Raw genomic sequence first — 55,723 nt, 5'->3', positions numbered from 1 at the left:
CCGCCACTTCAATCTGCCCGATGATCGCCGCGTCGTCTGCGGCATCTCGTTCGGCTATGCCGACAACGCCCACAAGGTCAACAGCTACCGCACCTCGCGCGCGAGCGTCGCCGACACGGTGACGTTCGTCGAGGAGTGAGGTCAGCAACACGTGTGAAGACGGCCGTGTGAACGGCCGCCTTCACAGCTGTCGTTTGGGTCCGATGACGGCCTGTCGCTATCCGCCGCTGCCGCCGATCACGGCGCGCACGGTCTCGTCGGGCCCGAAATCCTCGGCGCCGTCGACATAGAGCAGCGCGGCGAGCTTGGAGCGGGCGCGATTGACGCGGCTCTTGATGGTGCCGACCGCACAGCCGCAGATCGAGGCTGCGTCCTCATAGGAGAAGCCGGAGGCGCCAACCAGGATCAAGGCTTCGCGCTGGTCCTGCGGAAGCTTCTCGAGCGCGACGCGAAACTCTTCGAACTCGAGATGGGCATTCTGCGAGGGCTGCGTCTTCAGCGTCTTGGCGTAGTTGCCCTCGGCATCCTCGACCTCGCGCCGCCGCTTGCGATAGTCGGAGCGGAACAGGTTGCGCAGGATCGTGAACAGCCACGCCGGCAGGTTGGAGCCGGGCTGGAACGAGTCGATGTTGGCGAGCGCGCGCAGCAGCGTCTCCTGCACCAGATCGTCGGCACGGTCGGCATTGCCGCTCAGTGAGATGGCGAACGCGCGCAGACTCGGCACGGCCGCCAGGATGTCGTCACGCAAGGAGTTCGTGAGAGGCATTAATCCCTCCCATTGTTGTCGTTGGAGCCCCCAGCCCCATTCTCGTTCTGAGATCCGCCTCCCGGCGCATCCAGCTTCTTGATAAGTTCCGCGAACCGGTCTGGAACCCCCTGCCGCACGACATCGTCGTACATGGCGCGGAGCTGATGGCCGATCCGGGATTGGATCTCCGGAGTTAGCCCTCCCTTGCCGGGGGTCGTGCTTTTGCTGGCTTGAGACTTGAGATCTTTCATGACCTGTTCCACGTTTTCCCGAGTTAAGTGACTGCAAAATCGAGAAGTTTTCTCAACCGGGAGCCGTTCCCTGGATGAGTTCAATTCCAGGTTCGACAAAAAGTTCCCGGGTCGGGGGAACTTTTCTTATCCTGACGCGTATTCAGCTCCAGTAGGGGAACCCGGGCCTCCCCTCGCAGTTCCTGATTTTTAAAGTTTGGCCCGAAATGAATGGAGTGGGGATGTCCCGTTCGCAGCTTGTTGCTGAGCACTTGCCGTTGTTGCGCCGGTATGCGCGCGCCCTGACGGGCAACCAGGCCTCCGGTGACGCCTATGTCGCAGCCATGTTGGAAGCGATGCTCGGAGATCCCTCCGTGCTCGATGAGAGCCATGGACCGCGGGCCGGCCTGTTTCGATTGTTCACCCAGATCTGGAATTCGGTCTCCGTCAACGACGATGCCGAAGTGGCGACCTTGCCGATGCCGCCCGAGCGGCGGTTGTCGAACATCACGCCGCTGCCGCGGCAGGCGTTCCTGCTGCTTTCGCTCGAGGGATTTTCGGAAGAGGAAGTCGGCTACATCCTCGGCACCGACGTCGCCGAGACGCGTCGGTTTGCAGACACGGCCGGCCGCGAGATGGCGGCCGAGATCGCCACCGACGTGTTGATCATCGAGGACGAGACCTTCATCGCCATGGACCTCGAAAGCCTGGTGAAGAATCTCGGCCACAACGTCGTCGGCGTCGCGCGCACCCACGCCGATGCGGTGGCGCTCGCCAAGAACAGGCGGCCCGGCCTGATCCTCGCCGACATCCAGCTCGCCGACGGCTCGTCGGGCCTGGACGCCGTCAACGAGCTGCTGCGCACCTTCGAGGTGCCGGTGGTGTTCATCACCGCCTATCCCGAGCGCTTCCTCACCGGCGAACGCCCGGAGCCGGCCTTCCTGATCTCAAAGCCGTTCCAGCCCGCGATGGTGTCGGCGGTGGCGAGCCAGGCGCTGTTCTTCCAGCGTAACTCGCGCAACCGCACGCCCAAAGCACCGGCGGCATAAGAAGGCGCCGGCGGCGTAGCATTTGGCTGATAGTGATCTGATCCGGCGTGCTGCAAGGCGCGCCGGATTTTTCTGGACCATTTGCCAAGCTTGACGGCCATCGAATTCGCCGCTCATACCTCGTGCATCGCCTCAATCGGAGACATGCCCCATGGACCAGCAACTCCTCGATCGTCTCGCCATCCGCGACCTCGTCGAGAACTGGGTGGTGTGGCGCGATGCCGGCGACTGGGAGCGGTTTGCGACCGTCTGGCACGAGGAAGGTTGGATGTCCGCCACCTGGTTTCAGGGGCCGGCGCGGGATTTCATCCGCGTCAGCCAGGAGGGCTTTGCCAAGGGTGTGCGCATCCTGCATTTCCTCGGTGGCACCAGCATCGACCTTTCCGGCGAGCGCGCCATCGCGCAGACCAAGATGACGATCTCGCAGCGGGCGCCTGTGCGGGACGTGCTCTGCGACGTCGTCTGCACCGGACGTTTCTACGATTTCCTGGAGAAGCGGCTAGGCGCGTGGGGCATCGTCCGCCGCCAGCCGATCTACGAGAAGGACCGGATCGATCCGGTCGATCCCGCCGCGACACTCCGCCTCGATGCGCAGGCGCTGGCCGCGCTGCCCGAGGGCTACCGCCACCTCGCCTACATCCAGGAATTGATCGGCTACAAGGTCAAGCGCGACATGCCGGGCCTGACCGGGCCCGAGGTCGAAAAGCTCTATGGCGAGGGGCGGGAGTGGCTGGCGAAGTGAACCCCAGACAAAAGTAAGGCGCGACTGGCATCACCACAGTCGCGCCCTACGTCGCCGGCTTATGGGGCAGGGGGGAATAGCCGGCTGTCGAAATGACTCCTGGACGCGGAAGTCGTTCCCGGTGGTTGCAAATTTTTTGCGGGGCCTGCGATCTTTTTCGCACACGGTTAAGTGATCTTAACTCTTGAGAACTCCCGGTCCTCTGCATGCGTTGTTCCCGCAATCGCCAATGGGGCGAGGGGTCGACAGTCATGTCACAGATTCACAAAGCATTTTTGGGTGCCGTCGCGGTTGCCGCAACGCTTGGCGCAGTGCAGCTGGCCTTTGGCCATGATCTTTCCGACCGCTGGCAGGCGGTTCCCGACAAGCCTGGCCATGTCGTCAATCGTTCCGGCAAGGCCGATCGGCTCGCCGACTTCAAGCAGGCGGCGGTTCCGACCCGGACCGTGTCGATGCGGCTGAACGATCTCGCCGCGACGTCAGTGCTGCTGCGGGTCCCCGCGGTCATCGAAACTGGCAACGCCAAGCCGCCGATCGCCCTTCAGAACCAGCAGAAGCAGGGTCGCAACAAGCCGACGATTGCCTGCGAGCCGATGGTCAGCTCCCTGACCGAGGTCGCAAAGCTGCTCCAGCCCGGCCGTTGCGTGACCTGATCCGCATTTCGGAGCCAAGTCGGAGCCAAGTGAGACCGCTTCTCCCGCAAGCCGGGAGCAGACGGTGCTTCACATCCTCTTGATCCCCCATCCCATCGCGTTATATCCCGGGTTCCTCCCTTTCGTTTTGACCGGGTAAACGCATGACGACGTCAGATACGGCTGCCCATACGCAGCCCTTCCAGGCCGAAGTTTCCGAACTGCTGCACCTGATGGTGCACTCCGTCTATTCGGAGACCGACATCTTCCTGCGCGAGCTTATCTCCAACGCCTCGGACGCCTGCGACAAATTGCGCTACGAGGCGATCGCCAATCCGGCCCTGCTGGGCGAGGGCGACGCGCTCAAGATCCGCATCATCCCGAACAAGACGGCCACGACGCTCACGATCGCCGACAACGGCATCGGCATGGAGCGGCAGGAGCTGATCGACCATCTCGGCACCATCGCCCGCTCCGGCACCAAGGCGTTCGTGTCGAAGCTGAAGGAGGCCAAGGACGGCCTCGGCCTGATCGGCCAGTTCGGCGTCGGCTTCTATTCCGCCTTCATGGTCGCCGAGAAGATCGTCGTGGTCAGCCGTCGCGCTGGCGAGAGCGACGTCTGGACCTGGAGCTCCCAAGGCGGCTCCGGCTTCGAGATCGCGCGCGCGAGCGATGAGGAAGCGGCGCGCGTGGCGCGCGGCACCGAGATCGTCCTGCACCTGAAGGACGACGCCAAGAAATATCTCGAGACCTACGAGATCGAGCGCGTCGTCGGCGCCTATTCCGACAACATCCTCTTTCCCATCGAGCTCGTGCCGGAAGAGGGCGAGCCGCGCCAGATCAATTCGGCGAGTGCGCTGTGGCAGCGCTCGAAATCCGAGCTTTCGGCCGAGGACTACAAGAAGGCCTATCAGCAGATCGCGTCCGCCTTCGACGATCCCGCGATGACGCTGCACTACCGTGCCGAGGGCCGCTACTCCTACGCCGTGCTGCTGTTCGCCCCGTCGACAAAGCCGTTCGACCTGTTCGAGCCCTCGCGCAAGGGTCGCGTCAAACTCTATGTCCGGCGCGTCTTCATCACCGATGATGCCGATCTGTTGCCGGGCTATCTGCGCTTCATCCGCGGCGTGGTCGACAGCGAGGATCTTCCGCTCAACATCTCGCGTGAGATGCTCCAGAACAATCCGCAGCTCGCGCAGATCCGCAAAGCCGTGGCCACCCGCGTCGTCAACGAGCTCGAAAGCCTCGCCGAGAAGGACGCCGAGAATTTTGCCAAGATCTGGGATGCCTTCGGCGCAGTGCTGAAGGAAGGTATCTACGAGGATTTCGAGCGCCGCGAAAAGCTGCTCGCGTTGTCGCGCTTCACCACCACGACCGGTGAGAAGCGGTCACTCAAGGACGTCATCGCCGATTTCAAGCCGAACCAGACCGAAATCTATTATCTCGTCGGCGACAGCATCGAGCGGCTGAAGTCCAGTCCGCGGCTGGAGGCGGCCACCGCGCGCGGCATCGAGGTGCTGCTGCTGTCCGATCCCGTTGACGCGTTCTGGACCTCGATGCCGACGGATTTCGAGGGCAAGCCGCTGAAGTCGCTGAGCCAGGGCGATCTCAATCTCGACCTGATCCCGCGCGTCGACGAGACCGACGAGGCGAAGAAGGACGAGCCGGAGGCGGACGAGGCCGCGACGATTGCCGTGATCAAGGCCGCGCTCGGCGAGCGCGTCAGCGACGTCAAGGCGTCGACCCGCCTCACCAGCTCCGCCTCCTGCCTCGTCGCCGACAGCCAGGGCCCGAGCCGCGAGCTCGAGCGCATCCTGGCGCAGCAGAACCGCGGCATGCGCACCAAGCCGATTTTGGAGATCAATTTGCGCCATTCGTTGGTCACCGCGATCACCAAGGCGCAGGCCGGCTCGAAGACGGTCGATGATCTCAGCCTGCTCCTGCTCGAACAGGCGCAGATTCTGGATGGCGAGTTGCCGGAAGATCCGGCTGCCTTTGCGTCAAGGCTGAACCGGCTGGTGCTGGCGGGGCTCGGCGGCTAGCGCCGCGGTGCACCGCACTCACCTTGCCGTCATCCGTCTCCAGGAACAGTCGCCTCCGCCCTGGTGTTATGCCATAGGAAGCCGTCGGCATCAGAGCCGCCGGCGCCACCGATTCGAGGATGTTTCCATGCGTTTCCCGATCCTGACCCTCACCGCGATTGCCACGCTGTTCGTTGCCGCGCCAGCTGGCGCCCAGACCTATGATCCGCGCTATCCGGTGTGCATGCATATCTTCGGGCCCGGCGGCTTCGGCGGTGGTGGCGACTATTTCGACTGCTCCTTCACGTCCCTGCCGCAGTGCCAGGCCTCGGCATCGGGCCGCTCTGCAAGCTGCGATGTTAATCCCTACTACGCCTTCAACGAACCGCCGCCGCCGCGCCGGCACCACAAGAAGGTGCACTAGCGATCCGTGATGTCGCGCGCAGGGATATTTTCATGCGCCACTCATTCGGCCTGATCGTGACCGTCGGTGCATTGCTCGCGGCGGCGCCGTCACATGCGCAGACTTTCGATCTCCGTTATCCCGTCTGCATGCACGTCTATTCCGGCGCGAGCGGCGGCGGTGGCGAGTGGTATGACTGCTCCTTCACATCGCTGCCGCAGTGTCACGCCACGGCCGCAGGCCGCGCCGCGAGCTGCGATCTCAATCCCTATTATCCCGTGAATGCACCGCCGCCGCGCTGGCATCACAAGAGAAGCGGTTAGCCAAGGCCATTTGTGGCCGCGGCGCCAGCAGCGCGCGCGGCGAGGTAGCCCTGTATATGTTGCAAGGACAGCTCCGGCCCGAGATGTGAGAGCTCAGTCGCGACCGCCTCGGCGGCGTGGGTGGCAGGACCCATCACGCGCACGAACATGTCGCGCTCGTAGCTGCTGACCCCCACGCGCCAGTCGTCGTGCTCGATGAGAAGCCGGCCGAGCTCTGCGCCATCGAGCATCGCCATGTTGACGCCGTCACCACCGAAGGGCGACATGACATGCGCGGCGTCGCCGAGCAGCGTCAGCCCGGTCCGATTTGGCCAATGATGGCCGACCGGCAGCGCATGGATCGAGCGCGCGGCCAGCGAGTCGTTGCTGGCGCGAATGATGTCGAGCAGCTCTGGCGCCCATCCCGCAAACTCGGCGATCAGCCGCGTGCGGACCGCATATGGTGACGTGAAATCGAATGTCCTCGCAGCCCAGTCTGCTGGGACGCGGAATATAGCGTAGCCACGGAGATGGGCGTTGGCATTTCGCTGCACGATCATGCCGCGCCCGTCGCCCTCCGCTCCGAGCTTGCCGCGCCCGACCAGCGCGGCGAGCGCGGGGTGGCGCGTGTCCGCATCATCGATGCCAAATTCGATGAAAGTGATGCCCGTGTATTGCGGCTCGTAAGCCGACACCAGCGGACGCACGCGCGACCAGGTGCCATCGGCTCCGACCACGAGGTCGAATGGCCCCTCAGTCGTGGTCTCGAACTGGAGTGCGAACGTGCCTTCGCTTGCAGGATGTACCTCGCGCAGTGCGTGACCCCAGCGGACAGCACCGCCCGGCAGGGATGCGAGCAAGATCTCCCTGAGCGCGGTGCGATCCACCTCGGGCCGGTCGGAATCGGTCGCGTCGTCGTCGGCGAACAGCAGCGTGCCATGCTTGTCATAGAGCCGGCTGCCTTGATCCTCGTAGCGGGCGATGCGGCGAAATTCCGCCTCGAGACCGGCGCGCTTCAGCGCGAGCTGGCCATCGTCAGCGTGCAGGTCGAGGGTACCGCCCTGCGGCCGCTCAAGCGCATGCGCCTCCTTTTCGAAGACGGAGGCGGCAATGCCGGCGCAATGGAGGATACGGGCGAGCGTCAGGCCGCCGGGACCTGCGCCGATGATGGCGATACGGGGACGCTGGACCATGGACGGACTCCTCAGAATCAATTATATAGGTCCCTATATATTAAATATAGGTGCCTATGCAATGGTGGATTTGAAGAAGGAGGCCGCGGCCGCAGTGGCGGCTGACAAGCCGGGCGCCGTACCTGACCATGAATGGGAGTTGTTCAACACGCCGGCGCCGCTCATCAACATGGCGTCGCGCGGGCTGATGCGCCTCGCCGAGCGCCGCCTGAAGCCATTCGGCGCCAGCGCCGGCCAGCTCCCGGTCTTCTATTTGCTGCGCGACGGCGATGCGATGTCGCAGCGGGACCTGGCCCGGCTGGCGCGGATCGAGCAGCCCTCGATGGCGCAGACGCTTGCGCGCATGGAGCGCGATGGCCTGATCCGCCGCGTGCCTGATCCCAAGGACGGCCGCAGCAGCCTGATCTCGCTGACAAGGAAGGCGCTGACGAAGACGCCGGCGTTGCGCGAGGCGCTGCATGCCGGCCGTGCGGAGCTGGTCGAGGGTTTCAGCGAAGCGGAAATCGCGACGCTGTGCGATCTCTTGCGGCGTCTTAACCGCAATCTGGACCGCGGGGTTATCAGGGAGATTGCCGAATAGCAGCCGCCATGGCGATGCCCGCCGCTACTCCTTCTTGATCCCCGACAGCTCCACCACCTTGCGCCAGCGATCTGTTTCCGCGGTCAGCATGCCGCCGAATTCGTTGGCATTGCCGTGCAGCGGGATCGCGCCGAGCTCGGCGATGCGGGCCTTGATCTCGGTGTCGGAGAGCGCCGTGTCGATCTCGCGATTGAGCAGGTCGACGATCTCGCGCGGTGTGTCGTGCGGGGCGCCGACGCCGTAGAATGATGAAGTCTCGTAGCCGGCAAGCGTCTGTGCGATCGGCGGCACGTCGAGCAGAATCTCCGAGCGCTCGCGCGTGGTGACGCCGAGCGCGCGCAGCTTGCCGGCGCGCACCAGCTCAAAGGACGAGGTGACGTTGTCGAACATGCCCTGGATCTGGCCGCTCATCACATCGGTCAATCCCGGCGCCGAGCCGCGATAGGGTACGTGGGTGAACTGCACGCCGGCCATCGACTTGAACAGCTCGCCGGAGAGATGCAGCGAGGTGCCGATGCCCGAGGAGGCGATCGACATCTTGCCGGGATTGGCCTTGGCGTAGGCGATGAAATCGGCGACGCTCTTCACCGGTAGATCGTTGTTGACGACCAGCACCAGCGGGATGCGTGCGACGCCGGCGACCGGCGCGATGCCCTTGGCGAAATCATAAGGCAGCGCCGGATCGAACGAGGCATTGATGGCATTCGCGGTCGATGTCAGCAGCAGCGTGTAGCCGTCGGGTGCCGATGTGATCACAGCCTGCGTGCCGATATTGCTGCCGGCGCCCGGCTTGTTCTCGACAATGAAGGTCTGGCCGAGCCGGTCGGACAGGCGCTGGCAGATCAGTCGCGACAGCACGTCGGTGGCGCCGCCCGGCGCATAGGGCACCACCCACTTCACGCTGCGCGACGGATAGGACGGGTTGCTCACCGCAAAGGCACGCGGCGCGCCGAGCGCGGCTGCGGCGCAGGCTGTGGTCTGAAGGAAACGTCGCTTGGTGATCATTGTGGCCTCCAGTTCATCTCTCGCGGGGAGAGGGACACGTGAAGCGCGCCCGAATGACCGGATTTGCTATCGCAAGAATCGCGCCAAGCCGCATGCTGTTCCCGTCGGCTTGGTAAAGGATGATCGCAGTTAATCGAGAGCTAACCGAGTTTTACCTTGTCTCTTAACACCTGGGCAGGGCGCGGGGGCTAAGCTTGCGGGAACCAGCAGATACCGCCCGAAAGAATGAACGGCATGACCACCGGCGTCATCGAGCAACCCAGAGCCGCGCGCGCGCCATCGGCTTCAAAGATCTGGCTGAAGGCGATCGAACTCACCGCGCGGATCGAGACGCTGCCGGGCCGGTTGTTTGCCGACGTCATCGACGATTGGGCGCGGCGCCAGCCCGACCGCGTCGCGCTGGTCATGGACGACGCAAGTCTCGACTATGACGGTCTGTCGAAGCGCATCAACCGCTATGCGCGCTGGGCGCGCTCCGTTGGGGTGGCCAAGGGCGACACCGTCGGCCTGGTCATGCCGAACGGCATCGATTATGTCGCCGCCTGGCTGGGCATCAGTCGCGTCGGCGGCGTCGTCGCGCTGATCAATACGAAACTCGTGGGGCAATCGCTCGCCCATTGTATCGACGTCGCAAAGCCCTCGCATATCATTGTCGCGCACGAGCTGACGGAGATGCTCGAGAGCGCAACGCCGCATCTCGCGACGGAAGCAAAGGTCTGGACCCACGGCGATGCCCGCAGCGAGCGCGCGATTGACGTCGCACTCGCCGCGCTCGACGATGGTCCGCTCTCGCCGGACGAGCATGGCGATGTCACGATCGATGACCGCGCGCTGCTGATCTATACGTCCGGCACCACAGGCCTGCCGAAGGCCGCCAGCATCAGCCACCGCCGCATCCTCAATTGGGGTTTTTGGTTCGCCGGCCTCACCGGCGCTTCGCCGCAGGACCGGCTCTATGACTGCCTGCCGCTGTTCCATTCGGTTGGCGGCATCGTCGCGCCATGCAGCATGCTCGCCGCCGGTGGCTCGGTGGTGATCGCCGAAAAATTCTCGACCTCGAATTTCTGGTCTGACATCGTGCGGCACGACTGCACCCTGTTCCAGTATATCGGCGAGCTCTGCCGCTATTTATTGAAGGCACCGCCGTCGGAATACGAGAACCGCCACCGCCTGCGGCTCGCCTGCGGCAACGGCCTGCGCGGCGACATCTGGGAAGATTTCCAGGGGCGCTTTGCCATTCCCCGCATCCTCGAATTCTATGCCGCGACCGAAGGCAATTTCTCGCTGTTCAATGTCGAGGGCCAGCCGGGTGCGATCGGCCGCATTCCGCCGCTGCTCGCGCATCGCTTCCCTGCAAGTCTCGTGAGCCTCGATCCCGACAGCGGTGCGCCGCTGCGCAATGCGGAAGGCTTTTGCATCGCCTGTGCGCGTGGCGAGGCGGGCGAAGCCATCGGCCGTATCGGCACCGCCGACCAGGGCGGTGGCCGTTTCGAGGGCTACACCGATGCCGGTGAAACCGAGAAGAAAGTCCTGCGCGACGTCTTCGCCAAGGGCGATGCCTGGTTCCGCACCGGCGATCTGATGCGGCTCGACGACAAGGGCTTTTTCCATTTCGTCGATCGCATCGGTGATACTTTTCGCTGGAAGGGCGAGAATGTCGCGACCTCCGAGGTCAACGATGCTGTGCGCGACTTCACCGGCGTGATCGACGCCACCACCTACGGCGTCAGCATCCCCGGCACCGACGGCCGCGCCGGTATGAGCGCGATCGTGGTGAACGAGGGTTTTGATATCGCAGCACTGCCCGCGCATCTGGCACAGCGCCTGCCGGCCTATGCTCGCCCGGTCTTCATCCGTATCTCCCGCGAGCTCGATGCCACCGAGACCTTCAAGCAGAAGAAGGGGGAACTCGCGCGCGAGGGGTTTGATCCGGCCGCGACAAGCGATCCGCTGTTCATGGCTGAGCCGAAGTCCGGCGCCTATGTTGCGCTCGATTCAGAGGCGTATTTGGAGATTATTGACGGCACGATCCGGCTGTAACCGCGGCAAAATCCGAAGATAGGTCCAATTTTATCTGAATTGTCCAAGAAGCCATTTACTTCTGTCCGGTAAACAAGCGGCCATGGGAGGCGGTCATCAAGAGCCGCCGCAACACGAACGATCGATAACAGAAGCGAGCCAGCCATGTCGGTAAGGTCTAAGGTTATTGAAGCGATCCAGCAGATCGCCAAAGAGCAGCACGTCACGCTTCCCGCACTCTCGGACGATCTGTCGCTGCACGAGACGGGCTTCGACTCGCTCGCTTTCGCGATCCTGGTCGCGCGCCTCGAGGACGAGACCGGCGTCGACCCCTTCACCATTTCCGAGGACGCAGCGTTCCCCGCCACCGTGGGCGATTTCGTGCGGGCCTACGAAAATGTCCCCGCGTGAGATCTTCGCGCTTCGTGACCATCTCGGCGCGGAGCTGACGGGCCGCACCCTGTCGGATGCGCACGATGTCGTGTCGCTGACCGACATCCTGGCGCAGACGGTCCTGGGTGGCCGCCTGCGCGAGCTGTCCGGCCGCGCCGTATTGCTGAAGCTGTCGGACCAGCTCCGGTCGGGCCTTGCCATGATCGAGCTCGACGGTATTGCCCGCCGCATGCTGCTATGTCCGCCGGATCTCAATCCCGCGCATCTGGACGCGCTGATCGCGGACGCCGGGATCGATGCTGTCATCACCGACGAGCCCGATCGCTGGGCCGAGACCGGCGTGTCGCTGGTCGTCACCGCACAATTGCCACTGGTCTCAACCGCTCCCATGCAAACCGAGCGCGCCACCGAATGGCTGATGCTGACCTCGGGCACCTCGGGCGTGCCGAAAATTGCCGGCCATACGCTGGAAGCGCTGACCGGCGCGATCGTCGCCGAAGGCCCCGCGCGCGGGCCCGCGCCGGTATGGGCGACGTTCTATGACATCCGCCGCTATGGCGGCCTCCAGATATTCCTCCGTGCCATTCTCTCGGGCGGTTCGATGGTGCTGTCGGACCCGCATGAAGTGCTCGCCGATCATGTCGCACGGCTGAACGCGCGCGGTGTCTCGCACATCTCCGGCACGCCCTCGCACTGGCGCAAGCTCCTGATGAGCGGTTCGGCGGCGAAATTCGCGCCGGGTTACGTCCGTCTCTCCGGCGAGATCGCTGACCAGGCCGTGCTCGATGGTCTGAAGGCTGCGTTTCCGAACGCCTCCGTCGGTCATGCCTATGCCTCGACCGAGGCGGGCGTCGGATTCGCCGTCAATGACGGGCTGGAAGGCTTTCCGGAAAACTATCTCGGCAATCGCAACGGCGTGGAGATGAAGGTCGTCGACGGTTCGCTCCGCATCCGCTCCAACCGTACCGCGCATGCCTATATCGGCCGCGACGCGACTGCGCTCACCGACGGTGACGGCTTCGTCGACAGCGGCGACATGGTCGAGCTGCGCGGCGACCGCTATCATTTCGTCGGCCGCCGCGGCGGCATCATCAATATCGGCGGGCTGAAGGTTCATCCCGAGGAGATCGAGGCCGCGATCAACCGTCATCCCGACGTGCGGATGTCGCGGGCCAAATCGCGGAAGAGCCCGATCACCGGTGGCATCGTCGTCGCCGACGTGATCCTCGCCGACGGCACCGATCCAGCGCGGGCCAAGGAGATCCGAGATCAGATCCTGGATCAGTGCCGAGCGCAGCTGGCCTCCCACAAGGTGCCGGCAGTGATCCGCTTCGTCGAGGCGCTCGACGTCACCCCGGCCGGAAAACTGGCGCGCACCGATGCATAATGTTCTCGTCACCGGCGGCAGCCGCGGCATTGGGCTCGCGATCGGCAAGCGCCTGGTTGGCGCCGGCTACAATGTGATCGCCGCCGCGCGCCGCGAGAGCGAAGAGCTCCGCGCTGCGATCGGCGAGTCCGAAGGCCGCCTGCATTTCCGCGCCTGCGACCTCGCCGTAATCGACGCGATCCCGGCCTACGCAAAACTCGTGCGCGACGAATTCGGTGCGATCTACGGCCTCGTCAACAATGCCGGCCTCGGCACCGAAGGCCTGCTGGCCACCATGCACAATTCCGAGATCGAGGCGCTGGTGCAGCTCAACGTGCTGTCGCCGATCATTCTCACCAAATATGTCGCGCGTCAGATGATGGCGGATGGTGCCGGCCGCATCATCAACATCTCCTCGATCATCGCGACGACGGGCTATAACGGCCTGTCCGTCTATGGGGCGACCAAGGCCGCCGCCACCGGCTTCACGCGCTCGCTCGCGCGCGAGGTCGGCAAGCTCGGCATTACCGTGAATGCGATCGCGCCCGGTTTCATCGACACCGAGCTCACGCACAATCTGTCCGACGAGGCTCGCAAGCGCATCGCCGGCCGCAGCGCGTTGCGCCGACTGCCGGAGACCGACGACGTCGCGCGCATGGTGGAATATCTGCTCGGCGAGGGCGGGCGCAATGTGACCGGCACGGTGTTCACGATCGACGCGGGCAACACAGCGTAAGGCGGAACCCCTCCGCCACAATTGAGTTGATCCGGCTCAATGACATCGGGCCGGATTTGGTCGTAAGATGCGCCGCAATCGATTGTGTTACGTCAATCGATCTGCCCTAATAGAGAGGGAGCAGTCCATGGCCGCGTCGAACATGACCGCTTCGAGCCAAGGCCGGGCGTCAATCGAGCAATCCCGCGCGAAGCCGGCCGACGTCCGCTGTCCGCCGATGTCGCATCAGAATTCCGGCGACCACGGCCACGAAATGTATCCGCAGCAATTCGTGCGACTGGTGGGCTGTCACAACGTGCCCGCGGACACATCCCGCAAGCGCGAGGACGAGAAGCTGCACTAGCGCACGCTCCCGGACATTGCTGGCGAAAAATGCTGGGTCGGCTGGCCCTCGCCGGCATCTTGTTGTCATCCCGCATTTCGGCCAATGATACGCCGTTGTTCGGGGCGAGCCGGCAGGCGAACCCAGATCGATCCCGCCCCGTATCTGATCTCGTGCAAGAGCTGACCGGATCCTGCGATGACAGCCGCATCCTTTTATGGCGCCATCCCCGTCTTCCGCGGCTTCACCAGCCTGATGGAGCCCGCGCTCTATTCGCCGCTGCCGGACGACTGGAGCATCGGTGTCGCCGACATCGTCGATTCCACCAAGGCGATCGCGGCGCAGCGCTACAAGGCGGTCAACATGGCGGGTGCGGCCGTGATCGCGGCGGTCACCAATGCGCTGGACGGGCGGGAATTCCCCTTCGTGTTCGGCGGTGACGGCGCGAGTTTTGCGGTCGCGCCTGATGATCTCGAACGCGCCCGCGACGCGTTGGCTGCGACCGCGACCTGGGTGCGCGAGGATCTCGATCTGAGGATGCGCGTCGCGCTGGTGCCGGTGAGCGCCATCCGCGCGCAGGGTTTTGACGTGCGCGTTGCGCGCTTCGGTCCGTCGGCGAACCTGTCCTATGCGATGTTCTCCGGCGGTGGGCTGAACTGGGCCGACGCCGCGATGAAGCGCGGCGAGTTCGCCATCACTGAAGCGCCCGCCGGCACGCAGCCGGATCTCTCGGGCCTGTCCTGCCGGTTCGAGGTGATCCCGGCCTCGCGCGGACTGATCCTGTCGGTGCTGGTGATGCCGGCGCGCGGCACTGATCCGCCGGCGTTCCGAAGGGTGATCGAGGACATTATCCAACTGGTCGAGCGCAGCCCGGACGGCGGCCGCCCGGTGCCGCCGCAGGGGCCGCCGCTGAAATGGCCGCCGCAGGGACTGGATTACGAGGCGCGGGCAACGCGCGGAAGATCATTGTTCAAGCGTCGCGCCGGCGTGCTCGCCTACACGTTTTTTGCTTATCTCCTCATGCGCTTCGACATCAAGGTCGGAGGCTTCGTGCCGAAGGTCTACAAGCGGCAGGTGGTGGAGAATTCCGACTTCCGCAAATATGACGACGGCCTGCGGATGATCCTCGACTGTACGCCGGAGCTCGCGCGTGACCTGAGCGATCGTCTGGCGGCTGCCGCACGCGACGGCATCGTGCGCTACGGCCTCTACCAGCAGGATGCGGCGATGATGACCTGCTTCACGCCTTCGGCGCTGCGCAGCGATCACGTGCACTTCATCGACGGTGCGCGGGGCGGCTATGCCTCGGCGGCGACGGCGCTGAAGGCGATGCCGGCTGACGCGAATTAGCGTCCGGCCCGCGTCCAGGTCTCGCCGCCGCAGAGCGCGCCGACGCAGCCTTCGACCCGCAACGTTTCCGCGCCGGTGACCGTGACGCTGCTCGCATAATTGCTGCCGTCATCCGCATTGTAGATCTGGCCCGACCATTTGTTGGGTGCTGCGGGCTGCATGCTGCTGAACAGCGGCAAGCCGATCATCGCGCGCTTGGCGAGCGCGGGATTGGGATTCTTGCTGTCGGTTGCGGGCTGGCCGGTCGCGGTGTCGTAGGGCTCCCGCAGCCAGACGATGACGCCGCAGATGCCGCCGCCGCATTTGCTGATCTTGACGCGCGCATCGCCCGCCTGGGTCAGCCATGTCCCACTTGCATCGGCGCTTTGCGCATGCGCGGCAGTCGCGCCAAGCAGCGCAGCCAGGAGCACGGTGAGAGTGGCAAGTCTGAATGTCATGGGGAGAGCCTTGGAATGGAGGCGCCTCCATAGCAGCAAATCAGGATAGTTCAACGCCTGATGGAATCACATTCCTGCGCTCATTTGCCTCAGCGGAAATGATGGGCCTCACCAGGGCAGGCCGCATAGGTCGATGGTGCCGAGCGTCGGCGCGCGGACGATGTCGAACACGTAGGGCGCCATATGGGTGAAGTGCACGCGGCCCTCCGGCTGCTCGCAATAGACCTCGCCGGTGAAGGCGCGCCATTTGCGGGCTTCGTAGAACGCGACGTTGTGCGGCTCGCAGAACAGGAGCGCAAAGCGAACCGCCTCGTTGGCGCGCATCGTATGCACCGCCGCGTCGATCGCCATGGTCGCATAGCCGCGATTGCGGCGATCCTCGCGCGTGCAAACGCCGCCGATGCCGCCGGCATGGACCTTCTGTCCATTCCAGGTGATGGTGCGGAAGTAGATGCCGACGTGGCAGACTAGGCCGTCCTCGGGCGTCTCGATCAGCACGCGGAGATCGGCATTGGCCCATTTGACGTGCCCCCAGGGCAGCTTCTCGACGATCTGCGGTCCCCAGACCGCCTGATGCAGCCGCGCGGCGATCGGCCACGAGGCGTCGCCGTTCAAAATGTCGATTTCGATGCTCATGGCTTTCGCAGCTCTGCTCCGTAACGCATTCGTTCTGCCATAAGCGCTTCAAAGGCAATGATATTTTTCGAGGACTTGAAAGTTGTGCAATCAGGCATGCCGCCGCATCAGGCCTTTTCGCAAATTGGCGGTATTTAACGGCGACGGAACCTTCTATAAGGGGTGACCGTTAGAACGTTCCCCATCAGTTGCGGACAACAACCCATGACATTCACGCTGCCCCCACTTCCTTACGCCTATGACGCCCTCGGGCAATTCATGTCGAAGGAAACGCTGGAATTCCACCACGACAAGCACCATCAGGCCTATGTCACCAACGGCAACAACGCGCTCAAGGGGACCGAATGGGAAGGTAAATCCCTTGAGGAGATCGTCACGGGCTCGTTCGGCAAGAACCCCGCGGTGTTCAACAATGCCGGCCAGCATTACAACCACATCCACTTCTGGAGCTGGATGAAGCCCAATGGCGGCGGCACCAAGCTGCCGGGCAAGCTCGAGAAGAAGATCAACGAAGACCTCGGCGGCTTCGAGAAGTTCAAGACCGACTTCCAGGCGGCTGGCGTCGGTCAGTTCGGTTCCGGCTGGGCCTGGCTCCAGGTCAAGAACGGCAAGCTCGAGATCGCCAAGACCCCGAACGGCGAGAATCCGCTGGTGCACGGCGCCACTCCGATCCTCGGCGTGGACGTCTGGGAGCACTCCTACTACATCGACTATCGCAACCGCCGCCCCGACTATCTGAAGGCGTTCGTCGAGAACCTCGTGAACTGGGAATACGTCGAGTCCCTGTTCGACAAGGTCTGATTACCTCGTCATTCCGGGTTCGGTCTTCGAGCCGCCCCGGAATGACAGACAAGGGCGGTCGCATTCGCGGCCGCCTTTTTGCTGTGCGAACCAGCCCTGCGCCGTGCGCGCACCGGCCTGTGATCGTTCCGTTTGCATCGCCTGGGCGGCCCCCTTAATCAGGATGGGCATCCCACCCGGTCGATCCACACCCATTGTCAGAACTTTCCCCGAAAAATCCGGCGCCTGCCGAGGACGCGGAGTCCGAGCCGCGGCCGGGGCGTGTGCGCAAGCCGATCGGCTGGTCGACCATCATGATCGCGGTGCTGGTAGCGGTGAGCGCAGCGCTGGTCTGGCGGCGTGACGGCACCAGCGGCGTTCTCGACATCCTCACCCACGACCTCTCGCTGTTCGGCGGCATCCTGCCGCGCGTGCTCGCCGGCTGCCTGCTCGGCGCCTTCATTTCGGAAATCCTGCCGCACGAAAAGGTCTCGCGCTCGCTCGGGCCCAAGTCCGGACTGAAGGGCCTTTTGATCGGCACCGCCTTCGGGGCGATCCTGCCGGGCGGGCCCTTCACCGCCTATCCGGTGGCGAGCGCGCTGCTCGCAGTCGGCGCCGATTTCGGCGCCACCATCGCCATGGTCGTGAGCTGGACCCTGATCGGCTACGGCCGGGCGGTGGCCTGGGAACTTCCGATCATGGGCACCGACTTCACGCTGTGGCGGATCGTGATCTCGCTGCCCCTGCCGGTGCTCGCTGGCGCGCTCGGCCGCTTCGTCTATGTCCGGCTCTATCCGAAGCCGGCCACCAAGGACGACGAGAATTGAGCGCCGCGCTTCTCATCGACATCCTGCTGTGGGGCTCGGTGTTCGGCGTCGGCCTGATCGCCTTTCGCCGCGGCCCTCCGGTGTTCAAGGCCTCGCTGCGCGAAGGCTCGATGGACTTCATCAACATCGTGCCGCGGATCGCGCTCGGTGTGATCGGCTCCGGATATATCGCCGCCATCATCCCGCAGGAGGTCATCACTGGCTGGCTCGGCCCGGACAGCGGCTGGCTCGGGGTGGCGACCGCCGTGGTCGCCGGCGCCGCGACGCCTGGCGGGCCCGTGATCGGCTTCTCCATCGGCACGGTGGCGCTGAAGTCGGGTGGCGGCGTGCCGCAGGTGGTCGCCTATGTCGTCGCCTGGGCGCTGTTTGCCTTCCAGCGGGTGATCTTGTGGGAAATCCCGTTCATGCCGGCCCGTTTCGTCTGGTTCCGCTGCGCCGTCTCAGTGCCGTTCCCGTTCGTGGCCGCCGCCATCGCAATGGTGATCGGCAAGCCCTGAGCGGGTCGTGGACAGGCGTAATGTTATAATATAACATCCCGAGATGGTTCCCGCCGCGTCCCAAGCTCATCATCGCGACCATGACCAATCCCATGTTCATGCCCACGGGCATTCGCATGGGCATGACCACAGCCACGCCCATGTCCACGATGCGAGGTCGCCGCATCCGGCCCAGGCGGCGCCCTGGTCGATCCTGCGCATGACCGTGGCCGCGCGCCTCTCGGCCGCTGTGGCCGTCTGTGCCGTGCTCTGGGCGGTGGTGTGGCTGGCGATGAGGTGATCATGGCGGCCGTGCACTTCCACAACGTCACACTCGGCTACGACCGCCACCCGGCCGTGCACCATCTCAACGGCGAGGTCGCCTCCGGTGCGCTGGTCGCCGTGATCGGCCCGAACGGCGCCGGCAAGTCGACGCTGCTGCGCGGCATCGTCGGCATCCTCAAGCCGCTCGACGGCAGCATCCATCTCGGCGGGCTCGACTCTCGCGACATCGCCTATCTGCCGCAGAGCGCCGAGATCGACCGCAGCTTCCCGATCTCGGTGTTCGATTTCGTCGCGACCGGGCTGTGGCGCGCCACCGGCCTGTTCGGCGGCATTGGTAAGCCGGCGCGCGAAAAAATCCTGCATACGATCGCGGCCGTGGGCCTCAACGGCTTCGAGAACCGTCCGATCGGTACGCTCTCGGGTGGGCAGATGCAGCGCGTGCTGTTCGCGCGCGTGCTGCTCCAGGACGCGCGGCTCATCGTACTGGACGAGCCCTTCAATGCCATCGACAGCAAGACCACGGCCGACCTGCTTGCACTGGTGAAACACTGGCACGGTGAGGGCCGCACCGTGCTGGCCGCGCTGCACGATATGGAGATGGTTCGCACGCACTTCGCCGAGACCTTGGTCCTGGCGCGTGGCCCCGTGGCCTGGGGGCCAACGGCGGAGGTGCTCACGCCGGAAAACCTGCTGGTCGCGATGCGGATGTGCGAGGCCTTCGACGATAGCGCAGCCGCCTGCGCGGCCGATGATGCCCGCTCGCGGGCGGCGTGACATCCAATGATTTATGACGCGCTGATCGGTCCGTTCACCGAATTCGAGTTCATGCGGCGTGCGCTTGCCGCCGTGATCGCGCTGGCGCTCGCCGGTGCGCCGATCGGCGTCTTCCTGATGCTGCGGCGGATGAGCCTCGTCGGCGATGCCATGGCACACGCGATCCTGCCCGGCGCGGCGGTCGGCTTCCTGCTCTCCGGCCTCAATCTGTTCGCGATGACCGCCGGCGGCCTGATCGCAGGCTTTGCGGTCGCGATCCTCGCCGGCGTGGTCGCGCGGTCCACCGGGCTGAAGGAGGACGCTTCGCTCGCAACCTTCTACCTGGCCTCGCTGGCGCTTGGCGTCACCATCGTCTCGATCAAGGGCACCAATATCGACCTGCTCCACGTGCTGTTCGGTAACATCCTCGCGATGGACGACCAGACGCTGCTGGTGGTCGCCTTCAACGCCACGGTGACGCTGCTGGTGTTGGCTGTGATCTACCGTCCGCTGGTGATCGAGAGCGTCGATCCATTATTCTTGCGCACCGTCAGTCGAGCCGGCGGCCCCGCGCATCTCGCCTTCCTCGCGCTGGTCGTCATCAATCTCGTCAACGGCTTTCAGGCGCTTGGTACCTTGCTCGCGGTGGGCCTGATGATCCTGCCAGCTGGTATTGCGCGGTTCTGGTCGCGCGACCTCACCGTGATGATCTGCATCGCCGTGGTCGCCGCCGCCGTCTCCGGATATGCCGGCCTCGTGTTGTCGTTCCAGACCCGCGTGCCGTCGGGGCCTGCGATCATCCTCGTGGCGAGCGTGCTCTACATCGTCTCCGTCCTGTTCGGCCGGGTCGGCGGCATCGTCCGGCAGCTGTTTCCCGGCCGGCATCTGGAAGCGTGACGATGCGGCGTATCCTGCTCTGTGCGCTCCTGCTGATCGCCTCGCCGCTGCACGCCGCGGAGCGGCTCAACGTCGTTGCGAGCTTCTCGATCCTCGGCGATTTCGTCCGCACCATTGGCGGCGACCGGGTCGATGTGACGACACTGGTCGGCGCCGACAGCGACGTCCATGTCTACACGCCGGCGCCAAGCGACGCGAAGCGGATTGCCGATGCGAAACTCGTCGTGGTCAACGGGCTCGGCCTCGAAGGCTGGCTGCCGCGCCTCGTGCAGTCCTCCGGCAGTAAAGCGCTGGTGATCACCGCGAGCGCTGGCATCGTACCGCTGAAACTCGGCTCGGCCGCTGATCCGCATGCCTGGCAGTCCGTCCCCAACGCCAGAGTCTATGTGACCGACATCGCCAACGCGCTGGCCGTGGCCGATCCCGACGATGCGGAGTTCTTCCGCGCCCAGGCTAGAGCCTATCTGGAAAAGCTCGAAACCCTCGACCGCGAGGTGCGTGAAGCCGTCGCAAAAATCCCGCCGGAGCGGCGCAAGGTCATCTCGACCCACGATGCCTTCGGCTATTTCGCCGCTGAATATGGCGTCCAGTTCATCGCCCCCTTGGGCGTCTCCACCGAAACCGAGCCCAGCGCGCGGGACATCGCCGGGATCATCGGCCAGATCAAGGTCCAGAAGATTCCGGCCGTTTTCCTGGAGAATATCAGCGACGACCGCCTGATCCGGCGGATCGCGGCTGAGACCGGGGCAAAAGTCGGCGGGACGCTGATTTCCGACGGTTTGACCGGCGAAAAGGGGCTTGCCCCCACTTACATTGATATGGTCAGGCACAATATAAAGGCCCTGACCAGCGCGCTTGACCACTAGGGCAGGGGGCCACCCCGCCTCGCGTCGCGCGGAAAAGCCCGATGTCGGAGTTGTTATGTCTGAAGCGTCCCAGAAAATTCCCGTGACCGTCCTGACCGGCTATCTCGGTGCCGGCAAGACCACGCTGTTGAACCGCATCCTGTCGGAAAACCACGGCAAGAAATACGCCGTCATCGTCAACGAGTTCGGCGAGATAGGCATCGACAACGACCTCATCATTGGTGCCGATGAGGAAGTGTTCGAGATGAACAACGGTTGCATCTGCTGCACCGTGCGCGGCGACCTCGTGCGCATCATGGAAGGCTTGATGAAGCGCAAGGGCAAGTTCGACGCCATCATCGTCGAGACCACGGGCCTTGCCGATCCGGCGCCGGTCGCCCAGACCTTCTTCGTCGACGAGGACGTGCAGAAGAATGCCCGGCTCGATGCCGTCGTGACGGTCGCCGACGCCAAATGGCTGTCCGACCGGCTGAAGGACGCGCCCGAAGCCAAGAACCAGATCGCCTTTGCCGACGTCATCGTGCTGAACAAGACCGATCTCGTCACCAAGGCGGAGCTTGCCGAGGTCGAAGCGCGCATCCGCGCCATCAATCCCTATGCGAAACTCCACCGCACCGAGCGCTGCTCGGTAGCCTTGGCCGATGTGCTTGATCGCGGCGCCTTCGATCTCGACCGCATCCTCGATATCGAGCCGGATTTTCTGGAGGTCGACGATCATGACCACGATCACGATCATCACGGCCACGACCATCATCACCACCATGATCACGGCCACGGCCTGAAGCACTATCACGACGAGGACATGCAGTCGCTGTCGCTCAAGACCGACAAGCCGCTCGACCCGAACGTGTTCATGCCCTGGCTCCAGAACCTGGTGCAGGTGGAGGGCGGCAAGATCCTGCGCTCCAAGGGCATCCTTGCCTTCCAGGACGATGACGACCGCTATGTCTTCCAGGGCGTTCACATGATGCTGGAAGGCGACCATCAGCGGAAATGGAAGGACGGCGAGCCGCGCCAGAGCCGCCTCGTCTTCATCGGCCGTGAATTGCCCGAAGAGCTTATTCGCACGGGCTTCGAAAGCTGCATCGTCTCGTGATGAAAGAGTTTACGCCGGCCCCCGATTCCGCCTCGATCGTCTCCGTCACCGACCGCGTCAAGCCGGTTGCGCTCGGCATGGGCGTGACCTCGGTGCATTTCCTTGGGTCCCGCGCCGCCTTCGTCGGTGCCGAGGAGAATGTCGCGTTCGTCGATGCCAAGGGTGAGATCGCCGCGGTTGCCGTCCACAGCGGCGGCATTCTTTCGACTGCAAGTGACGGCAAGCGTCTCGTCATGGGCGGCGACGACGGCAAAGTCGTCTCGCTCGACGCCAAGGGCGAGGTGACGCTGCTCGCGACCGACCCGAAGCGGCGCTGGATCGATGCGGTCGCGCTACATCCCGACGGTGCCTTCGCCTGGTCGGCTGGCAAGACGGCCACCGTCAAGAGCGGCAAGGCCGAGGAGAAATCGCTCGAGGTGCCCTCGACCGTCGGCGGGCTCGCGTTCGCCCCGAAGGGGCTGCGGGTCGCGATCGCGCATTACAACGGCGCGACGCTATGGTTTCCCAACATGGAAGGATCAGCTGAATTCCTGCCCTGGGCCGGTTCGCATCTCGGCGTCACCTTCAGCCCGGACAACAAATTCCTGGTCACCACCATGCACGAGGCGGCGCTGCACGGCTGGCGGCTTGCCGACAACAGACACATGCGCATGACCGGCTATCCCGGCCGCGTCCGCTCGATGTCCTGGAGCGCCGGTGGCAAGGCGCTGGCGACCTCCGGTGCCGACACCGTCATCCTGTGGCCGTTTGCGAGCAAGGACGGCCCGATGGGCAAGGAGCCCGCGATGCTCGCGCCGCTCCAGGCGCGCGTGTCGGTGGTCGCTTGCCATCCGAAGAACGACATCTTCGCCGCCGGCTACAGCGATGGCACCGTGCTGATGGTACGTCTTGAAGACGGCGCGGAGATTCTGGTCCGCCGCAACGGCACGCCGCCGGTGGCCGCGCTGGCCTGGAACGCCAAGGGGACGACACTTGCTTTTGCCGATGAAACGGGCGAGGCAGGATTTCTCGACCTCTGAATAGCGTTCAAACCGTAGCGTGGGGCCATGCGGTTTCTGACGACCTTCCAGCTCGCCGATTTCGCCGACACGCTGGTCAGCCTGTTCACGGCCTTTGTGCTGGGCACGCTGATCGGCGCCGAGCGGCAATACCGCCAGCGCACCGCCGGCCTGCGCACCAATGTGCTGGTTGCGGTCGGCGCCGCCGCTTTCGTCGATCTCGCCATGCACCTGACGGGCGCCGATGGGGCAGTCCGGGTGATCTCCTATGTCGTCTCCGGCATCGGCTTCCTCGGCGCCGGCGTCATCATGAAGCAGGGCATGGATGTGCGCGGGCTCAACACCGCAGCGACGCTGTGGGCCTCAGCCGCCGTCGGCTCCTGCGCCGGCGCCGACATGGTCGCGCAGGCAGCGGCGCTGACCGTGTTCGTCATCGCCGGCAACACGATGCTGCGCCCGCTGGTCAACGCCATCAACCGCATCCCGTTGAATGAGAAGACCTCGGAGGCGACTTACTACTTCAAGCTCGCGGTCGCGGCCGACGTCCTGCCTGACATGCGTGACCGCCTCATCGACCAGCTCGAGGCCTCGAAATATCAGGTGGCCGATGTCGATGTGGTCGAGATCAGCGAGGACGTTCTGGAGATCGTCGCAAAGCTGGTTGCAACAGCGGTCGACCCGAACGAGCTCAACGCCGTGGCGACCGATCTTCAGCACCTGCCGGGCGTGCGCCACGCCACCTGGGAAGTCAGCACCACTGACTGAACGTGCCGTTTTGGCACGCTGACACCCAGTTCCCGGCTTGCCGGGCATGGAACCGCAGTCGGGGAACTTCGTTAATCCCGCGGACAAAGGCGGTGATCGATATGCCCGGCCAAAATGACAAGCGCAGACTGAAGCTCGATCTGACGATCGCGGGCTCGCTGTTCGCAGCAGGCATCGCGGTGTCAGTCATGTCGCTCGCACAAATCCGGGCCGAAAGCCGGACGGAGCTAGCGCAGGCGACACAGCCCCTCCAGGGCACGCCGTCCAATGATCAGGACAAGGTGCCGGCGGAAGCCAAGCCCGGCGGCGACCGGCCGACCACGCCGGCCCCCGAGCCGGCGCGTCCCGATCCGCAGACGCAAGGCGCGGCGACCAAGCCGGCACTCCCGGCGGCGCCGGCCGAGAAGATCGCGCCGGCGATCAGGGAGAAGTAGCAAGGTAGGCCCATGCTCGCGGCCACACCCTCGATGTCATCGTCCGCGTAGGCGGACGATCCAGTATCCACCAGCGCCTCAGTTCAATCACGACCGCCGCGGCGTACTGGATGCCCCGCCTTCGCGGGGCATGACGGTGGTGTGTGGGATGAGGCGCGCCGCCCCGGGATGACGGGCGGAGAGAGCCGGACTCCCCCTCACCGCACCAGAACATTCAGGAACTGCCAGGGATCGCTCGTATCGATATCTTCCGGAAACAGTCCCGGACGATCCGTCAGCGGCGTCCAGTCGGTGTAGAAACCTTTCACCGGGCCGAGATACGGCAGCTGGATTTCCAGCAGGCGATCGAAATCCATCTCGTCGGCTTCGACGATGCCTTCCTTCGGGTTTTCCAGCGCCCACACCATGCCGCCGAGCACGGCGGAGGTCACTTGCAGGCCGGTGGCGTTCTGATAGGGCGCGAGCCTGCGGGTCTCTTCGATCGAGAGCTGCGAGCCGTACCAATAGGCATTGTTGTCATGGCCGAACAGCAGCACGCCGAGTTCGTCGATGCCATCGACGATTTCGTTCTCATCGAGAATGTGGTGCTTTTCCTGCATCTTCGCGGCGCGGCCGAACATTTCATGCAGCGACAGCACGGCATCGTCGGCCGGATGATAGGCATAGTGGCAGGTCGGCCGATAGACCGCCTTGCCCGATGCGTCATGCACCGTGAAATAGTCGGCGATCGAAATCGACTCGTTATGGGTGACGAGGAAGCCATACTGCGCGCCGCGGGTCGGGCACCAGGTGCGCACGCGCGTGTTGGCGCCGGGCTGCATCAGATAGATGGCGGCGCCGCAGCCGGCTTCGTGGGTATGCGCATTCTCGGGCATCCATTTTTCATGGGTGCCCCAACCGAGTTCGGACGGCTGCACGCCTTCCGACAGGAAACCTTCCACCGACCAGGTGTTGACGAAGACGTCCGGCTCTTTCGGCGACTTGGAGCGCTGGGTGTCGCGCTCGGCGATGTGGATGCCCTTGATGCCGGCTTGCCGCATCAGATCCGCCCATTCGGCCTTGGTCTTCGGCTTGGGAGCATTGAGCTTCAGATCGGCGGCGACATTGAGCAGCGCCTGCTTGACGAAAAACGAGACCATGCCGGGATTGGCGCCACAGCAGGAAACGGCCGTGGTCGAGCCCGCGGGGCGCGCCTTTTTGGCGGCCAGCGTCACTTCGCGAAGAGCGTAGTTGGAGCGCGCTTCCGGGCCCTTCGACGAATCGAAATAGAAGCCGAGCCAGGGCTCGTTGACGGTGTCGATATAGAGAGCGCCGAGTTCGTTACAGAGCTCCATGATGTCGGTGGAGCCGGTATCGACCGAGAGATTGACGCAAAAACCCTGGCCGCCGCCTTCAGTGAGCAGCGGGGTCAGCAATTCGCGGTAATTGTCCTTGGTCACGCCCTTCTGGATGAAGCGTACATTGTGCTTCTCGCAATGCGCCTTGCGGCCCTCGTCCTTGGGATCGATCACGGTGACGCGCGACTTGTCGTAGTCGAGATGCCGCTCGATCATCGGCAACGTGCCTTTGCCGATAGAGCCGAAGCCGACCATGACGACGGGACCGGTGATCTTCGCGTAGATCTGCGAGGCGGGGCTCATGGGATGGATTCTCCGGAACGTGCTGGCGGACAAAGGGTGAGGGGTGGATCAGGCGCTGCGGCGCTTGGCGGTCGCTTCGATCTCGACCTTCATCTCGGGCTTGTAGAGCGCTGAGACGACGAGAAGCGTTGAGGCAGGGCGGATCTTGCCGAGGACCTCGCCGCAAACGGCGAAGTGCGCGTCTGCATCCTTGATGTCGGTGAGGTAGTAGGTCACGCGGACGATGTCGGCCATCTCGAATCCGCCCTCCTTCAGGGCGGCTTCGATGGTCTTGAAGCAGTTGCGTGACTGGCTGGTGACATCGGCCGGCATCGTCATCGTGGTGTAGTCATAGCCGGTGGTTCCCGCGACGAAGGCGAACTCGCCATCGATCACCGCGCGGCTGTAGCCGGCGGTCTTCTCGAACGGGGAGCCGGTGGAAATCAGGCGACGGGACATGGTCGAGGGCCTCCACTGAAGGGGGTGTTTGGCGGGTTAAAGGGCGTTTCTCAGGCCCGCGCAACCCTAAAGGAACGGGCACGCGCGAGCATCGCCGCGGAACGCGGCTTCGGTCGTCGCCATCATGGCTATCCCTTAGGCCGCGTGCGCTTGGAGGGTGCGAACTACCCTCCGTTTGGACAGGGCCGCACCGGTCGGGACGATCATCCCCTCGGCGCCATCCAGCGCACCGGCCTGAAACTCGACCGCCAGCAGACGGTCGCTCTCGAACGGGCCGGGCAGCAAGAGTTCGCCGGTTTTCTCGGCCGAGAAGCCGAAGCGGGCGTAGTAGGGGGCGTCGCCGAGCAGGATCACGGCGGCATGCCCGCGCGCCCGGGCGGCGGCCAGCGCTTGTTGCATCAGCGCGGCGCCGATCCCGAGCTCGCGGCAGGCAGGGTCCACCGCCAGCGGTCCGAGGACCAAAGCGGGCCTGCCTCCGGCGCTGACGTGCCACAGCCGCACGGTTCCCACGAGTGTCCCCTCGCGCACTGCCGACAGAGCAAGGCCTGCGGCAGGTGCACGTCCGTCGCGCAGGCGCTGGCAGGTGCGGTCGTGGCGGTTCTCGCCAAAGCTTGCATCCAGCAGCGCTTCACGGTCGGCGACGTCGACAGCACGTTCCGCGCGGATCGCGAACGGAGCGGCATTCGAGTTGAGGGCGACTTGTGTCTTCCGAAGAGTAGTCATGGCGCGTCAGTCCCCGCTTGAGACCTGCGTGCGCGAAGCACGCCGGTCCAAGGCGTCGTCAGAAATCGAAATGTCAGGGAGGAGCCGGCAAGCCGGCTCCCGGGTTCGTCAGGCCTCCGAAGAGAGGCTGTTTAGATGTGGTACGTCTTCAGCGGTGGGATGCCGTTGAACGCCACCGCCGAGTAGGTCGACGTATAGGCCCCGGTGCCTTCAATCAGCAGCTTGTCGCCGATCTCGAGTGTCACCGGAAGCGGATACGGGTTCTTCTCGTACAGCACGTCGGCGCTATCGCAGGTGGGCCCAGCGAGCACGCACGGCGTCATGTCCGCCCCGTCATGCGGGGTACGGATGGCGTAACGGATCGACTCGTCCATGGTCTCGGCGAGACCGCCGAACTTGCCGATGTCCAGATAAACCCAGCGCACCTCGTCCTCGTCGCTCTTCTTCGAGATGAGCACGACTTCGGATTCGATGATGCCGGCGTTGCCCACCATGCCGCGACCCGGCTCGATGATGGTCTCCGGAATCTGGTTGCCGAAGTGCTTGCGCAGTGCGCGGAAGATCGAACGGCCGTAGGTGACCACCGGCGGCACGTCCTTCAGATACTTGGTCGGGAAGCCGCCGCCCATGTTGACCATGGTCAGGTTGATGCCGCGCTCGGCGCAGTCGCGGAACACCTGCGAGGCCATCGCCAGCGCACGGTCCCACGCCTTCACCTTGCGCTGCTGCGAGCCGACATGGAAGGAGATGCCGCACGGCTCCAGGCCCAGGCGCTTGGCGACGTCGAGCACCTCGACGGCCATTTCCGGGTCGCAGCCGAACTTGCGCGACAGCGGCCACTCGGCGCCGGCGCAGTCATAGAGGATGCGGCAGAACACCTTCGCGCCGGGAGCGGCACGGGCGACCTTCTCGACCTCGGCGGCGCAATCGACCGCGAACAGCCGAATGCCGAGCGCGAAGGCGCGCGCGATGTCGCGCTCCTTCTTGATCGTGTTGCCGAAGGAGATGCGGTCGGGCGTCGCACCCGCGGCCAGCGCCATCTCGATCTCGGCGACGGTTGCGGTGTCGAAGCAGGAGCCCATGGACGCCAGCAGCGCCAGCACTTCCGGCGCCGGGTTCGCCTTGACGGCATAGAACACGCGGCTGTCGGGCAGCGCCTTGGCAAAGGTCTGGTAATTGTCGCGCACGACCTCGAGGTCGACGACGAGGCACGGCTCGGTGTCGAGGCCCTCGCTGCGGCGGTTGCGCAGGAATTCCTGAATACGTTCGGTCATAGCACTCTCCCAAACGGCCCAGCGACGGGGATCCGTTCAAAAAATGACGTCGGATAAGAGCGCCCCGGCCAGATCGCGCGATGGAGGCGCGACGAGCCAAAGACTCACATCAGACTGTGCTGCCGTGGATTGGTTGGGAATTTCCCGCCCGCACACCTGGCAATGAAGGACAAGCCTTTTCAGTAGCCCGCGCCGGCGTTGGACTGCCGGTAGAGACCAAAAAAGCCCGATCCGTCGTTGCTTTAAGTCGCGTCCCCCGTTGAGAGCGGGGTGCGCCGGTTCGCCTCCGGCTGCCAGTCACGGTTGCAAAGAGTGAAGTCACCTTCGACAAGGCATCTCTTGAGAGAGATGCTGGACGCTCCGGGTTTGCTTTCGTCTTCAGGCTTCATGAGCCTTCCGACTTCCGCACTTCCGAAGAGCCCCTCGGCTTCTTCACCCCTTGGCGGCTGTCCGGCCTCTTGTCCGGATACCTACCGACTGACACACGACCACAGGCACGTGCGAAATTGGGCAAGAGCGCACATAAGGCTTTTGACTCCGCTTCGCAAGATTTTTTTTAGGCTGAGAACAGAATTGCCTAACATCTGCTTGCGCAGTGTTGCGCGAGCGACGCGGAAGATGAACGCGCGTTAAGTTTTCTGGGTCGTGCGCGCGTCTCTCGCGCGCGAGGACGCGTCAACCGCGCTTCGTGAAGGGCTCGACGCGCTGAGCCGCGCGGATGAAGGCGGTCATCACCAGCACGCCGAGTGCGAACAGCACGGCCTGGAGGATGTGCGCGCCCTGGTCACCAAGCCCGAACAGAATCGCGAGCGCCCAGCCGCCGGCAAATGCTGCGCCGAACACCTCGGCGCCGATCAGAATAGCGGCGCTGATGACAGTAATGACGCTCGGCCAGACGATCTGACGGGAAGACGAGGAGGGCGCGTTCATGGGCTTAAGGGGTCCGTGGCTTCGAGGGCCGCAATCTCCCCGAAAAGGCGGGCGGGAGCAAGGCCAAATGGCCCAAAAAAGCCCCATCGCGTGCTATAGCTGGCTGCAACAAACCAGCTCAAAAATCGGGACTTGTGATGTCAGAACCCCGCCAAACTACGGACTCCGAGACCAACCCGCTGCTGAAGGCCTGGGTGACGCCGTTTGCGACCCCGCCCTTCGACGAGATCACGCCGGAGCACTTCTTGCCGGCCTTCGAGCAGGCCTTCGCCGACCATTCCGGCGAGATCGCGGCCATCACCAATGATCCGGCTGCGCCCGACTTCGCCAACACCATCACGGCGCTCGAGCGTTCCGGCAAACTCCTGAACAAGGTCGCGTCCGTCTTCTACGACCTGGTCTCGGCGCATTCCAACCCGGCCATCCTGGAGATCGACAAGGACGTCTCCCTGCGGATGGCGCGGCACTGGAATCCTATCACGATGAACGCCGTGCTGTTTGGCCGCATCGCCCAGCTGCACGAGAATCGCGCCAATCTCGGCCTCGACCCCGAGCAGCTCCGCCTGCTGGAGCGTACCTACACCCGCTTCCACCGCTCCGGCGCCGGCCTCTCCGAACAGGCCAAGACGCGCATGGCGGAGATCAACGAGAAACTCGCCCAGCTCGGCACCGGCTTCAGCCATCATCTGCTCGGCGACGAGCAGGACTGGTTCATGGAGCTCGGCGAGGCCGACCGTCAGGGCCTGCCCGAGAGTTTCGTCGCTGCCGCCAAGGCTGCGGCAGAAGAGCGCGGTATGGCCGGCAAGGCCATCGTGACACTGTCGCGCTCCTCGACCGAGCCGTTCCTGAAGAGCTCGGCCCGGCGCGACCTGCGCGAGAAGGTCTACAAGGCTTTCACCGCGCGCGGCGACAACGGCAATGGCAACGACAACAACACGACCATCGTCGAGATCCTGAAGCTGCGGGAGGAGAGCGCCCAGCTGCTGGGCTATCCGACCTTCGCCGCCTACCGGCTCGAGGATTCCATGGCCAAGACGCCGGATGCCGTGCGCGGCCTCTTGGAGCGGGTCTGGAAGCCGGCCCGCGCCCGGGCGCTGTCCGATCGCGACGAGATGCAGACGCTGATCACGGCCGAGGGCGGCAATTTCAAGCTGGCGCCCTGGGACTGGCGCTTCTACGCCGAAAAGCTTCGCCTCCAGCGCGCCAATTTCGACGATTCAGCGATCAAGCCGTATTTGACGCTCGACCACATGATCGCCGCCGCCTTCGACTGCGCCACGCGCCTGTTCGGCATCACCTTCGCGGAGCGCAAGGATGTCCCGGCCTGGCACCCCGACGTCCGCGTTTGGGAAGTGAAAGGTCCGGACGGCAAGCACAAGGCGCTGTTCTACGGCGACTACTATGCCCGGTCGTCAAAGCGCTCCGGCGCCTGGATGACCTCGCTGCGCGACCAGCAGAAGCTCGACGGCGAGGTCGCGCCCTTGATCATCAATGTCTGCAACTTCGCCAAGGGCGCCGACGGCGAGCCCTCGCTGCTGTCGCCCGACGATGCCCGCACGTTGTTCCACGAATTCGGCCACGGCCTGCACGGCATGCTCTCCAACGTGACCTATCCGTCGCTGTCGGGCACCTCCGTGTTCACCGACTTCGTCGAGCTGCCCTCCCAGCTCTACGAGCATTGGCAGGAGCGGCCCGAGGTGCTCCAGCAGTTCGCCCGCCATTACCAGACCGGCGAGCCCTTGCCCGATGACCTCTTGCAACGCTTCCTCGCGGCGCGAAAATTCAACCAGGGTTTTGCCACCGTCGAGTTCGTCTCGTCGGCGCTGATCGACCTCGAATTCCACACCCAGCCGGCAGCGGCCGCGCGGGATGTGCGCGCCTTCGAGAAGAGGGAGCTGGAGAAGATCGGCATGCCCGAGGAGATCGCGCTGCGCCACCGGCCCACGCAATTTGGCCACATCTTCTCCGGCGACCATTATGCCGCCGGCTATTACAGCTACATGTGGTCGGAGGTGATGGACGCCGACGCCTTCGGTGCGTTCGAGGAGGCCGGCAACATCTTCGATCCGGCGGTCGCAAAGCGCCTGCACGACGACATCTATTCCAGCGGCGGATCGGTCGATCCGGAAGCCGCCTACGAGGCCTTCCGCGGCCGACCGCCGGAGCCCGACGCGCTGCTCCGCCGCCGCGGCCTGCTCGACGCCGCCAAGGCGGCCTGATGGGCATGCGCGCCCTTTTCGGGCTGCTGCTTGCGGCCGCGCTCACGTTCGCAGCGGGTGCGGCGAGCGCGCATCCGCATGTCTGGATCACCGCGACCAGCGAGCTGCTCTATGCGGAGGACGGCAGCATCACCGGCGTGCGCCACGCCTGGACCTTCGACGACATGTTCTCGGCCTATGCGGTGCAGGGGCTCGAGGCCAAGAAGAAGGGGGCCTATACGCGCGAGGAGCTGGGGCCGCTGGCGCAGACCAATGTCGAGTCGCTGAAGGAATATGCCTACTTCACCTTTGCGCGAGCCGACGGCAAGAAGGAGCGCTTTAACGAGCCGGTCGACTATTATCTCGACTACAAGGATGCGGTGCTGACCCTGCACTTCACCTTGCCGCTGAAGACCCCGCTCAAGCCGAAGCAACTGATGCTGGAAGTATTCGACCGCTCCTTCTTCATCGACTTCCAGATGGCCAAGGACAATCCGGTCAAGCTGGTCGGCGCGCCCGCTGGCTGCCAGATGAAGCTGGAGCGCCCGAGCGACGGCACCGCGACGGCGCAGAAGCTCAACGAGCAGACCTTCATGGATGGCCCGAACGCCAATTTCGGCATGATGTTCGCCAACAAGATCACGGTGGATTGCCCTTGAAGCCGCAACTCTCCCCGTTCGCGCGCGGGTTGTTCGCCTGCGCTGCTGTTGTTCTCGTCGTGGGCGTGGCCGATGCCGCGCTTAACGATCTCCTGGCGCAAAATCCGTTCGGCGCGCCGCGGCCGGCGCAGGCTGCCGAGCCCGAGGCCAGCGGCCTCATTGGCTGGCTCTTGGCAAAGCAGTCGGAATTCTATCGCCAGATGTCGTCGACCATCCGCGCGGCGAAGACCGACGGCTCGGCGGTGTGGACGCTGCTCTTCATCTCTTTTGCCTATGGCATCTTCCATGCCGCAGGCCCCGGCCACGGCAAGGCGGTGATTGCCTCCTATCTCGTCGCCAACCGCGAGACCGCACGGCGCGGCATCGCGCTGTCGTTTGCCTCGGCGCTGATGCAGTCGCTGGTCGCGATCCTCATCGTCGGCATCTCGGCCTGGGTGCTGAACGCGACCGCGAAGACCATGTGCAAGGCGGAAGGCGCGATCGAGATCGCGAGCTATGGCCTGATCGCGCTGTTCGGCCTGCGGCTGGTCTGGGTCAAGGGCGGCGCCTTCATCCGCGCGCTCCAGGCGACCCAGCCGGTGCCGGCGATCGCGGGCGTGCCGCATGACCATGATCACGGCCATCACCATCATCATGATGCGCATCATGGCCACGATCACGGCCACGACCACAGTCACGCCCACCACGCGCATGACCACGTCCATGATGAGCATTGCGGCCATTCCCACGGGCCCATGCCGAGCGAGCTTGCCGGCCCCGGCGGCTGGCGGCGCGGATTTGCCGCGATCCTCACTGTCGGCATCCGTCCGTGCTCGGGCGCGATCCTGGTGCTGGTGTTTGCGCTCGCGCAGGGCCTGTTCTGGGCCGGCATTGCCGCGACCTTCCTGATGGGGCTTGGCACCGCGATTACGGTTGCGGCCATCGCCGTCATCGCCGTCTCCGCCAAGGACATCGCCGGCCGCCTCAGCGCGGGCCGCGACGGCGGCGGCGCGCTGTTCATGCGTGGCATCGAGTTCGGTGCCGCTGGCCTGGTGCTGCTGTTCGGCGCGGGCCTCTTGTTAGGCTACATCGCGGCCGAGCGGACGACCTGTTTTTGAGGTGAGCCCTTGTAGCCCGGATGGAGCGCAGCGTAATCCGGGGCCGCTGCGTCCGCGGATGAGACGGTCCCCGGATTACGCTTCGCTCCATCCGGGCTACAACTCACCGAGCCTCACACCGGCAGAAACCGCTTCAACAGCGGCATGAAGAAAATCCCGAGATTGAGCGCAAAGCCGATGCTCCAGAGGATGGAGCGCAGCGTCGGGCGATTGCCGAGATAGGTCAGCACATAGGCGATCCGCACGATCAGGAACAGCACGGCGAGCTCGTCGATCAGCCGCTGCGGTGAATCCCTGAATTCGGCAAGCAGCACCGCGAAGGCGAAGAACGGAAAGGTCTCGATGCCGTTCTGGTGCGCGCCGAGCGCGCGTTGCGCGATGGCTTCCTCATAGAAGGCGGGGTCGCGCGGCCGGGAATTGTCGAAGCCGCGAAACCTGATCCATTTGATCGAGGCGATCGTCAAGAGATAGAGCAGCAGCGCCCCGAATACGCACCATTCCGCCAGCGTCATGGTTCCTCCCCCTCCGCGCCGACCCTAGCGAAACCGGCCCAATCTTGACAAGTTCGGAGCAACGCGCGACGCAACGAGCCATGACGACGATTGTCCCCATCCAGACCGCGAAACCGGCCGCCCAGTCCGGCCAGCCGCGCGTCGGCGTACTACTGGTCAATCTCGGCACGCCCGATACCGCCGACGCCCCGGGCGTGCGGGTCTATTTGAAGGAATTTCTGTCGGACCCCCGCGTCATCGAGGACCAGGGCCTGATCTGGCAGCTGGTGCTGAACGGCATCATCCTGCGCAGCCGTCCCCGCACCAAGGCGCTCGACTATCAAAAGATCTGGAACACCGAGAAGAACGAGTCGCCGCTGAAAACCATCACGCGGTCGCAAAGCGACAAGCTGGGAGCCGCGCTGTCGGACCGCGACCACGTCGTGGTGGATTGGGCGATGCGCTACGGCAATCCTTCGATCAAGTCGGGCATCGACGCGCTGATCGCCGGGGGATGCGAACGCATCCTCGCCGTACCGCTTTATCCGCAATATTCCGCCCCGACTTCGGCCACCGTCTGTGACGAAGTGTTTCGCGTGCTCGCCCGCCTGCGCAACCAGCCGACGTTGCGGGTGACGCCGCCTTATTATGAGGACGAGGCCTATATCGAGGCGCTCGCCGTCTCGATCGAGGCGCATCTCGCGACGCTGCCGTTCACACCGGAGCTGATCGTCGCCTCCTTCCACGGCATGCCGAAATCCTATGTCGACCAGGGCGATCCCTATCAGGGCCACTGCATCGCCACCACCGAGGCGCTGCGCCGTCGGCTCGGAATGGATGCGACAAAGCTGTTGCTGACGTTCCAGTCGCGCTTCGGCAATGACGAGTGGCTCCAGCCCTACACCGACAAGACGATGGAGCGCCTGGCCAAGGAAGGCGTGCGCCGCATCGCGGTGGTGACGCCGGGCTTTTCGGCCGATTGCCTGGAGACGCTGGAGGAGATCGCGCAGGAGAACGCCGAGATCTTCAAGCATAATGGCGGCGAGCAGTTTTCCGCGATCCCCTGCCTTAATGACAGCGATCCCGGCATGGACGTGATCCGCACCCTGGTGCTGCGCGAGCTTCAGGGCTGGATCTGATGGGTGCCCGATGAATCGCCGCGAACTCCTGGCGCTTCTTGGGACGATCACGGCGCTGCCGCGCTCGGCCCTAGCGCAGCAGTCGAACGCGACGCGCCGGCTCGGCGTGCTCTCGGTCACCGCCGATGAGGTGATCTCGCAGACCCGCCTGGCCGAGGCGCTCGCCGCCCATGGCTGGAAAGAGCGAGACAATCTGAAGGTCGACTGGCGCAGCGGCGCCGGCGACCGCGCGCCCCTCGCCCGGCTTGCCGATGAGCTGATCGCGCTCAAGCCAGACATTTTGCTCGCGATCGGCACGCCGTCGGTCGACGAATTGTGCCAGCGCACCGCGACGATTCCGATCGTGTTCGCCGTCATCACCGATCCCGTCAGCCAGGGTTTTGTCAAAAACCTTGCGCATCCCGGCGGCAACATCACCGGCTTCACTGATTATGACGGCCCGCTCGCCGGCAAATGGCTGGAGATGCTGACGCAGATCACGCCGCCCGTCCGCCGCGTCTTCGTCGTCTACAATCCTGCCACCGCGCCGTTCGCCCCCCTCATGCTGCGCACGATCGAGGACGCCGCGCGGACGCTTGGCGTGACGGTCGAGCCCGCGCCGGTGCACGATGCCGCCTCGATCGCGGCGCTGGCCTCGCGAAAAGATGGCGGCCTGCTGGTGCTGCCGGACTTTTTCACCATGGCCAATCGCGCGCATCTGCTGGCGGCCATCCATGAGGCGCGCCTGCCGGCGATGTTCTGGAGCCGCACCTTCGTCGACGAGGGCGGCCTGATGTCCTACAGCACCGACACCGCCGAGCAGCTGCGCCGCGCCGCGTCCTACATCGATCGCATCCTGAGGGGCGCGCAGGCCGCCGACCTCCCGGTCCAGAACCCCACCAAGTTCGAGCTCGCAATCAACCTGAAGACAGCCAAAGCGATTGGCGTCACGATTCCCGCAAGCCTGCTCGCAACCGCGAACGACGTCATCGAATAGGGCCGTCCGTATCGGGCGGCATGACTGGATGTGTTAATTTTTGCCGGTAGGTTTGCGCCGGCATGCTTTCAAGAGCCGTTCGCAAATACATAATCGTGACCGTTCCTTGCCGTAGCTCTTGTGCGGAATCGAGCAAATGCCGACGTTACGCGCGACCGCTGAACCGGTAGGGTCGCGATCCCGACCAATGACAGCGCGGGAAGGGTCTTTTCCCGCCTTGGAGGACATATGAGCGGTTTCGATATTTTCGCGATTGTGCTGGTGTTGCTCGTCATCATCACGCTGTTCGCCGGCGTGAAGACGGTGCCGCAGGGGTTTGACTGGACCATCGAGCGGTTCGGAAAATACACCCGCACGCTGGCGCCGGGACTGAACCTGATCGTTCCCTATTTCGATCGGGTCGGGCGCAAGATGAACATGATGGAGCAGGTGATCAACATTCCCGAGCAGGAGGTGATCACCAAGGACAACGCGACCGTGACAGTCGACGGCGTCGCCTTCTTTCAGGTGTTCGACGCCGCCAAGGCGAGCTACGAGGTCTCCAATCTCACCCAGGCGATCATCGTGCTGACCATGACCAACATCCGTTCGGTGATGGGCTCCATGGACCTCGACCAGGTGCTGTCGCATCGCGACGAGATCAACGAGCGGCTGCTGCGCGTGGTCGATGCCGCGGTCTCGCCCTGGGGTCTCAAGGTCAACCGGATCGAGATCAAGGACATCGTGCCGCCCGCCGACCTGGTCGAGGCGATGGGCCGGCAGATGAAGGCCGAGCGCGTCAAGCGCGCCGACATTCTCCAGGCCGAAGGCCAGCGCCAGTCGGAAATCCTGCGTGCCGAGGGCGCCAAGCAGGGCCAGATCCTCCAGGCCGAAGGCCGCAAGGAAGCTGCGTTCCGCGACGCCGAGGCCCGCGAACGTTCCGCGGAGGCCGAGGCCAAGGCGACCCAGATGGTCAGCGAGGCCATCGCCAAGGGCGATGTGGCCGCGCTGAACTACTTCATCGCCGACAAATACATCAAGGCGTTCGGCCAGTTCGCGGACTCGCCGAACCAGAAGATCATCATGCTGCCGATCGAGGCCGTGAGCTTGCTGGGCTCGCTCGCCGGCATCGGCGAGATCGCCAAGGCGACGTTCGGTGAAAGTGCTGCGTCCGCGGTTGCCGCGGCGCGCCGCGGCTCGGTGCCGCCGGTCAGCGGCACGCCGCCGACGGTACCGCCGCAGTGAGGTTCTTCAAAGAGGTGGTGTCATGACCGACATGTTCGTATCGCTCGGCACCTGGAACTGGCTGATCTTCGGCTTCATCCTGATGGCGCTGGAGGTGCTGGCGCCGGGCGTGTTCCTGTTCTGGCTCGGGCTCGCGGCGCTGTTGGTCGGCCTGATCTCGTTCGCTGTTGTCATATCGTGGCAGATCCAGCTCGTGATGTTCGCGGTGTTCGCCGCGGCAGCCGTGCCGGTGTGGCGCCGGCTCGCGCGGGGACGGACGGACTCAAGCACGAGCCCGTTTCTCAACAAGCGCACCGAGGCGCTGCTGGGCCGCGAGTTCACGCTGGAGAAGCCGATCATCGACGGCAACGGCACCGTGCGCATCGGCGACACAGTGTGGCGCGTCGCGGGGCCGGATACGCCGGCGGGGACGCGGGTGAAGGTAGTGCAAGTGGACGGCGCGAATCTGACGGTGGCTGCGGCGTAGTCTTTTCCTTCACCCTCCCTGGAGGGGGAGGGTAAGAGGGGCCGCTCACTTCTTCCACCTCTCCGCAAACCGGTGCAGCGGCATGAACGTTTCGCACAGCTCTCGCCCCAACGGCGTCAGCCCGTAGCCTCCACCCTCACCCAGCTCCACAAACCCCGCCTCGCGCAACTCCGTCAGCCGCGCTTGCAGCACCGTCGGTGAGGCCTCGTCGCAGGCCGTGCGTAGCGCGCGGGAAGTGAGGGGCGTGTCGCGTAACTCCCACAGGATGCGCAGAGTCCAGCGTTGGCCGAGCAGGTCGAGCAACGCCATGATCGGCCGTCCCGTGCGCGAGCCGCGGACGCTGCGGTTTTTGGAGCCGGCCCGTTTTGCCATCGAAACCTCTTGCGCGTTGCTACAGAAAATGTAGCATATCGCTACGATAATTGTAGCAACGGAGGCAGCCGTGTCCCAGCCCGCGTCGCGCATCGCGCCGCTCAAGCCGCCTTATCCTCCGGAGATCCAGGCGCAGTTCGATCGCATCATGCATGGCGCGCCGCCGCTGGTGCTGTTCCGGGTGATGGCGGGTCACACGCGCGCCTGGGACAAGTTTCGCGCCGGCGGCCTGCTCGATCCCGGGCCGCTGTCCTTGCGCGCGCGAGAGATCGTCATCGACCGCACCTGCGCGCTGAACAAATGCGAGTACGAATGGGGCGTGCATGTCGCGATTTTTGGCGGGCCGGCGAAACTCACCGAGGAGGAGGTTCTTGCCACCGTGCAGGGCGATGCGTCCTCGCCTTGCTGGTCACCGGCCGAGCAGGCGCTGATCGCGGCCGTCGACGCGCTGCATCACCGCGCGACGTTTGACGATGCCGAGTTCGCCGCGCTGTCAGCGCATTACGACGAGGCGCAAGTTCTGGAGATCATGCTGCTGTGCGGGTTCTATCGCACGGTGTCGTATCTGGCGAATGGGCTGAGATTGCCGCTCGAGGAAAAGGCGGCGCGATTTCCGCAATGACGAGGGGCGTGCCTTACGCCACGCCCGCCCGCAGCAAATCGTGCAGATGTACGATGCCGACGACCTTGTCCGACTCGGTCACGACCAGCGTCGTGATTTTCCGCGTGTTCAGCACCTCGATCATCTCGGTCGCGAGCATCGAGGGCGGCACGGTCTTGGGCTGTTTTGTCATGATGTCATCAACCGACGCCGTCAGAAGATCAGGCCTCATGTGGCGGCGCAGATCGCCGTCGGTGATGATGCCGACAGCCTCGTTCGCCTCATTGACGATGCAGACGCAGCCGAGGCCCTTGGCCGACATCTCCATCACCGCGTCCGACATCTTGGTGCCGAGCGGCTTGACCGGAATCTCCGCGCCGGTGCGCATGTAGTCGCGGACGAATTTCAGCATCGCCCCTAACTTGCCGCCGGGGTGGAAATGCGCGAATTCCAGCGCCGTGAAGCCGCGGCCTTCCAGAAGCGCAATCGCGATGGCGTCGCCGATCGCCGCCTGCATCAGGGTCGAGGTGGTCGGCGCCAGATTGTGCGGGCAGGCTTCGCGCGCCTTGGGCAGCTCGATCACGATGTCGGCGGCTTGCCCGAGCGAGGACGCCGCGTTCGATGTGACCGCGATCATCGGGATCGCGAACCGCGCCGAATAGTTCACCAGGGTCTTCATCTCCGGCTGCTCGCCGGACCAGGACAGCGCCATGATGACGTCGTCGGTCGTGATCATGCCGAGATCGCCATGGGCGGCTTCAGCGGTGTGAACGAAGAAGGCCGGCGTGCCGGTCGAGGCCAATGTCGCCGCGATCTTGCGCGCCATGTGGCCGGACTTGCCGAGCCCGGTGACGATGACGCGGCCCTTGGCCTGCCGGATCAGGTCGACCGCCTTGGCAAACGCCTCGCCCAGCGGACCGCGCAAGGCGGCTGCGAGCGCATTGATGCCACCGCTCTCCGTCTCCAGCGTGCGGAGCGCGGATTCGACGCTGGTAGGGGTGGGGCCGGATGATTGGGTCATCAGCGGTTTCGAACTCGGCATGCATCTATCCAGGGAGGTGGGCAATCGCCCGATTAGGCCTCCTTAGCACGCCGAGGCCGATGAGGCGACGCAGAGCATGATCCGGAAAAGTGGGCACCGGTTTTCCGGAAAGATCATGCTCAAACAAAGAGATGAGGAGGGATGGCGTTTCGAAGAAACGGCAACCCGCCCCCCAAACCCTCAACGGGTCATTAACCATAATTGTTTTAACTCCATTAACGATGGTTCCCGCCTGTTCGTGGGAGCTCATCGACGAAGTGTCTGATTTCGTTGGAGTTGTTCCATCGTGGGGTCGCCTCCAGGCAGGGGCCGGAGCCGTCGCGCGTACGCCTTTCGCGCCGCTTTGCCATGCCTGCTGCTGATGGCCCTGGAAAGTGGCCCAGCGGCCGCCCAGAGCCTCACGCCCGACCTGTTCAATCCCAACCGCGGCGGCTTTGCCGCGCCGGACACGCTGCCGACGCGCCGCACGGCCGGCGTGCCGCAGGCGCCGTCGGATGCGATCCCGGCGCCGCCGGATCCCAATGTCGATCCGCGCAAGAGCCGCGAGACGCCGGCGCCGTCGCGCATCGGCCAGGTCCCGACCTACGGCCTGCCCGCCGCCAACGGCGCGAGCAGCTCCGGTTATGACTCGCTCAACCGCAAGCGCCAGCAGCCAAAGCTCTATCCCGGCCAGCCAAAGCCGAAGCGACCCGTCGGGCCCGGTTCACCGGTGCCGCCCGCGACGCCGGACACGAGCCTCGGCCCGCCACGCATCGCGCCGCCACCGTCGGAGACCGCGCACAAGACACCGGTGCCGCCGGCGATGGCCGGCACCGTTCCCGGCCAGCCCTTGCGCCGCCGCCTCAAGGCCGACGACGATGCATTCGGCGCGGTCGGCGACTATGCCGGCAGCTTCCTGATCAAGGGTGGTCTCGAGCTCTCCACCGGCTACGACACCAATCCGGCGCGTCTGCAAAAGCCGATCGGCTCGCCGGTCTATGTGGTCGCGCCCGATCTCCTCGTGATGTCCGACTGGGAGCGCCACGCGCTGGTCGCCGACTTACGCGGCTCGTTCTCGGGCTACACCAACAACATGCCGGCGACGATCGACGGCTTCGCCTCGCCGTCGCCGGTCGAGATCAACCGTCCCGATTTCACCGGCCATGTCGACGGCCGCTTCGATGTCGATCGCGATCTCAAATTGACCTCGCAATTCCGGCTGCGGCTCGCGACCGACAATCCCGGCAGCCCGAACGTGCAGGCCGGCCTCCAGAAATATCCGATCTACGCCACCTATGGCGGTACCTTCGGCTTCGACCAGACCTTCAATCGCTTCCAGGTCGCGGCTGGCGCCACCATCGATCGCACGGCCTATACGGACTCCAAGCTCACCGACGGCTCGACCTTCAGCAATGACGATCGCGACTTCAACCAGTATGGCGGCGTCGGGCGCTTCTCCTACGAGCTCAAGCCCGGCCTGAAGCCGTTCGTCGAGATCGAGGGCGACAACCGCGTCCACGACCAGGCCGCCGACCGCAACGGCTATCTGCGCGATTCATCCGGCGGCTATGCCAAGGTCGGCTCGTCCTTTGAATTCTCGCGCATCCTCACCGGCGAAATCTCGGTCGGCTATTCCGCGCGCAATTATGTCGACCCGCGGCTGAGCCAGCTCGCGGGCTTCCTGACCTCGGGCTCGCTGATCTGGAATGCGAGCGGCCTGACCACGGTAAAATTCTCCACCGACACGCAGATCGCGGAGACCACGATCCCCGGCTCCTCCGGCGTGCTGGTGCACACCTATGCCGCCGAGGTCGACCACGACTTCCGCCGCTGGCTCACCGCGATCGGCAAGTTCACCTACGGCACCTACGACTACCAGGACCAGAATCGCAACGACAAGACCTACTCGATCGAAGGCAACCTGATCTACAAGCTCAACCGCAACCTCTGGATCAAGGGCACGCTGCGGCATGACATTCTGGATTCGAACCAGGCGGGATCAAGCTCGCAGGGGACGGTGGTGATGCTGGGCGTGAGGTTGCAGAACTAATTCCGCCGTCATGCCCCGCGAAGGCGGGGCATCCAGTACGCCGCGGCCTATCCGTATACGTTTGACGTCTCTGGAATACTGGATCGCCCGCCTTCGCGGGCGATGACACCTTCCGTAAATCTGGCGGCAGCGCGAGCGACTACCGCGGCAGATCCGTCTTCCCCATCAGGAACGTATCGATCGACCGCGCACACAACCGGCCCTCACGGATCGCCCACACCACCAGCGATTGTCCGCGGCGCATGTCGCCGGCCGCAAACACGTTCGGGCGCGAGGTCTGGTAGTCGAGCAGGTTGGCCTTGACGTTGCCGCGCGGGTCGAGGTCGACCGAGAGCAGCTTCAACATGCCCTCGTGCACGGGGTGCACAAAACCCATCGCGAGCAGGATCAGCTCGGCATCGAGCTCGAACTCGGTGCCGGCAATCGGCTTGAATTTGTCGTCGACGCGGACGCAGTGCAGCTTCTTGACCTTGCCGTTCTCGCCGGAAAACTTCTGCGTCAGCACCGCGTATTCGCGGACCGCGCCTTCGGCCTGGCTCGACGAGGTGCGCATCTTCAGCGGCCAGTTCGGCCAGGTCAGGCCCTTGTTCTCGTGCTCGGGCGGAGCGGGCATGATCTCGAGCTGGGTCACCGACAGCGCGCCCTGGCGCAGCGAGGTGCCGATGCAGTCGCTTCCAGTGTCGCCGCCGCCGATCACGACGACATGCTTGCCGCTGGCCAGAATCTCGGTGACGCCGTTCAGCGGCTCCTCTGAGACGCGGCGGTTCTGCTGCGGCAGGAAGTCCATCGCATAGTGGATACCGTCGAGGTCGCGGCCGGGGATCGGCAGGTCGCGCGGGGCTTCCGCGCCGCCGGTCAGCGCCACGGAATCGTATTCGTTGAGCAGCTCGCGCGGGTCGACATTGCCGTCAGCGCCGACATGGCTGTTGTAGTGGAAGGTGACGCCTTCGCCTTCCATCTGTGTGATGCGGCGGTCGATGACGCCCTTTTCCATCTTGAAGTCGGGAATACCGTAACGCAGCAGGCCGCCGGCCTTGGCGTACTTCTCGAACAGATGCACATCGTGGCCGGCGCGCGCGAGCTGCTGCGCGCAAGCCATGCCGGCTGGCCCTGCGCCGATCACCGCGACCTTCTTGCCGGTCTTGACGGAAGCGACTTCAGGCTTGAGCCAGCCATTGTCCCAGGCGCGGTCGACGATCGCGCATTCGATGGTCTTGATGGTGACCGGGTTGTCGTCGATGTTGAGCGTGCACGATGCCTCGCACGGCGCCGGACAAATGCGCCCGGTGAATTCCGGGAAATTGTTGGTCGAGTGCAGATTGCGCGACGCCTCTTCCCAATTGCCCTGATAGACAAGGTCGTTGAAATCGGGGATCTGGTTGTTGACCGGGCAGCCGGGCGTGCCGGGCGCGACCGAGCCGGTGCCGTGGCAATAGGGAATGCCGCAGTTCATGCAGCGCGCGGCCTGGTCGCGCGTTTCCTTCTCGGTCAAGGGAACGACGAACTCGTTGTAATGCTTCACGCGCTCGGCGACCGGGGTGTACTTGCGGTCGTGCCGTTCGATTTCGAGAAAACCCGTGATCTTGCCCATTAAACCCGAAGTCCCTGCCGCTTAAATCCGTTCTGTTTCTTCCTTGTCGTCATTGCGAGGAGCGTGAGCTTCGAAGCAATCCAGTGTATCCGAGGAGAAAGTCTGGATTGCTTCGTTTCGCTCGCAATGACGGGGTGTGATGTCTACGCCCCGATCGCGATTTTCGGCTCGGCGTCCGCGTTGGCTGCCATTTCGCGTAGCGCGCGCCGGTACTCGACCGGCATCACCTTGCGGAATTTGGGCAGCCAGTCCTTCCAGTTGGCAAGGATGTCGGCGGCGCGCTTGGAGCCGGTCGCCTTGGCATGGCGCGTGATCAGGACGTGCAAGCGTTCGACGTCGGAATCGAGCAGGTTCTTGAACACGTCGACCCGGCCATGCGCCTCGAGGTCACCGCTGTGATGATAGGTGCCGGCGTTGATGAGCTCTTCCGACAGCACCGGCTCGAGATCGACCATCGCCATGTTGCAGAGCTTGTCGAAGTCGCCGCTCTCGTCGAGCACATAGGCGATGCCGCCGGACATGCCGGCCGCAAAGTTGCGCCCGGTCTTGCCGAGCACGACGACGATGCCGCCGGTCATGTATTCGCAGCAATGATCGCCCGCGCCCTCGACCACGGCGACCGCGCCGGAGTTGCGCACGGCAAAGCGTTCACCGGCGACACCGCGGAAGTAGCACTCGCCATCGGTCGCGCCGTACATCACGGTGTTGCCGACGATGATGCTCTCTTCCGGCACGATGGCGCTGTTCCTGGGCGGCTTGACGATGATCTTGCCGCCCGAGAGGCCCTTGCCGACATAGTCGTTGGCTTCGCCCTCGAGCTCGAAGGTGACGCCATGTGCGAGCCAGGCGCCGAAAGCCTGGCCGGCGGTGCCCTTGAGGCTGACCTGGATGGTGTCATGCGGCAGGCCGGCATTGCCGTAGATCTTGGCGATCGCGCCCGACAGCATCGCGCCGGCGGAACGGTTGGTGCTGTTGATCCCGGCCTCGATCTTCACCGGCGCGCCGCGGTCGAGCGCGGGCGTTGCCTTCTCGATCAGGGTGCGATCGAGCACGGCTTCCAGATGATGGTTCTGGCGCTCCGAGTGATAGATCTTCTGGCCCTTCTCTTCCTTCTGCTTGACGAACAGTTTCGAGAAGTCGAGCCCCTTGGCCTTCCAATGCGCGACCAGCCTGGTCTGGTCGAGCAGTTGGACCTGGCCAATCATCTCGTTGAAGGTGCGGTAGCCGAGCGAAGCCATGATCTCGCGCACTTCTTCAGCGACAAAGAAGAAGTAGTTGATCACGTGTTCGGGCTGGCCGGTAAAGCGCTTGCGCAGGACCGGATCCTGCGTCGCGACGCCGACCGGGCAGGTGTTGAGGTGGCACTTGCGCATCATGATGCAGCCGGCCGCGATCAGCGGCGCGGTCGCGAAGCCGAACTCGTCGGCGCCGAGCAGCGCGCCGATCACGACGTCACGTCCGGTGCGGAAGCCGCCGTCGACCTGGACCACGATACGGCTGCGCAGCCGCTCGCGCACCAGCGTCTGGTGAGTTTCGGCGAGGCCGATCTCCCAAGGTGAGCCGGCATGCTTGATCGAGGTCAGCGGCGAAGCGCCGGTGCCGCCCTCGAAGCCCGCAATCGTAACGTGGTCGGCGCGCGCCTTGGCAACGCCCGCGGCCACCGTGCCGACGCCGATTTCGGAGACGAGCTTGACCGAGACGTCGCCCGCCGGGTTGACGTTCTTGAGGTCGTAGATGAGCTGCGCCAGATCCTCAATCGAGTAGATGTCGTGGTGCGGTGGCGGCGAGATCAGGCCGACGCCCGGCGTCGAGTGCCGGACCTTGGCGATGATCGCGTCGACCTTGTGGCCGGGCAACTGGCCGCCTTCGCCGGGCTTGGCGCCCTGCGCCATCTTGATCTGCATCATGTCGGAGTTGACGAGATACTCCGTGGTGACGCCGAAGCGGCCGGAGGCGACCTGCTTGATCGCCGAGCGCATGCTGTCGCCGTTCGGCAGCGGCTTGAAGCGGTCGGATTCCTCGCCGCCTTCACCGGTGTTCGACTTGCCGCCGATCCGGTTCATGGCGATCGCGAGCGTGGTGTGCGCCTCGCGCGAGATCGAGCCGAAACTCATCGCGCCCGTGGCGAAACGCTTGACGATGTCCTTGGCCGGCTCGACCTGGTCGAGCGGCACCGGCTTGCGCTTGTCTTCCTCCGCGGTCTTGATCCGGAACAGGCCGCGCAGCGTCAAGAGCCGCTCCGACTGCTCGTTGAGGATTTTTGCGAAAGCCCGATAGCGTTCCAGCGAGTTGCCGCGCGCGGCGTGCTGAAGCAGGCCCACCGACTCGGCGGTCCAGGCATGGTCCTCACCGCGGCTGCGATAGGCATATTCGCCGCCGACATCGAGCGACGTCTTGTAGACCAGCGCCTCGCCGAACGCGTCGGCATGACGGCGCACGGCCTCTTCCGCGATCTCGGCGAGACCCACGCCCTCGACGCGGGTATGCGTGCCGGCAAAGAACTTTCCGACGAATTCCGCCTTGAGGCCGATGGCGTCAAAGATCTGCGCGCCGCAATAGGACTGGTAGGTCGAGATGCCCATCTTGGACATCACCTTGAGCAGGCCCTTGCCGATCGACTTGATGTAGCGCTTGACGATCTCGTAGTCGTCGAGCGAGCCGGGCAGGCGGTCCTTCATCGCGATGATGGTCTCGAACGCCAGGTATGGATTGATCGCTTCGGCGCCGTAGCCAGCAAGGCAGGCGAAATGATGCACTTCGCGCGGCTCGCCGGATTCGACGACGAGGCCGACCGAGGTGCGAAGACCCGTGCGGATCAGATGATGATGTACGGCGGCGCAGGCGAGCAGCGACGGAATCGGCACGCGATCGGTGCCGACCATGCGGTCGGACAGGATGATGATATTGACGCCTTCGCGCACGGCGCTCTCAGCGCGCGCGCAGAGCTCGTCGAGCACCTGGTCCATGCCGGCCGCGCCGAGGCCGGCGTGGAAGGTTGTGTCCAGCGTGCGCGACTTGAAGTGCGACTCGGCCACTTCCGAGATCGAGCGGATCTTCTCGAGGTCCGCATCGGTCAGGATCGGCTGCCGCGCTTCGAGGCGCTTGGTGGTGGCGAGGCCTTGCAGGTCGAACAGGTTCGGCCGCGGTCCGATGATCGAGACCAGGCTCATCACCAGCTCCTCGCGGATCGGGTCGATCGGCGGGTTGGTGACCTGCGCAAAGTTCTGCTTGAAGTAGGTGAACAGCGGCTTGGCCTTGTCCGACAGCGCCGAGATCGGCGTGTCGTTGCCCATCGAGCCGGCGGCCTCCTCGCCGATGGCCGCCATCGGCGTCATCAGGATGGCGATGTCTTCCTGGCTGTAGCCGAACGCCTGCTGGCGATCGAGCAGCGACAGGTTGGAGCGCACGCCGGTGGTCGGAACCTTCGGCAGCTCTTCCAGCACGATCTGGGTCCGCTCCAGCCACTCCTTGTACGGATGGCTCTTGGCGAGATCGGCCTTGATCTCGTCGTCGGGGATCAGGCGGCCCTGCTCGAGGTCGACCAGCAGCATCTTGCCGGGCTGAAGCCGCCACTTGGTGATGATCTGGTCCTCGGGGATCGTCAGCACGCCCATCTCGGACGCCATCACGATGCGGTCGTCCTTGGTGACGAGATAGCGCGCCGGCCGCAAGCCGTTGCGGTCGAGCGTGGCGCCGATCTTGCGGCCGTCGGTGAAGGCGATCGCGGCGGGGCCGTCCCACGGCTCCATCAGGGCTGCGTGATATTCGTAGAAGGCGCGGCGCGTTTCATCCATCAAGGGATTGCCGGCCCACGCCTCTGGAATCATCATCATGACAGCGTGCGGCAACGAGTAGCCGCCCTGCACCAGGAATTCGAGCGCGTTGTCGAAGCAGGCGGTGTCCGACTGGCCTTCGTAGGAGATCGGCCAGAGCCGGTTGATATCCTTGCCATAGAGCTCGGAGCTCACCGAGGCCTGGCGTGCCGCCATCCAGTTGGTGTTGCCGCGCAGCGTGTTGATCTCGCCGTTATGCGCGATCATCCGGTAGGGATGCGCCAGCGACCAGGCCGGGAAGGTGTTGGTGGAGAAGCGCTGATGCACCAGCGCCAGCGCGCTCTCGAAGTCCTTCTCGTGCAGATCGGGATAGTACTTGCCGAGCTGATCGGCGAGGAACATGCCCTTGTAGATCACGGTGCGGCAAGACATCGAGCAGGGGTAATAGCCCGCAAGCCCGCGGTCGCGACGCTGGTAGATCGCCTGCGAGATCGACTTGCGCAGGATGTAGAGCCGGCGCTCGAAATCGTCCTCGGTCTTGGCGGTGCCGTTGCGGCCGATGAACACCTGCATGCAGGCGGGCTCGGTCGGCTTCACGGTGACGCCGAGCGAGGAATTGTCGGTCGGCACGTCGCGCCAGCCGAGCAGGGTCAGACCCTCTTCCTTGATCTGGTCGGCGATGATGCTCTTGATGACGTTACGCCAGGCGGTGTCGCGCGGCATGAACAGCGCGCCGATGGCGTATTCGCCCGGCTGAGGCAGCGCGAAGCCAAGCTCCTTGGCCTTGCGGCTGAAGAAGGCGTGCGGGATCTGCACCAGGATGCCGGCGCCGTCGCCGGCGCGCGGGTCGGCCCCGACAGCGCCGCGATGCTCGAGGTTGCAGAGGATGCTGAGCGCGTCCGAGACGATCTCGTGCGACTTCTTGCCCTTGATGTTGGCGATGAAGCCGACGCCGCAGGAATCTTTTTCCAGGCTCGGATCGTAGAGGCCAACGGTGGGCGGGCGCGAATTGTGTTCCTGAATCGGATCGGTCGTTTTCGAGGCGACCGTCGCCGACAGCTCTTCTGCCACGATGTTTGCGCGCTCGAATTGCGACCCGTTCATGTCCTCGTCCTCTCCATGCGGCAAGCTGCCTCGCCGCTATCTTCGGCGCACCTTGGGCGTTCCGCGGCACCCGCTTTTGGGCCACCGCTCGTCCGCTGCGAGCCGCATTTTCTTAAATTCAGGCCAAGGCGCTCTACGTCCCCGAGAACGGCTCTACCTGTTGCCTTCTTGGCGCTCGAAAGCACCGACTTCGTTGCAATCCCTATGCCGGAACCGCAAGCAAAATTGAGACAGTCTTCCTGTCCTAACAATCACCTTGCCAAATTTTTGTCTATCACACAAGCGCGCGCAAGTCCCGATTCCCAACGAGTCAATCAGCGCTTTCCGCATGGCGAGCGGCCGCGGTTTTGAAGCAAACGCGCCCTGATCCGGCCCCGCCGACGCCGGAATCCCCAATGAAGCTTCACCTCAGCCCTTCGAAAGGAGCGCCACGCCGCAAGAAGCGAAAGAGCGCAAGCAATTCGGGGCCTGACAGGAGCGTTTCGACCATGAAGTTTTTCACAGGATGTGTGGCCGCCGCCGCGCTGGCGCTGGTGGCAACGGCCGCTGAGGCGCAAGTGCTGGCGAACGGAGCGGCGCGAGGGGCCCAAGGGCCCTATGTTGCGGTCTCGGATTTCGATGGGCCATACGGGCCGCCCGAAGTGGCCCCGCCGCCGCGTTATAGCTATGGCTACGATGAGCGCGGCCCGGCACCGTCGCTGCTGCCGGCAACCGAGGTCTACGCCGTGTTGCGCGACAACGGCTTCTCTCCGCTTGGCATCCCGCGCCTGCGCGGCGCCGTCCACACCATCGCGGTGATCGACCGCCGCGGCGATGACGGGCGGCTGGTGATCGACGCCCGCGACGGACGGATTTTGCGGTTCTTGCCGGCCGCTGACGCCTATGGCATGGCGCCGGCCTATGAGGAGCGCGCCGTTGCGCCTTACGGCCCGCAAAGCGCGCTGCCGCCGCCGACCGCCATCCGCGGCGGGCCGCCNCCCGCCCGCCTCGATCCCGCATGTCGCCAGCCGCGCTGTGCCACTGCCCAAGGCCGCTCCGCCGCGCGGCGAGGCGCCGGTGGCGGCTGCCAAGCCGGCAGCACAGGAGCCGCAGGCTCAGCCCGCGCAGCAGACAGCCGCCGTGCAGCCCAAGCCCGCCGAGGCGGTGCCACAAGCTCCAGCATCGACGATAGGCCAGGCCAAGCCCGCGGCGACGATCCTGCCCACGCAGGACATGCCGGCCGCGCAGGGGTTGGATTAGGCGCGCGCTTACGCGCGGTGTCTGTTCGATCGCAAGCTGCGTACTGCAATCACGGTGTCGTCCCGGCGAAGGCCGGGACCCATACCGCGAGGTGTATCGATAGTGGGCGGTGGGAGTACCGAACGACGGGTCTTCGCCAAACTCCTCCCTGGGGATATGGGTCCCGGCCTTCGCCGGGACGACGTTCGGGAGAGAGCCGGGCAAAACAACAAAACAAAAGGCGCCCGAAAATTCCGGGCGCCTTTTGCGTCAAGGCAATCGCTACTTAGCTGTGCCCGTACCCCGCCGCCTCCAGGATCAAATTCGCCACCTCCTTCGGGTGCGAGACCAGCGAGAGGTGGCCGGCATCGAGCTCGATCGTGGTGGCGTTCATGCGCTTGGCGAGGAAGCGCTCGAAATCCGGGTTGATCGTGCCGTCGTTCTTCGACACTGCGTACCAGCTCGGCTTCGAATGCCAGGCGGCCTCAGTGGTGCGGCCGGCGAAGATCGACGCTGCGGTCGGCCATTGCACGGCATAGAGCTCCTTGGCCTGCTCGGGCTTCACACCATTGGCGAAATACTTCAGGAACGCGTCTTCCGAGAGCTTGGTGTAACCGTCGCGCTCGACGATGCCGGCGCGCACCGGGCCGGTCGGAAATTGCTTCGAGAGCGCGACAAAATCCTCGTTCGCATCGGGGGCGCGGGCGGCGATGTAGACGAGCCCGGAGACCTTCGGATCGGTGCCGACCTGGCTGATCACGGTACCGCCCCAGGAATGCGCGACCAGCACGGTCGGGCCGTCCTGCTCAGCCAGCGCGCGCTTGGTCGCCTCGACGGACTCCGCAAGCGACGACAGCGGGTTCTGCACGGCGGTGACGTGCAATCCGGCGGCCTGGAGGATCGGGATGACTTCCGACCAGCTCGAGCCGTCAGCCCAGGCGCCGTGCACCAGCACGACGTTCTTGGCCTTCACGGTCTGCGGGGTCTGGGCGTGAGCGAGGCTGATGGGAGCCGCCAACAGGCTCGCGGCGACGAAAAGGCTGCGCCAAAGTGTCATGATCGTTCTCCGTCCTTGTTTTTGGGTTCGATACCCAAAGGACGGAACGTGGGGCGGCGTCGTTACGTGTGTTCACTGCTCTGTGATGCAGTGCAACACAAAAAACGCCCCGGGGCACCGGGGCGTTTTCGCAACCTGGAAGTGGCGTGCGCGGTTTAGGCGGCGGCCGAGTTCTCGATCACCTGCGCGCCTTGCGCGCCGGTGTTGATCGCGATCTGGCGCGGCTTCTTGGCTTCGGGAATCTCGCGCACGAGGTCGACGTGAAGCAGGCCGTTCTCAAGCGAGGCGTTCTTCACCAGCACGAAATCCGCTAGCTGGAAGGCGCGCTCGAAGGCACGCGCGGCGATGCCGCGGTAGAGCACTTCGGCTTTGCTGTTCTCGTTGGCGACTTTCTCGCCCTTGATCGTCAGCGTGTTTTCCTTCGCGACGATGGAGAGCTCATCCTTGGCGAAGCCGGAGACCGCAACGGTGATGCGGTAGGCGTTCTCGCCGGTACGCTCGATGTTGTAGGGGGGATAACCGGGGCTGCCGTCCGAGCTCGTCTGGTCGAGCAGGTTGAAGAGACGGTCGAAGCCGACGGTGGAACGATAGAAGGGCGTCAGATCATAGGTACGCATGGTCAAGTCCTCCATTGAGCGACTGTTGGATAACCCGCCCGCCAATCGGGCCGGGCTTTCGTCTGCGTGCAGCCTGATGTTCCGGTTCCGAAACACTGGTAGCGGCCTGCACCAAAGTGATATGGGTTTTGGGAAACTGCGTTCAAGAGGGCCGTATTGGCGCCTTTTCGGCGCTCCCCCGCCCCTTGATTTTAGCATTTCCCACCCATGACGCTGGTCTCGATTCCGTCCAATCCCGTTCCCGAAGACGTCGTCAGCGGCACCATCAAGACGCCTGATGGCGCCGAGCTTCGCTTTGCGCGCTGGGCGCCGCCGGCGGGCCGCAAGGGGACGGTCTGCGTCTTTACCGGACGCAGCGAATCGATCGAGAAATATTTCGAGACCGTGCGCGACCTGCGCGACCGCGGTTTTGCGGTGGCGATGATCGACTGGCGCGGGCAGGGGCATTCCTCGCGGCGGCTGCGCGATCCGCGCAAGGGCTACGTGCGCGACTTCGCCGACTTCGAGATCGACGTCGAGACCTTCGTGCAGCAGGTGGTGCTGCCAGATTGCCCGCCGCCCTTCTTCGCGCTCGCCCATTCCATGGGCGGCGCGGTGATGCTGCGGGTGGCGCATGCGGGCAAGCGCTGGTTCGATCGCATGGTGCTGTCGGCGCCGATGATCGACCTGCCCGGCCGCGCCACCTCGTTTCCGGTACGGGCGCTGCTCAAGACGATGCGCCTGACGGGGCAGGGCGGCAGCTACGTCCCCGGCGGCAGCGATCGCCTCACCGGGCTCGATCCCTTCATCAACAATCACCTCACCAGCGACCCCGTGCGCTACGCGCGCAATGCCGCGATCCTGGAGGAGGATCCGACGCTCGGGCTGGCGTCACCGACGGTCGCCTGGGCCGATACGGCGTTCAGGGCGATGAAGACCTTCAAGGGCATGAGCTATCCGTCCGAAATCCGCCAGCCGATCCTGATGCTGGCGGCGTCCAACGACACCGTGGTCTCGACTGCGGCGATCGAGGAGTTCGCTTATCATCTGCGGGCCGGCTCCCACCTCGTCATCGCCGGCTCGAAACACGAGATCCTCCAGGAGCAGGACCGCTACCGCTTGCAATTCTGGGCCGCCTTCGATGCGTTCGTGCCGGGCACGCCGCTGTTCGGGTGAGGCGCGACGGAAGCTTCCTCGCCCCGCTTGAGGGGCAAGGGAAGAAGGCACGCTACAGCGTCTTCAGATATTCGATCAGGTCGTAGCGCTCTTGCTCTTTGAGCACGCGGCCGATGGTGCCGTCCTTGCCGGGGCCCGGCGTGCCATCGAACGAGTGGCCGGCATTGCTGTTGCCGAACATCTCGGTGCCGTCCGACGCTCGCGTCGAGAAGCGCGACTGCCCGGTCTTGCAGCTCTCGCCGTCGACGACCGCGAAGCCGACCTGCTTCGGATCGTAGTCGCGACCACCGCCCATGCAGAACGATTTGGGGCGCTCGGCCGCGGGGCTCAGCATCCAGTACAGCGAGGGCACCGATCCGTTGTGCAGGTAAGGCGCGGTGGCCCAGACGCCGTTGAGCGGGCGCGCGCGATACCAGGGCTGCGGCTCTTTCTCGGGCTCGGGCGGCTGAGGACCGGGATTGGGGCAGTTCTGGCGCTCACCCCACCAGATCTTCTGAACCTTCGGATCGATCTTCGCATCGTCCATCGCTTTGCGGCTGACGATGTCGACGAGCACCATCAGGCCGAGCGAGTACGGCATGTCGGTCGAAGAGATCTCCGGCAGATTGCAGCTCCACCAGGCATTGAGATTCTGCGTGGGATCGAGCTTGAGAAAGCCCGGCACCTGAACCGTCCGTTTCGCCAGCACATTGGCCTGAGCGGGATCGGTCCCCATGCCTTTGACGCTTTTCTGGACCTCGTTCAGAAATTTCTTGTCGCCGATGGGTTCCCAGCGCGACGAAGACCAGATGCTCCTGTCCGGAAATTCCGTGTCGAACACGGGATCGTTGACCGGCCCGAGATGGCATTCGACGCAGATCTCCGCATAGAGCTTGCGGCCGTTCTTGACGCGGTCGCCGTCGATTTTCCAGGCCCCATCGCCGAAGATATCCGACGGCCATTTCGGCGACGTCAGTCCACTGAGCTGCTTTTTCGGATGGGGCGGTGACCCTGCCAGCAACTCCTCGATCCAGTTCAGATTCTTGATATCCATCGACGAGCGGAACAGCGTGTCCTTGGGAGTATTGTCGGACAAATTGAGCAGCGCGGTCACGCCCAGCGCTTCGCCGGCATTGCGGATCAGCGGTTGTTCGATCGAAGCGTCATATTGCGCGAATTTGAGCCAGGGCACGGTCCAGATCGGCGGGAAGCTGACCGGCGCGTCCTTGGCATGCAGATTCTTTTCGAAGCCGCTGAGGCCGCTGAGCGTCATGTCCTGGGCGAAGACCTGATTGCCGATGCGGTTGAGCGCGTCGAGACGGCCGTATCCTTCCTCCGTGTCCTCCTGCGGCTCGTCCCGCTTCGTCTTCTCGTTGAACCTCGTCTTGCCGTCGATGGTTTTCGCGTAGGTTTCCTCCCAGTCTTTCAGGAACGTGCCGATCGTTTGCAGCTTCTGCTTCAGCGCATCGCGATCCGCATCGCTGGCGGAGGGGCCGAGCACACGGTCGGCGAAGCGCGTGAAGCGACCCGGCACGAGGAGCGTGTAGGCGATCGACAGACCGGTCGTGACCTCGAGCTTCCTGAGGTCGGTCATCGCCGGGCCGCCGTCAAAGCGAATGTCGATGCCTTTGTAGTGGATCTGGCCGGTATGGCAGGCGGCGCAGGTCAGGCCGATCCGGTCCTCGCCGAGCTGGCCGGTCGCAGGATCGGGCACGCCGATCATGCGCGCAAAGCCGACGGGCAGGCCGCCGACGTTTTCAGCCTGGGTGCCCCAGTTGACCGGCGGATCCCAAAGCCGAGCCGGCACCGGCTTCGTCTTGTCGTAGACGTTGGCATAGCCGAACCGACGCAGCGTGGCGTCGTCGGTGTTGATCGTCTGCGGACTGGGGATGAAGCCGAAGCGCTGCAGATGGTCGCTGTCATGCAGCATCCCGGGCTTTGCAAAGAAGTGAAGCCGCGGCTGCTCGAGCGCCATGAACCAGCTATAGGGCACCGGGAAGGTCGCGGTGCCCTGGCTGGCATGATGAAACCAGTGCCGGTCCTCCAGCGCCCAGTTTTGCTCAAGCCAGTACGCGGCCCGGGGGTCGACAAGTTTCGGCAATGGCGGGGCGACGAACTGGCCGATGACGCTGGGCAGCATCGGCTGGAATTGATCGGGAAAGCGAAGCGCCACGATGCCGAAGACGAGGAGCGCGGCGACCAATCCGCCGGCGGCGCGCAATATGAGCGAGGGTGGTTTGACCGGTTGGCTGACCATCCGCTGGGTGATCCTGTCAGGGAATTTGCGTTCGTTGAACAATGTCCTCACCTCGGCCACGCTGAGATAGCGGTCATCACCCTGGCCCTTGCCCATGATCTTGAGCAGGACCGGCCATTCGAACTTCATCAGGATCGGGTAGTACCAGCGAGCTTGATTGCCGGCGCGCTTCAGATTGTCGTTCATGAAGGTCTGGATTTGCGAGGCGTTGAGCCCGGTCTCGGTGCCGCCATCGGGATCGGCATAGGTGCTGCCGAAACCGGTGAGCCGCGCGATCTCGTCCTCGTTGACGCGCCCGTCGACGCCGAGGATGCGCGAGCCGGCACCGAGCTTGTCGAGCGGGCCGCCGCGCAGCCTATCGAGCTGCGCGCCCCAGAAAATGCTTTGCAGGAGGTGACAGGCGCCATTGGCGATGAGCGCAACGCCGCGGACCTGGATGCGGGCCGAGACCTTCTTCAGCCCAGTCTCGCCGCTCGCATTTGCGATGGTCTGTGACAGCGTCCGGAGCGGGACGGTGCCGCCGTCGACAAAACCTTCGCCGACGAGGCCGCGCAGGAACGGGCAGGGATTGTTCGGCGAGACCTGGATTGAGGGATCGAAGGGTTTCTTGCGGGAGTCATCCATCGGTCAAAATCCTGAAAGAAACGAATCGCGAAAAGCGGCCACGCCGATCAAGCGCGGAAAGTTTAACAAACAGACAGCGCGGACGCCGAAAGACAATACTACTTCAGCGTGTGACGAAGTGTGGCTGAATTCACTGTGGTGTCAATAAAGGTGGACGTGAGCGCGCGCCTTGTCCTCAGAACTTGCCCTCAGGATTCAGCCGCGCGTTTGACGTCGCTCTGAACCAAAGTGAGCTTGCTGACCGGCACGCCCGCCTTCAGCAGCCCCTCGCGGTAATGCGCGAGGTCCTCAGGCCTCTTCCAGTGAAAATTCCGCAGATGACGGTCGACATTCAGGGTCGGGTAATTGCCCATCAGCACGGAGGTCGCCTCGATTGCCTCGCCGGTCCGTCCCGATTGCGCCAGCGCTGCGGCGCGGATCGCCAAGGCCTGCAAGTGGTTCGGATTGACGTAGAGCTGCTCGCGCGCCCACGACAGGGTGGCGTCATATTGGCCGAGGAGATAATGGCTGAAGGCGTTCAGCGCCGCCCATTGATAGCGCGGGTCGCTGTTGTCGCGCTGCGCGGCCATCGAGAACAGCTCGATCGCCTGCCGGTGCTCGCCGATGACGAAGTGGCAGATGCCGCGCACGCCGCGCGCGCCCATGTCGTAGGGATTGAGCGCGACCGCGCGCTTGGCGGCGTCCATCGCCGCCTCGTAATGCCCCTCC

Annotated in this window: 55 protein-coding genes and 2 pseudogenes (2 of these 57 only partly in view); 37 read left to right on the top strand and 20 right to left on the bottom strand. The window is 64.5% G+C overall.

Going from position 1 to position 55,723, the window contains the following annotated elements; translation table 11 throughout:
* A protein-coding gene (locus UP06_RS17290) for a nitroreductase (RefSeq protein ID WP_045004095.1) crosses the window boundary here: on the top strand, positions 1-139 show its end. The gene continues 560 nt to the left of window position 1, outside the view; 139 of the gene's 699 nt are visible here — the last part of the coding sequence; its start codon lies off the left edge, out of view; it ends in the stop codon at positions 137-139.
* 78 nt (positions 140-217) lie between these two features.
* On the opposite strand, the gene UP06_RS17285 is transcribed toward UP06_RS17290, so the two are convergent.
* On the bottom strand, positions 218-766 hold the full coding sequence (locus UP06_RS17285) for a sigma-70 family RNA polymerase sigma factor (protein ID WP_082081453.1): 549 nt from the start codon (positions 764-766) through the stop codon (positions 218-220).
* Positions 766-999, bottom strand: a complete 234-nt coding sequence (locus UP06_RS17280; RefSeq protein ID WP_045004093.1) for a NepR family anti-sigma factor — start codon at positions 997-999, stop codon at positions 766-768. The genes UP06_RS17285 and UP06_RS17280 overlap by 1 nt, the downstream gene beginning before the upstream one ends.
* 221 nt (positions 1,000-1,220) lie before the next feature.
* On the opposite strand from UP06_RS17280, the gene UP06_RS17275 reads away from it, so the two are divergent.
* The 6 genes from UP06_RS17275 (at position 1,221) to UP06_RS17250 (ending at position 6,148) form a co-directional block, all read left to right on the top strand.
* Entirely contained in the window at positions 1,221-2,027 is an 807-nt protein-coding gene (locus UP06_RS17275) for a response regulator (RefSeq protein WP_045004092.1), read from the top strand.
* Positions 2,028-2,178: 151 nt separating this feature from the next.
* Positions 2,179-2,769, top strand: a complete 591-nt coding sequence (locus UP06_RS17270) for a nuclear transport factor 2 family protein (RefSeq protein ID WP_045004090.1) — start codon at positions 2,179-2,181, stop codon at positions 2,767-2,769.
* Between the two features lie 251 nt (positions 2,770-3,020).
* Positions 3,021-3,422 carry a hypothetical protein gene (locus UP06_RS17265; protein WP_045004088.1) on the top strand — a complete coding sequence of 134 codons (402 nt, stop codon included), beginning with the start codon at positions 3,021-3,023 and terminating at the stop codon, positions 3,420-3,422.
* A gap of 143 nt (positions 3,423-3,565) precedes the next feature.
* On the top strand, positions 3,566-5,443 hold the full coding sequence (gene htpG / locus UP06_RS17260; RefSeq protein WP_045004087.1) for a molecular chaperone HtpG: 1,878 nt from the start codon (positions 3,566-3,568) through the stop codon (positions 5,441-5,443).
* Between the two features lie 127 nt (positions 5,444-5,570).
* Complete coding sequence (locus tag UP06_RS17255; RefSeq protein ID WP_045004086.1) at positions 5,571-5,846, top strand: DUF3551 domain-containing protein; 276 nt, start codon at positions 5,571-5,573, stop codon at positions 5,844-5,846.
* A 32-nt stretch (positions 5,847-5,878) separates the two neighbouring features.
* Complete coding sequence (locus tag UP06_RS17250) at positions 5,879-6,148, top strand: DUF3551 domain-containing protein (RefSeq protein ID WP_045004085.1); 270 nt, start codon at positions 5,879-5,881, stop codon at positions 6,146-6,148.
* Here UP06_RS17250 and UP06_RS17245 read toward each other — a convergent pair.
* Positions 6,145-7,320, bottom strand: coding sequence for an FAD-dependent oxidoreductase (locus tag UP06_RS17245; protein ID WP_045004084.1), 1,176 nt, complete (start codon positions 7,318-7,320; stop codon positions 6,145-6,147). The two genes, UP06_RS17250 and UP06_RS17245, sit on opposite strands and share 4 nt — an antisense overlap.
* Before the next feature lie 169 nt (positions 7,321-7,489).
* Here UP06_RS17245 and UP06_RS17240 point away from each other — a divergent pair, with 169 nt between their 5' ends.
* Positions 7,490-7,900: a MarR family winged helix-turn-helix transcriptional regulator gene (locus tag UP06_RS17240; RefSeq protein ID WP_045004262.1), complete on the top strand. Its 411-nt coding sequence runs from the start codon at positions 7,490-7,492 to the stop codon at positions 7,898-7,900.
* A 24-nt stretch (positions 7,901-7,924) separates the two neighbouring features.
* Here the strand turns inward: UP06_RS17240 and UP06_RS17235 are convergent, their stop codons facing one another.
* Positions 7,925-8,905: a Bug family tripartite tricarboxylate transporter substrate binding protein gene (locus UP06_RS17235; RefSeq protein ID WP_045004083.1), complete on the bottom strand. Its 981-nt coding sequence runs from the start codon at positions 8,903-8,905 to the stop codon at positions 7,925-7,927.
* A 225-nt stretch (positions 8,906-9,130) separates the two neighbouring features.
* On the opposite strand from UP06_RS17235, the gene UP06_RS17230 reads away from it, so the two are divergent.
* From UP06_RS17230 to UP06_RS17205, 6 genes are all read left to right on the top strand, one after another.
* The gene (locus UP06_RS17230; RefSeq protein WP_045004082.1) at positions 9,131-10,945 is read left to right on the top strand and encodes a long-chain-acyl-CoA synthetase; all 1,815 of its coding nucleotides are present in this window, start codon (positions 9,131-9,133) and stop codon (positions 10,943-10,945) included.
* Positions 10,946-11,089: 144 nt separating this feature from the next.
* Complete coding sequence (locus UP06_RS17225; RefSeq protein WP_015688794.1) at positions 11,090-11,335, top strand: acyl carrier protein; 246 nt, start codon at positions 11,090-11,092, stop codon at positions 11,333-11,335.
* Positions 11,322-12,704: a class I adenylate-forming enzyme family protein gene (locus UP06_RS17220; protein WP_045004081.1), complete on the top strand. Its 1,383-nt coding sequence runs from the start codon at positions 11,322-11,324 to the stop codon at positions 12,702-12,704. The genes UP06_RS17225 and UP06_RS17220 overlap by 14 nt, the downstream gene beginning before the upstream one ends.
* Entirely contained in the window at positions 12,697-13,419 is a 723-nt protein-coding gene (locus tag UP06_RS17215) for an SDR family NAD(P)-dependent oxidoreductase (protein ID WP_045004080.1), read from the top strand. The genes UP06_RS17220 and UP06_RS17215 overlap by 8 nt, the downstream gene beginning before the upstream one ends.
* Positions 13,420-13,546: 127 nt before the next feature.
* Positions 13,547-13,762, top strand: a complete 216-nt coding sequence (locus UP06_RS17210) for a hypothetical protein (protein ID WP_156163018.1) — start codon at positions 13,547-13,549, stop codon at positions 13,760-13,762.
* A 177-nt stretch (positions 13,763-13,939) separates the two neighbouring features.
* Positions 13,940-15,091: a DUF3095 domain-containing protein gene (locus UP06_RS17205; RefSeq protein ID WP_045004079.1), complete on the top strand. Its 1,152-nt coding sequence runs from the start codon at positions 13,940-13,942 to the stop codon at positions 15,089-15,091.
* On the opposite strand, the gene UP06_RS17200 is transcribed toward UP06_RS17205, so the two are convergent.
* On the bottom strand, positions 15,088-15,528 hold the full coding sequence (locus UP06_RS17200) for a DUF2147 domain-containing protein (RefSeq protein ID WP_045004078.1): 441 nt from the start codon (positions 15,526-15,528) through the stop codon (positions 15,088-15,090). The genes UP06_RS17205 and UP06_RS17200 overlap by 4 nt on opposite strands.
* 108 nt (positions 15,529-15,636) lie before the next feature.
* Positions 15,637-16,164: a GNAT family N-acetyltransferase gene (locus tag UP06_RS17195; RefSeq protein ID WP_045004077.1), complete on the bottom strand. Its 528-nt coding sequence runs from the start codon at positions 16,162-16,164 to the stop codon at positions 15,637-15,639.
* 204 nt (positions 16,165-16,368) lie between these two features.
* On the opposite strand from UP06_RS17195, the gene UP06_RS17190 reads away from it, so the two are divergent.
* From UP06_RS17190 to UP06_RS41560, 11 genes are all read left to right on the top strand, one after another.
* Positions 16,369-16,965 carry a superoxide dismutase gene (locus UP06_RS17190; RefSeq protein ID WP_045004075.1) on the top strand — a complete coding sequence of 199 codons (597 nt, stop codon included), beginning with the start codon at positions 16,369-16,371 and terminating at the stop codon, positions 16,963-16,965.
* Between the two features lie 194 nt (positions 16,966-17,159).
* Complete coding sequence (locus tag UP06_RS17180; RefSeq protein WP_045004071.1) at positions 17,160-17,771, top strand: permease; 612 nt, start codon at positions 17,160-17,162, stop codon at positions 17,769-17,771.
* A complete protein-coding gene (locus UP06_RS17175) occupies positions 17,768-18,268 on the top strand; it encodes a hypothetical protein (protein WP_008138982.1) in 501 nt (166 codons plus the stop codon). The genes UP06_RS17180 and UP06_RS17175 overlap by 4 nt, the downstream gene beginning before the upstream one ends.
* A 43-nt stretch (positions 18,269-18,311) precedes the next feature.
* A complete protein-coding gene (locus UP06_RS42115; protein ID WP_045004070.1) occupies positions 18,312-18,548 on the top strand; it encodes a hypothetical protein in 237 nt (78 codons plus the stop codon).
* Between the two features lie 2 nt (positions 18,549-18,550).
* Positions 18,551-19,306, top strand: a complete 756-nt coding sequence (locus UP06_RS17165) for a metal ABC transporter ATP-binding protein (RefSeq protein WP_045004069.1) — start codon at positions 18,551-18,553, stop codon at positions 19,304-19,306.
* Positions 19,307-19,312: 6 nt separating this feature from the next.
* Positions 19,313-20,182 carry a metal ABC transporter permease gene (locus UP06_RS17160; RefSeq protein ID WP_045004068.1) on the top strand — a complete coding sequence of 290 codons (870 nt, stop codon included), beginning with the start codon at positions 19,313-19,315 and terminating at the stop codon, positions 20,180-20,182.
* A 2-nt stretch (positions 20,183-20,184) separates the two neighbouring features.
* Positions 20,185-21,048 carry a metal ABC transporter substrate-binding protein gene (locus UP06_RS17155; protein WP_045004066.1) on the top strand — a complete coding sequence of 288 codons (864 nt, stop codon included), beginning with the start codon at positions 20,185-20,187 and terminating at the stop codon, positions 21,046-21,048.
* A gap of 55 nt (positions 21,049-21,103) precedes the next feature.
* On the top strand, positions 21,104-22,144 hold the full coding sequence (locus UP06_RS17150; protein WP_045004065.1) for a CobW family GTP-binding protein: 1,041 nt from the start codon (positions 21,104-21,106) through the stop codon (positions 22,142-22,144).
* The gene (locus UP06_RS17145; RefSeq protein ID WP_045004063.1) at positions 22,144-23,163 is read left to right on the top strand and encodes a WD40 repeat domain-containing protein; all 1,020 of its coding nucleotides are present in this window, start codon (positions 22,144-22,146) and stop codon (positions 23,161-23,163) included. Before UP06_RS17150 ends, UP06_RS17145 begins: the two co-directional genes overlap by 1 nt.
* 27 nt (positions 23,164-23,190) lie before the next feature.
* Positions 23,191-23,907, top strand: a complete 717-nt coding sequence (locus UP06_RS17140) for an MgtC/SapB family protein (RefSeq protein WP_045004061.1) — start codon at positions 23,191-23,193, stop codon at positions 23,905-23,907.
* A 101-nt stretch (positions 23,908-24,008) separates the two neighbouring features.
* Positions 24,009-24,341 (top strand): hypothetical protein, encoded by a 333-nt coding sequence (locus UP06_RS41560; RefSeq protein WP_045004258.1) that lies wholly within the window; start codon positions 24,009-24,011, stop codon positions 24,339-24,341.
* Positions 24,342-24,538: 197 nt separating this feature from the next.
* Here the strand turns inward: UP06_RS41560 and UP06_RS17130 are convergent, their stop codons facing one another.
* The 5 genes from UP06_RS17130 to UP06_RS17110 form a co-directional block, all read right to left on the bottom strand.
* Positions 24,539-25,981, bottom strand: a complete 1,443-nt coding sequence (locus UP06_RS17130; RefSeq protein ID WP_045004059.1) for a homospermidine synthase — start codon at positions 25,979-25,981, stop codon at positions 24,539-24,541.
* Positions 25,982-26,029: 48 nt separating this feature from the next.
* A complete protein-coding gene (locus UP06_RS17125; RefSeq protein WP_045004057.1) occupies positions 26,030-26,419 on the bottom strand; it encodes a RidA family protein in 390 nt (129 codons plus the stop codon).
* A 135-nt stretch (positions 26,420-26,554) separates the two neighbouring features.
* A complete protein-coding gene (locus UP06_RS17120; RefSeq protein WP_045004056.1) occupies positions 26,555-27,142 on the bottom strand; it encodes a GNAT family N-acetyltransferase in 588 nt (195 codons plus the stop codon).
* 131 nt (positions 27,143-27,273) lie between these two features.
* Positions 27,274-28,416, bottom strand: a complete 1,143-nt coding sequence (locus UP06_RS17115; RefSeq protein ID WP_045004055.1) for a type III PLP-dependent enzyme — start codon at positions 28,414-28,416, stop codon at positions 27,274-27,276.
* A gap of 675 nt (positions 28,417-29,091) precedes the next feature.
* Positions 29,092-29,346, bottom strand: coding sequence for a hypothetical protein (locus UP06_RS17110; protein ID WP_045004054.1), 255 nt, complete (start codon positions 29,344-29,346; stop codon positions 29,092-29,094).
* A gap of 137 nt (positions 29,347-29,483) precedes the next feature.
* Here UP06_RS17110 and UP06_RS17105 point away from each other — a divergent pair, with 137 nt between their 5' ends.
* Genes UP06_RS17105 through UP06_RS17095 form a run of 3 tightly spaced genes read left to right on the top strand, consistent with a single transcriptional unit; the run spans position 29,484 to position 33,300 of the window.
* Positions 29,484-31,565 carry a M3 family metallopeptidase gene (locus UP06_RS17105; RefSeq protein ID WP_045004053.1) on the top strand — a complete coding sequence of 694 codons (2,082 nt, stop codon included), beginning with the start codon at positions 29,484-29,486 and terminating at the stop codon, positions 31,563-31,565.
* Positions 31,565-32,203 (top strand): DUF1007 family protein, encoded by a 639-nt coding sequence (locus tag UP06_RS17100; RefSeq protein WP_045004052.1) that lies wholly within the window; start codon positions 31,565-31,567, stop codon positions 32,201-32,203. The genes UP06_RS17105 and UP06_RS17100 overlap by 1 nt, the downstream gene beginning before the upstream one ends.
* Complete coding sequence (locus UP06_RS17095) at positions 32,200-33,300, top strand: nickel/cobalt transporter (RefSeq protein ID WP_197087281.1); 1,101 nt, start codon at positions 32,200-32,202, stop codon at positions 33,298-33,300. Before UP06_RS17100 ends, UP06_RS17095 begins: the two co-directional genes overlap by 4 nt.
* 113 nt (positions 33,301-33,413) lie before the next feature.
* Here the strand turns inward: UP06_RS17095 and UP06_RS17090 are convergent, their stop codons facing one another.
* Positions 33,414-33,812, bottom strand: a complete 399-nt coding sequence (locus UP06_RS17090; RefSeq protein WP_045004049.1) for an MAPEG family protein — start codon at positions 33,810-33,812, stop codon at positions 33,414-33,416.
* An 80-nt stretch (positions 33,813-33,892) separates the two neighbouring features.
* Here UP06_RS17090 and hemH point away from each other — a divergent pair, with 80 nt between their 5' ends.
* From hemH to UP06_RS17070, 4 genes are all read left to right on the top strand, one after another.
* Positions 33,893-34,930 (top strand): ferrochelatase, encoded by a 1,038-nt coding sequence (gene hemH, locus UP06_RS17085; protein WP_045004047.1) that lies wholly within the window; start codon positions 33,893-33,895, stop codon positions 34,928-34,930.
* 10 nt (positions 34,931-34,940) lie between these two features.
* Positions 34,941-35,906: an ABC transporter substrate-binding protein gene (locus UP06_RS17080; protein ID WP_045004045.1), complete on the top strand. Its 966-nt coding sequence runs from the start codon at positions 34,941-34,943 to the stop codon at positions 35,904-35,906.
* A gap of 228 nt (positions 35,907-36,134) precedes the next feature.
* On the top strand, positions 36,135-37,130 hold the full coding sequence (locus UP06_RS17075; RefSeq protein WP_045004044.1) for an SPFH domain-containing protein: 996 nt from the start codon (positions 36,135-36,137) through the stop codon (positions 37,128-37,130).
* Positions 37,131-37,152: 22 nt separating this feature from the next.
* Positions 37,153-37,596, top strand: a complete 444-nt coding sequence (locus tag UP06_RS17070; RefSeq protein WP_045004043.1) for an NfeD family protein — start codon at positions 37,153-37,155, stop codon at positions 37,594-37,596.
* 45 nt (positions 37,597-37,641) lie between these two features.
* Here UP06_RS17070 and UP06_RS17065 read toward each other — a convergent pair whose 3' ends face one another.
* Positions 37,642-37,968 carry a winged helix-turn-helix transcriptional regulator gene (locus tag UP06_RS17065; protein WP_045004041.1) on the bottom strand — a complete coding sequence of 109 codons (327 nt, stop codon included), beginning with the start codon at positions 37,966-37,968 and terminating at the stop codon, positions 37,642-37,644.
* Between the two features lie 70 nt (positions 37,969-38,038).
* Here UP06_RS17065 and UP06_RS17060 point away from each other — a divergent pair, with 70 nt between their 5' ends.
* Complete coding sequence (locus UP06_RS17060; protein WP_045004039.1) at positions 38,039-38,590, top strand: carboxymuconolactone decarboxylase family protein; 552 nt, start codon at positions 38,039-38,041, stop codon at positions 38,588-38,590.
* Between the two features lie 13 nt (positions 38,591-38,603).
* Here UP06_RS17060 and UP06_RS17055 read toward each other — a convergent pair whose 3' ends face one another.
* Positions 38,604-39,611: a KpsF/GutQ family sugar-phosphate isomerase gene (locus tag UP06_RS17055; protein ID WP_045004037.1), complete on the bottom strand. Its 1,008-nt coding sequence runs from the start codon at positions 39,609-39,611 to the stop codon at positions 38,604-38,606.
* 286 nt (positions 39,612-39,897) lie between these two features.
* Here UP06_RS17055 and UP06_RS17050 point away from each other — a divergent pair, with 286 nt between their 5' ends.
* A complete protein-coding gene (locus tag UP06_RS17050) occupies positions 39,898-41,640 on the top strand; it encodes an outer membrane beta-barrel protein (RefSeq protein ID WP_045004035.1) in 1,743 nt (580 codons plus the stop codon).
* A gap of 139 nt (positions 41,641-41,779) precedes the next feature.
* Here UP06_RS17050 and UP06_RS17045 read toward each other — a convergent pair whose 3' ends face one another.
* Both UP06_RS17045 and gltB read right to left on the bottom strand, forming a co-directional pair.
* Positions 41,780-43,231: a glutamate synthase subunit beta gene (locus UP06_RS17045; RefSeq protein WP_045004033.1), complete on the bottom strand. Its 1,452-nt coding sequence runs from the start codon at positions 43,229-43,231 to the stop codon at positions 41,780-41,782.
* Positions 43,232-43,374: 143 nt separating this feature from the next.
* Positions 43,375-48,108: a glutamate synthase large subunit gene (gene gltB / locus UP06_RS17040; protein WP_045004031.1), complete on the bottom strand. Its 4,734-nt coding sequence runs from the start codon at positions 48,106-48,108 to the stop codon at positions 43,375-43,377.
* Positions 48,109-48,596: 488 nt separating this feature from the next.
* On the opposite strand from gltB, the pseudogene UP06_RS42110 reads away from it, so the two are divergent.
* Positions 48,597-49,084: pseudogene (locus tag UP06_RS42110) on the top strand (hypothetical protein); the annotation flags it as partial.
* A gap of 1 nt (position 49,085) precedes the next feature.
* Positions 49,086-49,347: pseudogene (locus UP06_RS42105) on the top strand (hypothetical protein); the annotation flags it as partial.
* 265 nt (positions 49,348-49,612) lie between these two features.
* On the opposite strand, the gene UP06_RS17030 reads toward UP06_RS42105, so the two are convergent.
* Both UP06_RS17030 and UP06_RS17025 read right to left on the bottom strand, forming a co-directional pair.
* Positions 49,613-50,383, bottom strand: coding sequence for an alpha/beta fold hydrolase (locus UP06_RS17030; RefSeq protein ID WP_045004029.1), 771 nt, complete (start codon positions 50,381-50,383; stop codon positions 49,613-49,615).
* 155 nt (positions 50,384-50,538) lie between these two features.
* Positions 50,539-51,000, bottom strand: coding sequence for an Hsp20 family protein (locus UP06_RS17025; protein WP_045004256.1), 462 nt, complete (start codon positions 50,998-51,000; stop codon positions 50,539-50,541).
* Between the two features lie 207 nt (positions 51,001-51,207).
* Here UP06_RS17025 and UP06_RS17020 point away from each other — a divergent pair, with 207 nt between their 5' ends.
* Positions 51,208-52,155 carry an alpha/beta fold hydrolase gene (locus UP06_RS17020; protein ID WP_045004027.1) on the top strand — a complete coding sequence of 316 codons (948 nt, stop codon included), beginning with the start codon at positions 51,208-51,210 and terminating at the stop codon, positions 52,153-52,155.
* A gap of 52 nt (positions 52,156-52,207) precedes the next feature.
* On the opposite strand, the gene UP06_RS17015 is transcribed toward UP06_RS17020, so the two are convergent.
* Both UP06_RS17015 and UP06_RS17010 read right to left on the bottom strand, forming a co-directional pair.
* Positions 52,208-55,015: a di-heme-cytochrome C peroxidase gene (locus tag UP06_RS17015; RefSeq protein WP_045004025.1), complete on the bottom strand. Its 2,808-nt coding sequence runs from the start codon at positions 55,013-55,015 to the stop codon at positions 52,208-52,210.
* Positions 55,016-55,203: 188 nt separating this feature from the next.
* A protein-coding gene (locus UP06_RS17010; RefSeq protein WP_045004023.1) for an adenylate/guanylate cyclase domain-containing protein crosses the window boundary here: on the bottom strand, positions 55,204-55,723 show its 3' end. It continues 1,262 nt past the right edge of the window; the window shows 520 of its 1,782 coding nt (coding positions 1,263-1,782); its start codon lies off the right edge, out of view; its stop codon occupies positions 55,204-55,206.

Source organism: Bradyrhizobium sp. LTSP857 (assembly GCF_000938285.1).
In the GTDB taxonomy this organism is placed as follows: Bacteria; Pseudomonadota; Alphaproteobacteria; order Rhizobiales; family Xanthobacteraceae; genus Bradyrhizobium.
The sequence above is the reverse complement of the archived record's forward strand: the minus strand, read 5'-3'. Positions and strand labels throughout refer to the sequence as shown.

Bases quoted from the DNA above. Each gene is read 5' to 3' on its own strand.
- UP06_RS17285 (WP_082081453.1), bottom strand. From the start codon at position 766: ATGCCTCTCACGAACTCCTTGCGTGACGACATCCTGGCGGCCGTGCCG.
- UP06_RS17280 (WP_045004093.1), bottom strand. From the start codon at position 999: ATGAAAGATCTCAAGTCTCAAGCCAGCAAAAGCACGACCCCCGGCAAG.
- UP06_RS17275 (WP_045004092.1), top strand. From the start codon at position 1,221: ATGTCCCGTTCGCAGCTTGTTGCTGAGCACTTGCCGTTGTTGCGCCGG.
- UP06_RS17270 (WP_045004090.1), top strand. From the start codon at position 2,179: ATGGACCAGCAACTCCTCGATCGTCTCGCCATCCGCGACCTCGTCGAG.
- UP06_RS17265 (WP_045004088.1), top strand. From the start codon at position 3,021: ATGTCACAGATTCACAAAGCATTTTTGGGTGCCGTCGCGGTTGCCGCA.
- htpG (WP_045004087.1), top strand. From the start codon at position 3,566: ATGACGACGTCAGATACGGCTGCCCATACGCAGCCCTTCCAGGCCGAA.
- UP06_RS17255 (WP_045004086.1), top strand. From the start codon at position 5,571: ATGCGTTTCCCGATCCTGACCCTCACCGCGATTGCCACGCTGTTCGTT.
- UP06_RS17250 (WP_045004085.1), top strand. From the start codon at position 5,879: ATGCGCCACTCATTCGGCCTGATCGTGACCGTCGGTGCATTGCTCGCG.
- UP06_RS17245 (WP_045004084.1), bottom strand. From the start codon at position 7,320: ATGGTCCAGCGTCCCCGTATCGCCATCATCGGCGCAGGTCCCGGCGGC.
- UP06_RS17240 (WP_045004262.1), top strand. From the start codon at position 7,490: ATGGCGTCGCGCGGGCTGATGCGCCTCGCCGAGCGCCGCCTGAAGCCA.
- UP06_RS17235 (WP_045004083.1), bottom strand. From the start codon at position 8,905: ATGATCACCAAGCGACGTTTCCTTCAGACCACAGCCTGCGCCGCAGCC.
- UP06_RS17230 (WP_045004082.1), top strand. From the start codon at position 9,131: ATGAACGGCATGACCACCGGCGTCATCGAGCAACCCAGAGCCGCGCGC.
- UP06_RS17225 (WP_015688794.1), top strand. From the start codon at position 11,090: ATGTCGGTAAGGTCTAAGGTTATTGAAGCGATCCAGCAGATCGCCAAA.
- UP06_RS17220 (WP_045004081.1), top strand. From the start codon at position 11,322: ATGTCCCCGCGTGAGATCTTCGCGCTTCGTGACCATCTCGGCGCGGAG.
- UP06_RS17215 (WP_045004080.1), top strand. From the start codon at position 12,697: ATGCATAATGTTCTCGTCACCGGCGGCAGCCGCGGCATTGGGCTCGCG.
- UP06_RS17210 (WP_156163018.1), top strand. From the start codon at position 13,547: ATGGCCGCGTCGAACATGACCGCTTCGAGCCAAGGCCGGGCGTCAATC.
- UP06_RS17205 (WP_045004079.1), top strand. From the start codon at position 13,940: ATGACAGCCGCATCCTTTTATGGCGCCATCCCCGTCTTCCGCGGCTTC.
- UP06_RS17200 (WP_045004078.1), bottom strand. From the start codon at position 15,528: ATGACATTCAGACTTGCCACTCTCACCGTGCTCCTGGCTGCGCTGCTT.
- UP06_RS17195 (WP_045004077.1), bottom strand. From the start codon at position 16,164: ATGAGCATCGAAATCGACATTTTGAACGGCGACGCCTCGTGGCCGATC.
- UP06_RS17190 (WP_045004075.1), top strand. From the start codon at position 16,369: ATGACATTCACGCTGCCCCCACTTCCTTACGCCTATGACGCCCTCGGG.
- UP06_RS42115 (WP_045004070.1), top strand. From the start codon at position 18,312: ATGGTTCCCGCCGCGTCCCAAGCTCATCATCGCGACCATGACCAATCC.
- UP06_RS17165 (WP_045004069.1), top strand. From the start codon at position 18,551: ATGGCGGCCGTGCACTTCCACAACGTCACACTCGGCTACGACCGCCAC.
- UP06_RS17160 (WP_045004068.1), top strand. From the start codon at position 19,313: ATGATTTATGACGCGCTGATCGGTCCGTTCACCGAATTCGAGTTCATG.
- UP06_RS17155 (WP_045004066.1), top strand. From the start codon at position 20,185: ATGCGGCGTATCCTGCTCTGTGCGCTCCTGCTGATCGCCTCGCCGCTG.
- UP06_RS17150 (WP_045004065.1), top strand. From the start codon at position 21,104: ATGTCTGAAGCGTCCCAGAAAATTCCCGTGACCGTCCTGACCGGCTAT.
- UP06_RS17145 (WP_045004063.1), top strand. From the start codon at position 22,144: ATGAAAGAGTTTACGCCGGCCCCCGATTCCGCCTCGATCGTCTCCGTC.
- UP06_RS17140 (WP_045004061.1), top strand. From the start codon at position 23,191: ATGCGGTTTCTGACGACCTTCCAGCTCGCCGATTTCGCCGACACGCTG.
- UP06_RS41560 (WP_045004258.1), top strand. From the start codon at position 24,009: ATGCCCGGCCAAAATGACAAGCGCAGACTGAAGCTCGATCTGACGATC.
- UP06_RS17130 (WP_045004059.1), bottom strand. From the start codon at position 25,981: ATGAGCCCCGCCTCGCAGATCTACGCGAAGATCACCGGTCCCGTCGTC.
- UP06_RS17125 (WP_045004057.1), bottom strand. From the start codon at position 26,419: ATGTCCCGTCGCCTGATTTCCACCGGCTCCCCGTTCGAGAAGACCGCC.
- UP06_RS17120 (WP_045004056.1), bottom strand. From the start codon at position 27,142: ATGACTACTCTTCGGAAGACACAAGTCGCCCTCAACTCGAATGCCGCT.
- UP06_RS17115 (WP_045004055.1), bottom strand. From the start codon at position 28,416: ATGACCGAACGTATTCAGGAATTCCTGCGCAACCGCCGCAGCGAGGGC.
- UP06_RS17110 (WP_045004054.1), bottom strand. From the start codon at position 29,346: ATGAACGCGCCCTCCTCGTCTTCCCGTCAGATCGTCTGGCCGAGCGTC.
- UP06_RS17105 (WP_045004053.1), top strand. From the start codon at position 29,484: ATGTCAGAACCCCGCCAAACTACGGACTCCGAGACCAACCCGCTGCTG.
- UP06_RS17100 (WP_045004052.1), top strand. From the start codon at position 31,565: ATGGGCATGCGCGCCCTTTTCGGGCTGCTGCTTGCGGCCGCGCTCACG.
- UP06_RS17090 (WP_045004049.1), bottom strand. From the start codon at position 33,812: ATGACGCTGGCGGAATGGTGCGTATTCGGGGCGCTGCTGCTCTATCTC.
- hemH (WP_045004047.1), top strand. From the start codon at position 33,893: ATGACGACGATTGTCCCCATCCAGACCGCGAAACCGGCCGCCCAGTCC.
- UP06_RS17080 (WP_045004045.1), top strand. From the start codon at position 34,941: ATGAATCGCCGCGAACTCCTGGCGCTTCTTGGGACGATCACGGCGCTG.
- UP06_RS17075 (WP_045004044.1), top strand. From the start codon at position 36,135: ATGAGCGGTTTCGATATTTTCGCGATTGTGCTGGTGTTGCTCGTCATC.
- UP06_RS17070 (WP_045004043.1), top strand. From the start codon at position 37,153: ATGACCGACATGTTCGTATCGCTCGGCACCTGGAACTGGCTGATCTTC.
- UP06_RS17065 (WP_045004041.1), bottom strand. From the start codon at position 37,968: ATGGCAAAACGGGCCGGCTCCAAAAACCGCAGCGTCCGCGGCTCGCGC.
- UP06_RS17055 (WP_045004037.1), bottom strand. From the start codon at position 39,611: ATGCCGAGTTCGAAACCGCTGATGACCCAATCATCCGGCCCCACCCCT.
- UP06_RS17045 (WP_045004033.1), bottom strand. From the start codon at position 43,231: ATGGGCAAGATCACGGGTTTTCTCGAAATCGAACGGCACGACCGCAAG.
- gltB (WP_045004031.1), bottom strand. From the start codon at position 48,108: ATGAACGGGTCGCAATTCGAGCGCGCAAACATCGTGGCAGAAGAGCTG.
- UP06_RS17030 (WP_045004029.1), bottom strand. From the start codon at position 50,383: ATGACACTTTGGCGCAGCCTTTTCGTCGCCGCGAGCCTGTTGGCGGCT.
- UP06_RS17025 (WP_045004256.1), bottom strand. From the start codon at position 51,000: ATGCGTACCTATGATCTGACGCCCTTCTATCGTTCCACCGTCGGCTTC.
- UP06_RS17020 (WP_045004027.1), top strand. From the start codon at position 51,208: ATGACGCTGGTCTCGATTCCGTCCAATCCCGTTCCCGAAGACGTCGTC.
- UP06_RS17015 (WP_045004025.1), bottom strand. From the start codon at position 55,015: ATGGATGACTCCCGCAAGAAACCCTTCGATCCCTCAATCCAGGTCTCG.